Source organism: Methylotenera sp. L2L1 (assembly GCF_000744605.1).
Taxonomy (GTDB): Bacteria; Pseudomonadota; Gammaproteobacteria; order Burkholderiales; family Methylophilaceae; genus Methylotenera.
The window spans coordinates 345,529-403,199 of sequence record NZ_JQMG01000001.1 but is presented as its reverse complement, the minus strand read 5'-3'; the positions used below and the strand labels follow the sequence as shown (position 1 = coordinate 403,199).

Sequence of the window (57,671 nt, the reverse complement as noted above, 5' to 3'; positions counted from 1 at the left end):
AAAAGCCAGTACTTGGCCACATATGAGCAGTAACTTATTTTTAGTTTTTGTCGCGTTTCTTTTAGTTCTTCTTAATGGTTTTTTTGTAGCAGCCGAATTTGGCTTGGTTAAGTTACGCAGCACGCGTGTTCGAGCCATTGCCAAAAGCTTGGGTTGGCGCGGGCGCATGCTGGCCAAAGTGCATGGTAGTTTGGACGAGTATCTCTCCGCCTGTCAGCTTGGTATTACACTAGCGTCGCTAGGTCTTGGTTGGGTTGGTGAGCCAGCATTCGCCGCATTAATTGAGCCAGCATTGGTCCAGGTTGGCATTGCAAGTCAGAAACTGATCCATGGGATTGCTTTTGTGATTGCCTTTTTTACCATTTCATATCTTCACATTGTGTTAGGTGAGTTAGTCCCCAAAACATTGGCTATTCGCATGGCCGAGCGTGTTGGTCTATGGACTGCGCCAGCTTTGTACGCATTCTATTGGTTTATGTTTCCTGCTATTTGGTTGCTGAACAAAAGCGCTGGTGTGGTGATTAGCACTTTAAAACTTAGCACTAAAGACGGGCATGATGCACAGTATTCACCTGATGAGTTAAAGCTGATTCTTAGGAGCTCACGCCCCAGTGAGCAATTTAACTCGTCTGAATGGAAAGTGCTAGCGCAGGCGATTGATTTCAGAGAACTAAAGGTGTCTGATTTAATGCATCCATTCCAAGATGCTGCAGTGCTATTAGAAAAAGAGTCTTTTAAGGTTAATCTAGCTCGTATTGCACAGCATCGTTATAGTCGTTATCCATTTATGACAAATGATGGGCAAGTAAAAGGGATTGTTCATATTAAGGATCTCTTTATCGCCTTAAGTAAGGATGCTGACTTTACTGACATACAAAGTTTACTCCGTCCTGTGAAATTAGTTTCTCCAGATATCTTCGCTACTGAGTTATTTAGGCAACTGCAACAAGGCGCACCACATTTAACGGTTGTGGCTTATGAAAATAAACCACCTATTGGATTTATTACTTTAGATAATCTACTCTCGGCTCTAGTAGGTGATATTCGTGATGAGTTTAGACCATCACAAAGCGAGTGGACAAAGCTTGATGATGGTTCTTTACTCGGTAAGGGTACTATTCCGATTAACACGCTAGAGCGAACGCTTGGCATTGATATTGAGTCAGCCGAAGCAGATACTGTGGCAGGTCTAGTATTGTGGAAGCTGACAGAGTTGCCGAAAGAGGGCCAGCGCATTGAGTTTGATCAATTTGTTGTCGTGATCAAAAAAATGGCTGGGCCACGTATTTTATTGGTGCGCGTCTATCCAAAAAACGAGCCGCAACACTTAATGCATTAATCTACCTTAATGAGTTAGCACGTTTTTAAGTTAGTCTAAGTATTTGAGTTTGGTGGCTAGCGGCTAATCTGTATATATTGACGGCCTCCATTAAACTGTTTGATTGCCCAAGTAATGATTCTGCCGCCGCTGCCGCTTGTTCGACCAATGCCGCGTTTTGCTGAGTCACTTCATCCATTTGCGTCACGGCTTCGTTAACTTGATCAATCCCTGTGCTTTGCTCTTGGGTTGCTTGCGAAATTTCACTGATGATGTCAGTTACTTTTTTAACTGAAGTAACAATTTCATCCATCGTATGGCCAGCTTTTTCAACGAGTTTTGTACCATCAGATACTTGATTAACTGAATTGGTAATTAGCTCTTTAATTTCTTTAGCGGCAACCGCAGAGCGCTGGGCTAAGTTGCGCACTTCTGCCGCGACGACCGCGAATCCACGTCCTTGTTCACCAGCACGTGCTGCTTCTACCGCAGCATTTAATGCCAAGATGTTGGTTTGAAACGCGATGCCATCAATCACGCTGATAATGTCATGAATCTTAGAAGCACTGTTGCTAATTGAATTCATGGTGGTGACAACATCAGCCACTACCTGCCCACCTTGCAGTGCAACGCTAGAGGCTGAGTTAGCGAGACTGTTAGCGATTTTTGAGTTTTCAGCACTGGCTTTAACCGTCGATGCCAGTTGCTCCATGCTCGCTGCGGTCTCTTCTAAAGAGGACGCCTGTTCTTCGGTACGCTGTGATAAATCAGAATTGCCTGCTGCAATTTCACCAGCGGCGGTGTTAATGGTTTCTCCGGCTTCTTTAACATGCATCACAATGTCGACCATACCGTCTATCAAGGCATTGATGCCTTCACTTAAGTTCAGCATATTGCCAGTTTTTCCGGATAAGCTAACGCGCTCTGATAGGTCATTGTGTTTGGTGAGCTCTACGACATGATTAATTTCTTTGACAGCCTTTGCGAGGCTTTCATTAATTTTGGCAGACTCAGTTACATCGGTGGCAAATTTAACCACTTTAATTACTTTTCCATTCATATTACGGATAGGGTTGTAACTTGCTTGTAGCCATACTTCTTTACCACCCTTGCCAACACGTTTGTATTGGTTGCTATCAAACTCTCCACGTCTAAGTTTTGCCCAGAACTCCCGATACTCTTCACTTGCTGCGGTGATTGGGTCAACAAACGTACTATGGGGTTTGCCAATTGCCTCTGTTTCGGTGTAGCCCATGATGTCGAGAAAGTTTTGGTTAACTGAAACCACTTTGGCATCTAACGAGAATTCAATCACGCCTTGATTGTTATTAATCGCATCCATCTGACCTTGCAAATCGACTAGCTTTGTCTTTTCTGAAGTAATATCTACAGCGAACTTGACCACTTTCACTACTTTGCCGTTTACATCTTTAATGGGGTTGTAAGAAGCCTGGATCCAGACTTCCTTTTTTTGCTTACCAAAGCGTTTATAGATGTTATGTTCGTATTCACCACGGTTGAGTTTTGCCCAGAACTCACGGTACTCATCGCTACGTGCGTAGGTTTCATCTACGAACAAACGATGATGTTGACCAATCGCCTCTTGTTCAGTGTAGCCTAGTGTGTTTAGAAACGACTGATTGACTTCAGTAACATGACCGTCAGGCGTAAAAGCAATAACCCCTAATGAATGCCCGATTGCTTCTAATTCACCTTCTATTAACGCTTCAGTATCTTTTTGAGTGCTGATATCTACTGCGTATTTAACCACCTTGTAAGGTTTACCATTAAGGTCGAAGATTGGATTATATGAAGCCTGTAGCCAAACTTGATTACCTTTTTTATCAATACGCTTGTATTGGCCAGAACTGGATTTTCCTTCACTTAGTTTTTTCCAGAATGATTTATATTCTGGACTTTGTTTGTAGGCAGCATCGACAAACATACTGTGGTGTTTACCTACAATTTCGGCGGGTGCATAGCCGGTGACATCAGCAAAATTCTCATTCACGTTCAAGATGTGGCCGTCTAGCGTAAACTCAATCACCCCTTGCGTTTTGTTAATCGCATTTATTTGCCCAGCGGCATCGGCATCTTTTATGATCTGTGCAGTAATCTCAGTGGCAAATTTAACCACTTTATATGGGTTACCTGTGTCGTCAAGAATAGGGTTGTAACTTGCTTGAATCCATATTTCACGGCCATCTTTTGCAATGCGCTTATAGATGCCGGTATCGAATTCTCCACGATTGAGTTTTGCCCAGAATCTTTTGTATTCCTGGCTGTTCTTAGTGGAGTCTTCTACAAATGTGCTGTGGTGTTTGCCTATGGCCTCATCGGCACTGTAGCCAATCACGTTTAGAAAGTTCTGATTGGCGTAGGTAACAGTACCATCCAAATTGAATTCTATGACGCCTTGGGATTTATTAATTGCTTCTACCTGCCCTCTTAATGAGGTGAGTTCTTCTATTGTGACTTTGGTGGTACGTTTATTGTTATTACCAAATAGATTAAGCAACATAATTAATATCCCCGAGATGTTTCGTTAAAATATACCCAAAAATACAAAGTAGCTTGATGACATTTTTATGACTATTTAAATAGATTTAACCACGCAATTTGTTTAGTTGATAATAGTTTTAATATGGTTGACTAAATTTACTATACTTTCAATATCAAAAGTCATCGTATAAGCAATATAATTAAGCAATATGGCTAAATTTGTATTAATCAGTACATTTAGATTCATGATGGTCTATTGCTAAGGCAATAATTACTTTCTTAAAACGAGGAAGAGAATTGATAAGCCCCAAAGTTACAATAGATGAATTAACCAGACTCCAAACGTTAACCGATTATCAGATACTGGATTCGGCACCTGAGGAAGTCTTTGATAATTTAACAAAGCTTGCTTCGGAGATATGTGGAACACCAATATCACTGATTACCTTTGTTGATTCATCAAGGCAATGGTTCAAGAGTTCGTATGGGCTGGCATCCACTGAGACCAGTCGTGATGTCTCATTTTGTGGTCATGCCATATTAGACGATGCCTTATTTGAAGTCAGAGACGCGCATCAAGATGAGCGTTTTAAAGATAATCCACTGGTCACTAGCGATCCTCACATTCGCTTTTATGCAGGCTTTCCCTTAACGGCAAATAATGGCAGTAAATTGGGTACGTTATGCGTTATTGATAATGTCCCACGAAAGTTGGATCAGAGCCAACGTACATCTCTCAAGCGAATTGCAAAGCAAGTGATGTCTGAATTAGAGCATCGAAAAGTGCTACTCGAAACAGCAGATATTTCTAAAAAACTTGCCAACTCAACCATCTTCTACGATGCACTTTTGAATAGTGCTGATGAGTCAATTATTTCAACCACGCCTGATGGCGTGATTACAAGCTTTAATCAGGGTGCTGAAAAGATGCTTGGGTACCGTGCTGATGAAATGGTAGGAAAGTCCACGCCTGAAATTTTTCACGAGCATACTGAGGTTATTGAATATGCTAAAACACTGAGTCATGAATTTGGTGAAACGATTGAACCTGGCTTTGAAGTGTTTGTGTTGAGAGCTAAGCGTGGCTATTGTGATAGTAGAAGATGGACTTATATTCGTAAGGATGGACTCAAAATAACAGTCAATCTCTCAGTGACTGCGCTTATTGATGATTCTGGCGTGTTGCTTGGCTACATGGGGGTTGCACGTGACATTACCTCTGAGATTGAGACACAAAACTCCCTAAGAAACCTAACGTCTATTTTAGAGATAACAGGTGAAATGGCCAAAGTAGGCGGATGGCAGCTGGATCTGCATAACAATCAAATTAAATGGACTAAAGAGGTTTTTAAGATTCATGAGTTAGATACGATGGCGCCCCCGCCACTAGAGCAGGCGATTGCATTTTATCCATCGGAGGCTAGGGCCACTATTCTTGCCGCCGTTAAAGATAGTATAGACAATGGGTCGACATGGGATCTAGAGTTGCCATTTATTACTGCGAAGAATAAGCCACTTTGGGTAAGGTCTCAAGGCTCCCCCGTCATGGTTGATGGTCGAGTTGTCAAGCTGATTGGCGCACTCCAAGACATCACCTCACGTAAAAAATTTGAGCTAGACTTGGCATGGCTTAATCGAGCCTTGCTCATGTTAAGTAAAGCCAATCATGCAATTACTCAGATTAATGATGAGAAAAGGCTCATGATTGAGATCTGCCGGATTGCGGTAGAGATGGGCGGTTATGGCATGGCATGGGTTGGTTATGCTGAGCATGACGAATCTAAGAGTATCAGTCCTCAAGCGTTTTTTGGAGACTCAGGCAAAAGTTATCTTGAAACGATTAACTTAAGTTGGGCAGATGATGGGTCTACTCATCAAGGGCCTGCCGGCAAAGTGATCAGAACTGGCAAGCCGTATGTGGCTGAAGATTTGCTGTTAGATGAGTCGTTTCACTTTAAAGTATTAGCTAAGCAACATGGCTACCGAGGACTTGTTGTACTGCCACTCAAAGATAGGCAGGAAACAATTGGGATGTTGGCGTTATATTCGACTGAGGTGCGAAGGTTTTCGGACGGTGAGGTCGAGTTGCTACAAGAGCTTACTGATAACTTAGGCACAGGAATCAGCAATATTCGGGCAGAACGGCAACGCCAGCGTTTAAGTGATGCCATGATCAAGGTTGCAATCACTGTTACTAGTAGCATTAGTTCTGATTTCTTTAAAAAACTTGTTGCGAGCATGACAGAAACTTTGGGTGCAGATGCAGGGTATATTGCTCAATTGCAATCAAGAAAGCCATTAAAAGCGAGCATGTTGGCTGTATCAGTAGGGCAGGAATTTAAAGAGAATTTTGAGTATGACGTCCCAGATGCGGTTGCCAAAACTTTCTTTGGTGATAGCGATTTGATTATTATAAAAAATCATGCGGATAAAGATTTCCCCAATTTAAGCCTAATGAGATTTCATCCGTTTCATGCCTTTGCAGGCTTGTGTTTGTATGACTCAAAAGGAAACGATATCGGGTTGTTGTTTGTATTTTTTAAGCAAGCGATACAAGCGCAATCCGAAGACTTGATTAAGTCTATTCTTAAGATTTTTGCAGCACGCACCGCGAGCGAACTAGAGCGGCTCAATGATGACCTAATCATTCAAGAGCAGGCATCGTTACTTGATAGAACAAATGATGCTATTGTGATTCATGATATGAATCTGATGGTGAAGTACTGGAATAAAGGCGCAGAAGCGCTGTATGGGTGGAGTTCGGAAGAAATAGTGAATCATCCGATTCATAAACTTTTACACCAAGACCAAAATATCCTTAAAAATGCATTGGAAGTTTTGCTGGAAAAAGGGGAGTGGAAAGGTGAAGTGACCGAGCGGCATAAAGGTGGCAATAAACTGATTATTGAAAGTCACTGGACATTGATGCGCGATGCGAATGGTAAGCCAAAGTCAATATTTTCCATTAACTCAGATATCACGATGCGTATCAATGCAGAAGAGGAAGTGCGTAAGCTTGCGTTTTATGACGCGTTGACCGCTCTGCCCAATCGAAGGTTATTGCTAGATCGTATCGAGCAAGCATTATCTTCTGCTCGCAGAAAAGCACAGTTTGGCGCTGTGGTTTTTATAGATTTAGATAACTTTAAACAGCTGAATGATACTTTAGGCCATGATAAAGGGGATGCTTTGCTTCAGGAAGTGGCGCAAAGATTGAAAAAATGTGTCAGAGATCATGATACCGTTGCCAGGCTGGGCGGTGACGAGTTTGTTATTTTGGTTGAAGATTTATCGGTAGAGCTGGAGCAAGCAAAGTCTTATGTAGAGGCGATAGGTCAAAAAATATTACAGGCCTTAAATAATACGTTTGATTTTGATGGGTACTTGCACACCAGTACCCCAAGTATGGGGGTGGCTATCTTTAGCAAGCATACCAATAGCGTTGATGAAGTATTGAAACAAGCAGATATTGCGATGTATCAATCTAAAAATGCAGGACGTAATCGCCTTACATTTTTCTCGGGGTGAGCGTGGTTTGGCGTTATATCCATGCTGTTGTCAGCACGTATTGTTTACTCAGATTAAATGATTTTTTAAGCGGCTAACCTAATGGTTATGAGGTACAGACTCGATTACGTCCTCTATTTTTAGCCTCATAGAGTGCTTTATCAGCTTTGCTAATCAGCACATCGATATTGTCCTCTTTAGACATCACGGAAGATACACCTATTGAAATGGTGATGTGAATTGGTAGCCCACCCGTAGGGAGTGCGATTTGAGCATTTGCGATGGCTAGCCTTAAACGCTCGGCTACCTCACGCGCTTGGTCTTGATTTGCCTCCGGCAGTAAAACCGCAAACTCCTCTCCGCCAAGTCGCCCACATATATCAAAATCACGTAGGGTGCTTTTAGCGATGTTGGCAACACTTTTCAGCACAATATCACCCACTTGATGCCCATAGGTGTCGTTCACTTTTTTAAAGAAATCGATATCTAGCATGAGTAGAGATAGCGGGCTATTAGAGCGGGTGGCACGATTTAACTCTGTCAGCGCTTGGCTCATAAACCAGTCTCTACTGTCTAATCCAGTTAAAAAGTCATGATTAACCTTGTGTTTTAGCTCATCTTCTAGCACTTTTTGTTTTGAAATGTCGTTCAGTAACCAAAGCGATAAGTTTTTGTCATACGAGATGGCGGCGCCGCTGATATCAACCCAAATCTTAGTGCCATCTGCTTTTATCATTTGAAATTGTGTACGGTATGGCTTACCCACTTTTAACGGATATGCTTCGCGCCCCACCATATTAAATACAGCCTCATCGGCAAACAGCATCTTGGTTGAAGAGCCGACAAGGCGTGATCGCGAGTAGCCAAGAATCCTACGCATTGCTTTATTACACCATATAATTTTTCTGTCTTTTAGCATCATGCTGCCTATCATTTCGTTATCCAAGATGATACTGATTTGCTCAATGTGTCTGTGTAGTCTGGAAATGAAGAAGCCGATAAGGCTTGAGGTAATCGTGAAAAATATGATTGAAGAAGATGTGCTAGCGTTTATAGAAAACTGATTGTAAGGGGGGATAAAGTAATATGCCCCCGCTAGCCCAGAAGCTAAGGCGACAGATAAGCCGAGATAGGCACCACAGAAATAAAAGCTCAGTATGATTGCTGGATAAAACGTGACAAATGGCCCCCCACCGCTTTGAGGCAATAGTGTGAAGCGCAGAATAAGTGCTAGCGTGAATAGGAGTACCGCTAATATAAAGCGATAATGGCGAGGTCGTTTTTTATTGGAGTAATCTAATTTGAACATGAACATGAGTATGTATGGTTACGGATACCTATTTTTTAGATGCACGATTCTACTATATTGCGTACGTAATGACTAAGTTGTAGAAGGTTGCAAGTGAGCGTCATGTTGTCATGTGTTGATTGAAATCAGTTGCCAACTGCATGAGGCTTCTGTTTAGTGAGTGAAAATATTGCCAGTATTGTGTCTGCCATTGTTTGTTTAGTGAAAGGAATTGAGATGAAAGCCGTAGGACTTACCCGATACTTAAGTATTGATCATCCTGAGTCATTATTGGATTATGAACTGCCTATTCCTGAAGTGAGCGGAAAAGATTTGCTAGTGCGCGTGCGGGCAGTTGCCGTAAATCCAGTGGATACCAAGGTGCGCAAGCCTAAAGATAAAATTGAGCCGCAGCCAAAAGTGTTAGGTTGGGATGCTGCGGGTGAAGTGGTGAAAACTGGGCCGGATTGCACCTTGTTTAAGCTTGGCGACAAAGTGTTTTATGCCGGTGATATTACGCGCGCTGGGTCTAATGCTGAATATCAGTTGATTGATGAGCGTATTGTTGGCCATATGCCTGAAAGTTTAAGCTTTGAGCAAGCGGCGGCATTGCCCTTAACGTCAGTCACCGCTTGGGAGGCTTTGTTTGAAAGATTAGAAATTTTATTACAGTCAGTGTCTAAACAATCTATGTCTAATCATGGAAGAAGTCTACTGATTATTGGTGGTGCGGGTGGTGTAGGTTCTATTGCAATACAGCTTGCCAGTAAACTGACTGGGTTGACCGTGGTGGCAACGGCGTCTAGACCAGAAACTAGCCAATGGGTACGTGATTTAGGGGCGCATCATGTGATTGACCATAGGCAAGACCTAGTAAAGCAAATGGCAGACATTGATATTGCGCAGACAGATTATATTTTCTGCTGTAATGACACTGACACCTACTTCCCGGTGATGGCTGAGCTGATTAAGCCACAAGGGCGTATATGCGCTATTGTGGAAACAGAGAAGCCGGTTGCGCTAAATCTGCTCAAAAATAAAAGTGCCACCTTTGTGTGGGAGCTGATGTATACACGTTCTATGTATCAGACGGCAGACATGATAGAGCAGCATCACATTCTGGAGCGCATTGCCAAGTTGGTGGATGACGGGCAGATAAGAACTACGCTCAATGAAACGCTATCACCAATTAATGCGGCCAATCTGCGTCAGGCGCATGCGCGTATTGAGGCTGGTGCAGTCATCGGCAAAATTGTATTAAGTGGCTGGAACTAGCTGGAGGTATCAGAAGCATGTTTCTAGTGATATAAGCAATGTCAGCGGTGCGTAGCCTTACGGGTTTACCCACCGCTGATTGCTTAATAGATTAAATAAATAGACTAGGTGCTAAAAATGCAAAGAATCCACCTATCAAGTATATCGTGAGTGAGAACAAATAAATCCTAAAAGCATTTTTACGGGTTTTTAAGCATAATGCTGCTAATGTGATGTCACTTGGGCATGGTAACGACCTTGCCCGCCATTGCATGACACCAGAAATCAGCAGCATTAAACCAGCAAACAAAAACACCTCAAGTTTATGCTCAGAAAACCAAACCATCTGTGGCACATTACTCACGATAGAAGCCATCACCGCACCTGCGCCAAGACCTACTAACAGTGCAGGCAAAGCACAGCAAATCAACGTGCCACCAGATGCAAATAGTGTGAGTAGTGACAGATGTTTTGTTTTTTTGAGTTGAGGGTGTAGTTGGTGAGCGCCCATTATTTATCCATCCCTGCTTTGATGTGCGCTAGTGGGTGCTCACTTTCTTCTATATTTGTCACGTCATAGCCTGCATCCTTTATGATTTTTGTGATTGTCTCGTTTGAGAGCTTTTGCCCCTCTTTTAATTCAATCGCCACTAAATGTGCTTTTAAGTTGACGTATACCTCTTTGGTTTCGGCTAAGGCTTTCACCTTTTTCTCAATACCTTGTGCGCAAAATGCACACACCATGCCATTGACTGATACTTTTAATGTAGGCGTGGCGAAAGCGCTTACGCTGTTGATTGATAGTGCTAAAAATAAAATTGTAATTAATTTTTTCATGATTGATTTTCCTTAAGAAATGTCTTTAAAATGTGTACATAAAATTGAGGCGAGGTTGCGCGTCATTATTGATGCCACCCTCAACAAAAAAGCTTTTATTGATTAATCTGAGCATGGGCGTAATTTCTACTTTGTCAGATAAGTGGTTGGTATAGCGAGCTTCCACAATGAACCATGGCTGAGTCTTTTCATAGTCTGTTTCGTAAAATGAAAAGCCCGCTCGCACTGAACTAAAGTCATGATTAATGTCTGTAGCCCGATATAGCTTATGTGTCGCCGCAAAATAGACGCGTGTGGTTTCATAGTCAAACTGCATCCCTGGGTTAACTAGGACTTTGTCGAAACTATCTTTCATCAGCCCTAACTTGTCTTCACCACGTAAAGAGCCGACTCCCAGAAATAGCCACAAATTACTTTGTGAGCTAGGTTGGTTCCACCTAGACAAAAGTTTTGTGTAGGTAAATTCATCTATGGTTCGTTTTTTCTGGTGGTCATCACTTCTTATTTCTAAGTGAGTCAAACCAAAAGCATCGCGGTTGGTAACGGCGTAGTTAAAAGACGCTTCACGCCAATTCTGACTATAATCAAGCATGGTCATCACTGAGCCTTGGTAACCCAGAGGCGCAGCGTATGCTGATGGGTTAATGAAAAGCATTAATCCGAACAGGATTAACCTTTTCTGTAAAAAGATATACATAGAATTCCTCTTTTTCTAAATTTAAAAGATGGCCGAATGGCCTTTAAATTTATGAGAGGCTGATGGGAGGTCTTTGGAAAGCGGGTAGCGTTATTGAGACATAGTGCTTTTTTAATGGCGGGTAATCATTAAACACTAACTCGATAGTATTTAGGCTGACATTGCTAGGCAGTGCTGCCATATTGGCTTGTGCGCATACCGATATACATTTAGATTTATAGGCGTGATCAGACTTTTTCTCTGACGATTTTTGCTGCTCAGCATCTTGCATCTCGGCGCTTTGCATCTCTGAGTCCTGCATCATCATGTGGTCGTGACATGATGGGGTGACACTCTTGCCTGCATCTACATGTTGTTGCATAAAGCACGCAAGCTGATACCCAGCCGCCAGACTTTGCAGTGGCAGCAGCATGATTAATACAAAAGAGACAAGTAATTTCATTCTAGTCATGGAGATGTAGAGGCTATTTTATCTCTTTAAGTTCATTCGGCGCATTTGAAGGAAATATAAGACCATCGTCACCATTATAAACCTAGTCTTCTTTTTTTAACTTGTTAGCTTGTCGGCTATAGTTTGACATAAGGGGCTTGCGACATCGGTGCCTCAACCCTCGTTATTAAAAATTGTATCATCGAAGAACGCTTTCGCCAGTCCCGCTTGATGGATGGGTTATGCATTTTGCTCACTTATGAGGTGAATTGCTTTCCAGCACAAGAATATGGTTGAGATTCTAGCTGCCTCACCAGCTCCTTTAGTGCATGCTGCCTCAAATGCCTTGTTTTGGATTTCAACCCATTCGAACTTAAACCCACTTAAATCCTCAATGGAAACTTTATAGTTATGTTTGTGGGCGTAGTTATTTCTTATTTTGTTAATTGCTTTGAAAGCTGAGTAGTGTTTTTCGTCAATAAGACCCATTGCTAAGGCTAAGTCAGTTTTTAGTTCAAATGACCGTGTGCGTTTGAAGAAAGCTTCTGGAGTGGAAAGGTTTTTTGAAATTAGCACTTCAAGTACTTTTTCAATGAATATATGACCTTTGAGGATTGGTGAAATCTCCTCATCATCGAAGACAAGGCGTTCCATTGCATGTTGATCAAGTTCTTCAAAGGACAATTCATCAAAATTCAACGTTTATTCCTTGATATGCATATCGTTTGAATTAAGGGGTGCCAGGCGCCTCGCTTGAATGATGGGTTATGCTGGTCGTTCATAGAACTACCTTTAACTTGTGACCACCTGCAATAGCAAAACCTTCACGCTCATAAAATGCCAATGTTTTATCGAATTGTGGCATTGGCGGCGTAGTGACTTCTAGACGTTTCCAGCCTCGCGATGCGCCGAAAGACTTTGCTTGTGATACCAGACGGAGCCCTACACGGTTTGAGCGAAATTCAGGACGAACATAGAGCTCTGGTATGGTGCCAAAAGAACCTTCAGCGTAAAGAGCATAGCTTTCATATAACGCCACGAACCCAACTGCATTTCCATCACTTTTACGGGCGACAAATACGAAATATTTTTCTCGATGAAGAAAATCTTTGAGCCTATTCGTTGTTTCATCTAAATCAAAGTTAAATGCTTGAACACCTATAGCGTTGATAATTTCACTCAGCAACTCACCAACCATTACGGCTACTTCATGGGAATCATCGGCAGTTGCTTTTTGGATGGATATTTTTGCAGTCATCTGAATATGATCTAACGTTTTTTTATAACCATAGCATTTTTATATTTGTTTGTAATATAAAATGAACTCTGATAGATTAGCCGTATGTATTTGAATAAGACAAAATGGCTTATGTTATTGATTGCGATTTGCTTTGCGTTTCTGCAAGCATTGCAACCGTTTATTCATGCCCATTTTGATATCAATGAAAGTCAGCACGATGGTATTCATGTTGGTCTTGAACATGAAGAGCTTTTAAGCGCGCATGATGATAGCGTAATAGCACATTCGGGTGCTCCTCACGCTAAGCATACGATATCGGTTGATCCTGGCATTAAACATGATGTTGATATGGCAATATTCACAAGCTCAGTGTCATTCTTTCTGTTTTTTATATGTCTGACTATTTTATTTAAATCTGTCACAGCGCGCTTTCCGCAATTCACGCTCACGCACACTAAGCTACTTAAGCGGCAACCTCAGTCCGTTCGGGCACCACCGCAGTTCTAATTTCATTGTTGATTACCTTGGGTATGGTCTTGCCATGCTCAAGGTGCTATTTGAAATTAGGAGCGCTTTATGCAATTCCCATTTATCTATTTTGAGTACTTTAAATTTGAGTACTTCCAAAAAAGTATTCAGCATTTACTGATCTCATTCTTGTTGTCCATGGCGTCTATCACGGCGACCAGTGCGGCCGAACTTGTAGAACCATCGGCTCGATTGAGCCTTCACGATGCGTTGAATCTGGCATTAAAAGCGAACCCTGACATCGCTGTTGCTATGCGTGAACAAGAATCCGTAAGTGGCGTAAAGACGCAGGCGACACTTCGCCCTAATCCCTCTGTATCTACTTTTATGAAAGATACTAGAAATGCAACTAGGGAAACAACGCTTCAAATTAACCAAGAGTTTGAGCTTGGTAATAAGCGTGATGCTCGGATGGCGGCAGCAGAGACTTTATACAACAAAGCCGAAGTTGAGCTGGAAAACAAAAAGTCTGAAATCCACGCCAATGTGATTGCCGCATTTTATGGGGTGCTTGCTGCTCAAGAGCGTGTGAGTTTAGCAAAAACCTCTTTAGAGCTTGCTAACTTTGCGCTAGATGCTGCAAGTAAGCGTGTAAAAGCTGGCAAGAGCTCACCTGTAGAAGAAACTAAATCCAAAATTGCAGAGTCGGCTGCCAAGGTCGAGCTTAACCAAGCAAAAACACAACTCAGCGCTAGCCGTAAACTTTTGTCTGGCCTGTGGGGTAGCTCGACTCCGGTTTTTGAATATGCCGATGGAGATATTACCGCCATCCCTGAGGTTTCTGCGTTGCATGAGTTATCGGCAGGTTTAGATAATGCACCAGCAGTGAAGTTGGGAAAAATAGAAATCAGCATGCGGGAAGCATTTACTAAAGTGGAGCGCAGTAAATCTACCCCTAATATTACGGTGAGTGCAGGTGTGGTTAATAATCAAGAGCTTGGACTTAATCAAGCATTGTTAGGGTTGTCGATACCAATTCCAATTTTTGACAGAAACCAAGGCCGGCTGGAAGAGGCCATTAGCCGCACCTACAAAGCGGAAGATGAGCTGGTGGCGCTCAAAAATAGAATGGGTGTTCATTTAGCAGGGCAATACGAAAGGCTAAATGCAGCGCGTGGGGCAGCAGAAACACTAAGAGCAGAAATACTGCCCGGTGCTGAAAGTGCTTTTTATGCCGCCAATAAGGGGTTTTCGGCGGGTAAGTTTGACTTTCTGGATGTGTTAGATGCTCAAAGAACCTTAGTTCAAGCTAAGTCACAATATATACAGGCGCTGCTAGAGGCACATCAGGCAGTGGCAGAAATTGAACGTATTCTTGGTGATGTCGTTACTCACCATCGCAAGCCTTAGGAGCGAGTTATGCAAATAAAAAATAAACAACGCATTGCGATCATGGTGGTGATTGGCATCGCGGTAATACTAGGTGTGTTAATTCTTAAAACCGAAAAGCCAAGCGATCTTGCAAGTGAGCATGCAGATCATGCCGGGCATACTGAAACGTCGATGGAGACAGCAGCAGATGAAAGGCCTAAGCATGGAGAGGCAGGTCATAATCATGAAAAAGATCATCTTCCTTTAGTCACGGATGCACATGAGCAGCAGCATTCATCACAAGCTAAAGAGTTAGTGAAGGGGCCGCATGGTGGCAAGTTATTTACTCAGGATGGGTACGGCGTTGAAGTCACCATATTTGAGCAAAATGTAGCGCCAGAATTTAGAGTTTATACCTACCAAGATGGCCGTCCGTTAGACCCTGATGCATCAAGCATTCATATTCAATTAGAACGCTTGGGCAGTGAGCCCCAAACCTTTAACTTTAGCAAAGAGAATGATTATTTGAGGGGTAATGCAGTGGTGGTTGAGCCGCATTCTTTTGAGGTGAACATTACTGCCAAACACAAGAATAAGACTTATCAGTTTAATTATGATCAAGTTGAGGCACGTGTAAAGATCACGGATAAGCAGCTCAAACTAAATAGCATAGAAGTGCTTACCGCAGGGCCAGCTAAGATTAAAACCACCTTACATTTACAAGGTGAAGTTAAATTAAATGCGGATAAACGTGTTTATATTGTGCCACGTGTAGGTGGCGTTGTTGAATCCGTAGCTGCTAATGCAGGCGATAAAGTGCATAAGGGACAAGTGCTTGCGTCAATTTCCAGTCAGTCTATCGCAGACATCAGAAGTGAGTTGCTGGCGGCACAAAAAAGAGTTGAATTGGCACGCTCAACCTACAAAAGAGAAAAACAGCTGTGGGAGGAGAAAATATCCGCTGAGCAAGATTATTTACAAGCACAGAATGATTTGCAATCTGCTGAAATCAACACTGCCCGTATCAAGCAGAAACTTGGGTCATTAGGGGCTGGGGTTTCAAGTAAAGGCTTAGCCAAATATGAAATCAGGTCACCCATTGATGGCGTCGTGACGAGTAAGAACATTAGCCAAGGTAAGGTAGTTAGTGAGTTCGAAAATATATTTGAAGTCGCAGATTTATCTTCAGTGTGGGTGGAGATGAATATCTATGCAAAAGACATCAATACTGTGAAGGTTGGTCAACAAGTCACGATTAAAGCAACTGCGTTTGATGCAAAAGCACTCGGCACTATTGCTTATATGGGTGCGTTTGTGGGGGCTGAATCTCGTACTGCCATGGCGCGCGTTGTTTTAAACAATAGTAGCCGTACATGGTTGCCAGGCTTGCCTGTCAATATTGATTTAATCTCGGATGAGGTTGAGGTGCCGTTGGCTGTTTCTATTGAGGGCATTCAGACATTGCGAGATTGGACCGTGGTGTTTGGTCGTTACGGTGAGTTCTTTGAGGCGCGACCTATCCTATTGGGCCGTCGTGATGAAAGTCACGCCGAGGTGCTGCAAGGGTTTAACGCAGGTGATAAATATGCGGCTGGTAATAGCTTTTTAATCAAAGCGGATATTGGTAAGGCAGGAGCAACCCATGACCATTAAGCTGCTTCGATTCAATTGTATGGCTAAGGGGGCTCGTGATGTTTGAGAAACTTATTAGATTCTCTATCGACCAGCGATGGCTGGTGATGCTCATTGCGCTGGGGATTGCCGTACTGGGGATATTTAGTTATCAAAAATTACCGATTGATGCGGTGCCTGACATCACCAATATCCAAGTTCAGATTAATACGTCTGTGCCAGGATATGCACCACTAGAAACTGAACAGCGCATTACTTATCCGATTGAAACTGCAATGGCTGGCCTGCCAAGGCTAGAGCAAACTAGGTCGATATCGCGTTATGGTCTTTCACAAGTGACGATTGTGTTTAAGGAAGGCACGGATATTTATTTCGCACGCCAATTGGTGAACGAACGTATCCAGCAAGCTAAAGATAAATTGCCTATAGGGGTAGCCCCTATGATGGGGCCAACTTCTACGGGTTTGGGTGAAATATTTACATGGACTGTTGAGTCAAAAGACGGTGCATTAAAACCTGATGGAACGCCATACACACCGTTCGATTTACGTGAGATTCAGGATTGGATTATCAAACCTCAGCTACGTAATGTACCTGGTGTGAATGAAATAAACACGGTAGGTGGTTACGTTAAGCAGTATCAAGTGGCGCCTTATCTAGATAGATTAATGGTGAGAGGCTTATCTTTAAATGATCTAGTCGCGGCTTTGGAAAGTAACAACGCTAACATTGGCGCAGGATATATCGAGAAGTCTGGTGAGCAATATTTGATTCGAGTGCCTGGGCAAGTGAGCAATATTGATGATATTGGCAATATTGTGATTGAGAATAAGTTGGGCGTGCCAGTTCGAATCAAAGATGTTGCCGAAGTGTTGATTGGTCATGAGTCTCGCACTGGCGCAGCGACAGAGAATGGCCAGGAGGTGGTCTTAGGCACGGTATTTATGCTGACAGGTGAGAACAGTCGTACCGTGGCGGCCGCGGTAGAAAAACAGCTCACGGAAATCAACAAAACGTTACCGGCTGGCATTGTGGCAAGGACAGTTTATGACCGTACTATTTTGATAGATAACGCGATTAATACGGTAAAAACCAACTTAATGGAAGGCGCGATATTAGTCATCGCTATCTTGTTCATATTTTTGGGCAATATACGTGCAGCGCTTATTACGATGCTGGTGATACCGTTGGCAATGCTGTTTACTTTTACAGGGATGGCAACGGCAAAAATTAGTGCCAACTTAATGAGTTTGGGCGCACTGGATTTTGGCATTATTATCGATGGTGCTGTCGTGATTGTTGAAAACTGCATGCGTAGACTTGCACATGCCCAAATGGCTTTTAATAGACCGCTGACTCGTACTGAGCGTTTTAACGAAGTGTTCGAAGCTGCTAAGGAAACAAGAAAACCGCTGCTGTATGGTCAACTGATTATCATGGCGGTGTACTTGCCGATTTTCGCGCTCTCAGGGGTTGAGGGGAAAATGTTTCATCCGATGGCCTTTACGGTTGTTATTGCATTAGCAGGGGCTATGTTGCTATCGGTGACGTTTATTCCTGCTGCGGTTGCGCTGTTTATTAGTACTCATGTTAAAGAAGATGAACATGTCGCTATCCACTGGATAAAGCGATATTACGGCTTGGTGTTTAACTGGGCTATGCTTAATAAAGCCTTGGTGCTGACGATTGCTGCCGTATCGGTTGTGCTAAGTAGTCTGTTGGTCAGCCGAATGGGGACTGAATTTATCCCAAGTCTTAATGAGGGTGATATCGCACTTCATGCATTACGTATTCCTGGCACGAGCCTCACGCAGGCGGTGGAGATGCAAAAAGAGCTGGAACATACGATTAGGCTGTTTCCACAAGTGGATAGAGTTTTTGCCAAGTTAGGTACCGCTGAAATTGCCACTGACCCAATGCCGCCGAGTGTTGCTGATAATTTCATTATGCTGAAGCCTAAGTCAGCTTGGCCTGATCCAAATTTAAGCAAAAACGAACTGATCGCACAGATGCAAAAAGCAGTGGGTGATGTGCCTGGTAACAATTACGAGTTCACACAGCCCATACAGATGCGCTTCAACGAGTTAATTTCTGGGGTGCGAAGTGATGTTGCTGTGAAAGTGTTTGGTGATGATATGGACATCATGAATGCCTCTGCAGAGGATATTTCAAAAGTACTTGCTAGTGTTCAAGGCGGAGAGGATGTGAAAGTTGAGCAAACAACGGGCCTGCCAATACTCACCGTGAATATCGACCGCCAGAAGATAGCGCGGCTTGGTGTCAACGTTGCTGATGTTCAGGAAGCCGTTTCCATCGCGATGAATGGTCAAGAGGTTGGGACGCTATTTCAAGGTGATAGACGCTTTGATATTGTTGTCAGGTTACAAGACAACGTAAAAGCTGATTTGGATAATTTAAAGCGTCTTCCAATTAAGATAGGTAATCAAGAGCCAGCTGTCTATCTTCAGTTGGGAGAAGTGGCAGCCATTGATATTGCAACAGGGGCAAATCAGTTTAGTCGGGAAAACGGTAAGCGCAGCGTAGTTGTCACTGCAAATGTGCGTGATCGGGATATCGGCTCATTTGTCACTGAAGCACAGCAACGCATTCAGCAGGAAGTAAAAATTCCGCCTGGATATTGGGTGAATTGGGGTGGTACTTTTGAGCAGTTGCAGTCTGCAAGCAAACGTTTGCAAATTGTAGTTCCCTTAGCTTTGTTGCTCGTTTTTATCTTACTCTATGCTATGTTTAATAACTTTAAAGATGGCCTAATCGTATTTACTGGCATCCCATTTGCACTGACTGGCGGTGTGCTTATGCTATGGATTAGGGATATTCCACTTTCGATATCAGCGGGTGTCGGGTTTATTGCGCTATCTGGTGTGGCGGTTCTAAACGGGTTAGTGATGATTAGTTTTATTCGTCATTTAATTGCGGCTGGGAGGCCAATTGATAGCGCCATTCAAGAAGGAAGCATCAGTCGTTTGAGACCAATTTTAATTACTGCATTGGTTGCTTCTTTTGGGTTTGTGCCTATGGCCATTGCAACGGGAACCGGTGCAGAGGTGCAACGGCCTTTAGCAACGGTTGTTATTGGAGGCATCTGGTCATCGACAATATTAACGCTGCTCGTGCTGCCTGTGCTCTACCAAATAATTCATGGGCATAAGCGCAATAGTACGAAGGTTTTACGCAATTGATCTCTCGTTGCGAATAGTGGTTACTTGCTTAAATCTGATGGTGATTCAATTTTAGGCTACGCCTTTAAAACTGCACTGGCACAAGACAAAAAAGATACTGAAGCCAAGCACTAAATCTTACGGTTGTCCTATCAGATTATCAGGCGAATTAATCCCAATCAGCATTATATGCTGCTGAATATTGGCTCTATAATATAGGCTAATCCACACTGGATTAGCCTATACGTCAATTTGAAGGCCTCTCATTAAAAAGGTATGTTATGTCTCACGTGAATCAAAACTCCCCGAAATTATTCGCTCGCTTAAACCGTATCAAAGGGCAAATTGAGGCGCTTGATAACGCACTTAAAAATGGAGTTGCTTGTTCAGTATTCCTGCACCAGATTGCTTCGGTGCGAGGCGCTATCGATGGTTTAATGTCTGAAGCGCTCGAAGGTCACATTCGTGAACACTTAGGCGATAACAGCCATCCTGGTGAAGAGCGCCAACAAGATTTAGAAGAAGTGATTAATGTTTTAAAAACTTACCTTAAGTAATCCTTCTCTGGACATTCACCTTTAATCACTTTTCTGCGTAATCTGCGCTTCCAGATGTGCTTCATTCGCCGCAGTCTGGAAGCAAATTGTTGCATGCTTAGCATCAAGCTAAAATTTACTCCATTTTAACCATTCGAAATATATATGCTTTTTTGTTGACACGAAATATGCTGTAAACTCTTTTATAGGTATACCCCCTATGGCTTTATTGGGGTGTATGTGAGCGTAACGAAATATGAGAGTGAAGTATGAGATTTAAAGAAAAAATAAGTGTCGTAAAAGCATCTAGGGTCGCTAAGCAACCACCTAGGTTCTTCTACCTACTACACTTTATGGTGTTAAGTAATTTGACAGTGTCCGTGGCGCAAGCAGCAGGCTTGCCAGCTACTGATGAACTAACCTTAGAAAGCATTGTGGTAAGACCACAGAGCCAAGTATTAATCGGTATCGCAGATAGTGCCAGTGAAGGCACGGTCACAGCGCAGCAACTAAAAGCACGTCCCTTGTTACGCCCAGCTGAGGTGATGGAAGCAGTGCCTGGCATGATTGTGACGCAGCACTCTGGCGGCGGTAAGGCGAATCAGTATTTTCTCCGCGGTTATAACCTAGACCATGGCAGCGACTTTTCGACTTATGTGAATGGCATGCCAGTGAATCAGGTAACGCATGCACACGGTCAAGGCTATATGGATTTAAATTTTCTCATCCCTGAACTGATAGGAAACTTGCGCTACCGTAAAGGTGTTTACGCTGCAGAGGATGGAGACTTTGCCGTGGCGGGTTCTGCGCGTATTGATTACGTAAAATCTTTGGACACGCCGTTTTTGGACTTTACACTTGGTGAGTATGGCTACAAGCGATTCTTAGGTGCAGGAAGCCATAAGTTTGGCGATGTGAATGTGTTAGCCGCGCTTGAGTTAGTTGGTAATGATGGCCCGTGGGATCAATCTGAAAACCTAGTGAAGCGTAATGGTGTGTTCAGGGTTTCTTCAGGTAATGCCTATGAGGGTTATTCATTAACCGCCATGGCTTACGAAAACAACTGGACAGCCACTGAGCAAGTGCCGGTCCGTGCCATTGAAAATGGAGAAATCAGTAAATACGGTACTTTTGCACCGACTGATGGTGGTAAAACGCATCGCTACAGCCTAAATGGCGAAGTGGCTAAATCTGATGAAAAAGGACGCTGGAAAGCGAATGCCTATTTGATCGATTACCAGCTGAATTTATTTTCTACACCTTCTGGTTTGCTAGATGGTCAGCATGAGCAAGCGGATAAACGTTTAACATGGGGTGGGCAGGTAGCGCGTGAGCAAGATATTAATTTAGTGGGTAAAAACTCAACCTTAGATGTAGGCGTACAGTTAAGACATGACCGCATGTCAGAGTTAGGCTTATATCAAACGACCAATCGTGTGCGAGACACCACAACGCGTAAGGATGAAGTCGATCAAACTGGCATAGGTATTTTTTCTAATCTAAATACGCAATGGAATGATTGGCTACGCACCAATGTTGGCTTGCGCTGGGATGGTATCAAATCTGAAATTAAGAACAAGGGTGGCGAGTTTAATATCAATAATGGAGGCACAGGACGTGACCATCAAGTGAGCCCTAAACTTGGCGTCGTGTTTGGCCCGTTTGATAAAACCGAGTTTTACGCAAACTGGGGGCACGGTTTCCATAGTAACGACGGACGAGGCAGTACGGCTACTACCAATGCAGTAGACGGTTCATCACTAGAGCGCATCCCGTTGATTGCTAAAGCCGTAGGCAGTGAGCTTGGTGTTCGTACTCAACTGTTACCAAATTGGCATAGCAGCTTAACTTTTTGGCAAATAGCGTTAGATTCAGAACTGGTATATATCGGTGATGAAGGCGTTACTGAACCTAAAGGCGGCTCTAAACGTCGTGGTATCGAGTGGTCTAACTACTACAGCCATGATGGTTTGATATTAGATGCCGATGTCGCTATTTCACATGCACGCTTTAATGTGCCTAGTAATGGTGGCGATAAAATCCCTAATGCTATCCCTGTGACTGCATCGTTAGCTGTTACACACGATACAGGCGGCCAGTGGTTTGGCGGTGTGCGCACCCGTTACATTGGTGCATATCCGTTAGAAGAAACTGGCGCGCTTAAATCTAAAGCGTTTTGGGCGACTAACTTAAAGCTAGGCTATCGCTACGATAAACATATTCAGTTAAGTTTAGATGTGTTGAATATTTTTAACAGCACAGCTAATGATATCGAGTATTTTGGCGCAAGTTGCACCAATGCCGAAGGCGCAGGTTGCGGTGGTGGGGAAGGTATCGAAGGACGTTTGATACATCCCTTAGAGCCACGTAGTGTGAGATTAGGGCTTCGACTCAGTCTTTAATCGGAAAACTGGACTATCCACACTTTGATAGACACCGTTATAGTTTATTAAGCTATAACGGTGGTGGTGGCAAGGGAGCGACCTACTGAGGAATTTAGATCTGAAACAGTAAAATAAGTGGTTGAGCGTGGCTATATAGTGCAGATACGGCTAAAAGATTATGCCAGTCGGACACACAGCATTTACAAATGGGTGTGAGCATCAAGCCCATCTGGTCAGGAACAGAAAAAAGTGATGCTTTCCCTGACAGTCGTTAAACTGTAGGCATTTGTTGCTTGGCGCGCCCGGCGCGAGTGTTTGGCGGCTGTATCAGCGTCATACAAATCAACAACTTAATATCTTGAAGTAATTTTGCGTGTAACATATTTGACTTAGTAAATGCCAGACTATGAAGATAGTAATCTTCTACTTTCAAAGTAGTCATTTGCTTTAACTGTAAAGTTGAAATCAACGTCACTTCCTGTAAGCCCTTTAACTGCCTCTTGAATTTAATCAAGAGATACTTTAAAAAACTCTTTTCTGAAGTTAACAGAGTCAGTTTTATACAAACTCATCATGCGTGGTCATAAGCAACAGACTAGACCAGTTTCAGAACTGGGTGACTGGATTGAGTGGTTAATTAAGCTCCAATTTCATTAAAACCTCTTCATCTGCAACCATATCCAAAACCTCCTCGGTGAACTCATCGGGACACTCGCTAGACCACTCAGCACCTGCTTTAAAGTCTGTAGTCATCATAGGCAAGAAACTCATGTGCATATACTGTCCATTATCCATCTTAATTGCTTGTACTTGGTCGGGATGCTCTACCAAATCCCATGTGTCGGGAATGTCTAGCTCTAATTGGATTGTTACTAATAGTTTTTTCATTTGATGTTCCTGTTTTAAATGATTTGCGATGTCTACTAGGTGCTGGTGAAGTGAAGCACAAGAAAACTTTATCCTGTTGGCCCAGAAATTTCCTGATGCTGTATCAGCTCTATGATGTTGCTAAAAGGTTTTAGAGAAGTCGATAGTATCACTTGATGATTGAGTTTGATGCCACTTTTGGTTGTTCTTTGTAGACATGCAAATCACCTTAGTAGATTTATGTAACTATGAATACATTATCAATTAACGCTGATGCTTTGTAATAGCTGTGTCAGCTTGAGGTGGCTATGTGTGACACTTTGAGATTTTAAGTGGTTGATTTGCATCAAGAACCATTGTGAATTATGGTCTTGCTAAGCTGATGGCGCGCCCGGCGGGATTCGAACCCACTACCCTCGGCTTCGGAAACCGATACTCTATCCAAATGAGCTACGGGCGCATAAGTAGCCTCGCATTATAACAAACTGAGATGTTGTTTGTAGCCTTATACTTCATGCGATTGTATGAAGCCGTGATATTTTTTGTCTATGTGTTTTTTACCTTAAGGTAAAGTGTAGGTATAATAAATCCTTTATCCATAATTTTCGGGAACAAACGTAATGAGCAATGTAGATAATGAAGCTAATGGCTACTCACTAGGGCAGATTTTGCTTGCAGTTCTTGCTGGTGTCGTTGGTATTGTTGCATTTGTGGTTATTGTCGCCAAAATTTTTGGTGTGACAGATCCAGTTGAAGTTGATGAGCCTGTGGCAGTAGTTGCTAAGCTTGAAGAAAACATTAAACCTGTTGCGGTTGTTGAAGTTGCTGAAGAGGTTTCTGGTGCGCCGGTCGGTAAGAGCGGTGCTGAAGTAGTGAAGGCAGTCTGTTCAATGTGTCACGCAGCTGGTTTAATGAGCGCACCAAAAATTGGTGATAATGGTCAATGGGCACCTCGTATTGCACAAGGCTATGAAACTTTGGTGAAGCACGCAATTGAAGGTATTCGTAGCATGCCTGCGCGTGGTGGTAACCCAGCATTAACAGACGAAGAAGTGGCTAGCGCAGTGGCTGAAATGGCCAATGCATCAGGCGCTAAATTTACAGCACCTACACCAAAAGCAGCTGAAGCAGCGCCCGCTGCAAAAACTGCCGAAGCAGCACCTGTAGCGACTGAACCTACTAAAGCTGCTGAGCCAGCAAAGGCAACGGATCTTGTTGCCGCAGCGGCAGCCTCTGCACCAGTAGCGGCAGGCAAAAGCGGTGAAGAAGTTTATAAAGCTGTTTGTTTAATGTGTCACGGAGCTGGTTTGATGAATGCGCCAAAATTCGGCGATAAAGAACAATGGGCACCTCGTATTGCACAAGGTTACGATACCTTGGTTAGCCATGCAGTTAAAGGTGTGCGTATGATGCCAGCTAAAGGTGGTAACCCAGCATTATCAGATGCAGAAGTTGCGGCAGCAGTAAAACATATGGCAAATGCTGCGGGTGCAGGGTTTTAATTAGATTTCTAGTTTAAAGTAGTACACTAAAAGCCACTTATCCTATAAGTGGCTTTTTTATTGGCAAACTATTTTAATCATAAAGGTGGTGTTGGGCTGTGGCTACTTATGCAATAGGGGATATACAGGGTTGTTATCATGCTTTTCAAGCATTGTTAGCGCGTATTGGCTTTAACCAAGATAAAGATCAGCTTTGGCTGGTAGGTGATTTAATTAATCGCGGCAGTGGCACATTAGAGGTATTGCGCTGGTGCTATGCGAATCAGAACAGTTTACGCATTGTGTTAGGTAACCATGACTTACATGCATTGGTTGTGGCCGAGGGTATAGTGTCTGCGCATAAAGGCGATACGCTGGATGCTTTGATGGCAGCAGAGGATTGTGATGTTCTGCTGAGTTGGTTGCGCCACCAGCCTTTAATTTATCAGGAGGCTGGTTATTTAATGGTGCATGCGGGCTTGTTGCCACAATGGACTGCTGAGCAGGCGCTGACTTATGCGGCAGAGGTTGAGTCTGCATTACGTGGTAAAGACTACCTGCATTTTCTTACGCACATGTATGGCAATTTGCCCAGTCGTTGGGATTCTGATTTAACTGGAGTGGATCGATTACGTGTAATCACTAATGCGGCGACTAGGTTACGTATATGTACGGCAGAAGGTGAAATGGAGTTTAAATTTAAGGGAGAGTTGCACGATATCCCTAATGGCTATATGCCGTGGTTTGATGTTCCCACTAGAGTCACTAAAGATGTGCAGGTGATTTTTGGGCACTGGTCTGCATTGGGTTTGCAGCAAAGAGCTAATGTATTTGCTTTGGATACAGGTTGCCTTTGGGGTGGTAAGTTAACGGCGATGGATTTAAATACAAAGGTGATTGTGCAGGTTGACTCTCACCCTTTAGACCGCCCAATTCAAATTAAAAAGTCATAGCCTTAATTGTTTGCGAATCAGGCTTTCAATATGCAGTGTGAGTGAACGCCTATCCATCGTTGCATAGTCTGATGGTGAAATTGGTGTTAGAAAATGCAGTACGACGACTGGGCTTTGTTGCAACAACATATTGCGCATGGATTCAACTAGTGTGGTTTCCCCAGCGTAAGCTACTTTGGTGTTGATGCTGCCATCTGTATTAGGGTAGTGGATAGCCACTGGCCAAATAGAAGACTTCGCCAGAATAGCAGCTTGTATCAGGCTACTTTTAAACGGTTTCATTTCAGTGCCATCCGTTGTAGTGCCTTCTGGAAAGAAACATAAGTTATCGCCATTTTGCAGGCTGGCATAAGCCGTATCAATGGTACGTTTAGCATCCTGTCGCCGACTGCGGTCAATAAAGAGTGTATTGGCTTTACTGACCAGATAACCAAAAATTGGCCAGTTTTTAATTTCAGATTTTGCAATAAAACGTAATGGCACTAGGCTGTTGAGTGCGTGAATGTCAGACCATGAAATATGGTTGGCGACTAACATCGTGTTAGAAGAGAAAGAGGAGCTTGTGGGAGGGTTTCCCACTACTTTCACGCGAATGTTAAATGTGGTCAGTAATTTAGCGCACCACCATTGAATGAGTTTTGCCTTTATTTGATTACCCGTGAGTGGAAATAAAGTAGAGGCAATTACCAAACCAACCAGTGTGTGTAACAAAACACGCGTTACTCTAAAATAGCGAGTAATAGCGTTGGTTGAATTGAGGTTAGGTGCTGTCGTTTGCAAAGTAAATGCGCTAGTCAATGAGTCGACTTTATTTTACATCAGTTGTGTTGAGTTACATGAGTGAATATGGCGCTATAGACTTCGCATTAGTTAATTACATGTCATGAATATAACGTTTTTGGCCGTTCCGCTTATTTTAAGAAGTGTGCGGCATATCTTGGGTTGATTCTAGATAACGGTAACATGACTAGCATATCTGCTGTATTAAAGTAGGGATCCCATGCTGGTTCGCCACAGATATAAGCGCCTAGACGTAAGTAACCTTTAATAAGCGGAGGGCATGCGACTTGTAGGTTATTGTGCAGCGCTTGTATTGGTAGTGGATTGCGTGCAAATACACGATACTCTAAAGGTGACAGGTATTCATCACGCAGTTTATTGTAAAGGCTCGCTGCACTGTGTCCGCCATCAGACATGCTCACACTGCCACAACCAATCATGTATTCGTAATTATGAATCTGCATGTACTTTGCAAGACCAGCCCAAAGCATAGTGATCGTACCGCCATTGCGATAGTTTTGGTGTACGCATGCCCTGCCTACTTCAACTGTACGGTCAAACAGATGCGATAGGCGACTTAAATCAAACTCACCAGCAGAGTAGTAACCACCAGCTTCGTTGGCTTTTGATGGACTTAAAATTCTGTAGGTACCAATTACCTGGTTAGTGCCGCTATCTCTGACGATTAAGTGGTCGCAAAACTGATCAAAGCCATCAATGTCCAAACCACCAGTGCCTGAAAGCTGAGCGCCCATTTCTTCAGCAAACACTTTGTAGCGTAAGCGCTGCGCTTCTTCAATTTCTGCCTGTGTATGTGCTAAGTTTACATACAATCTTCTTTGTGAAGCGGGCTCTAGGTTGCGAGTATTAATGCTGTCAATTAAGCTTAAATCTTTACGTATTATCAAGGTATTCTCCATGAAATTTATCTATTAAGATTGAAGAGCACTTTAAAGTGTAAATATGAAGAATTAATGACGAGTAGATGACGCTTTGTTGACAGCTTATTGAGATGATCAATCGTATGTTGATGTAGCTTGTGGAAATTGCTGCAGGTGATATTTAGCTTAAGTCTGCTACTTGGATGGGTGTTTTGTTATTGATACACCATGCTGCTTTATCTATTAAAGCAGCATGGATAAGATTAGATCTAGAAACAGGTTAGTGTGACACGCGAGTTGTGCCGCCACTTTCAATCAGGCGTACTCTTTCGCCTGCTGCAAAGGCTTCATCTGCCTCTTGTACGATTGCAAGCAAGCCGCCACCATCAAGTTTAACGGTGATTTCTAGCGCATCTTTTCTGGTTGCGACTTCTTCTGCCGCTGAGCCAGCGAGGCCACCTACTACAGCACCAATCACAGCGGCAATAGTACTGCCTTTTCCACTGCCAATTGAACTGCCGGCAACGCCACCAATTGCACCGCCTGCCACAGTTCCGATTGGTGATTTAGTGCCTTCAAGTTTTACTTGGCGTACACTTTCTACTGTACCTGTTCTTACTGTTTGTGTTTTTCTAGCATCTTCTCTGCTATAAACAGAGCCAGAATTAGAGCTCGCACATGCAGCTAAAAATACACTGAGTAATGCTATGACGATAAGCCGGCTAGTATGCATTTTCTTTTTCCTTTATTTTAAGTTGATGATAAAGCGATGAAATTAACCAGCTAGGCCTTCTGTTAATGCTGTTTCATTCACAAGTGCTTGGGTGTAGATTATTTCAATATCTGCACGTGTTGGCGCATGGTTTTGTCCACCGCGGCTAGCGATTTTAATCGCGCCCATTGTTGAGGCAAGCCTACCACACGTTGGCCAATCCCAGCCTTGAGAAATGCCATATAACAAGCCAGCACGATATGCGTCACCACAGCCTGTTGGGTCAACAATCTCAGTAGCTACAACGCACGGGATGTCAAAGCGTTGACCGTCAGCATAAATTTGTGAGCCCTGACCGCCTAATGTTACGACCAGCGCTTTAACTTTTAGTGCAAGCTCTTCGAGAGATAAGCCGGTTTTGTCTTGAATGATTTGTGATTCATAATCATTCACGGCAAGATAGTCCGCCATTTCGATAAACTGCAGTAGTTCCTCACCATTAAACATTGGTAAGCCTTGCCCTGGATCAAACAGGAACGGGATGCCGGCTTCAAAACATTCTCGCGCATGTTGGAACATGCCATCTCGTCCATCTGGAGCAATCACTGCCAAACTGATGTCCTTTGCGTCGTTCACACTATTTTGGTGTGACTCTACCATGGCGCCTGGATGAAATGCTGTGATCTGATTGTCATCAATATCGGTAGTAATAAATGCTTGGGCCGTGAAGCTATTGGGTATCATTTTGATGTGAGCAGTGTTGATTTTGTTCTTATTTAGCCACTGTGTGTAAGTGCCAAAGTCTTCACCAGCTGTTGCCATAATCAGCGGCTTACCTTCAAGTAGTTGTAGGTTATAGGCGATGTTACCTGCAGTGCCACCAAATTCTCGGCGCATCTCAGGCACGTAAAACGCAACACTTAATGCATGAATCTTGTCTGGCAAGATATGGTTCGTGAATTTATCTTGAAACACCATGATGGTGTCGAAGGCGAGTGAGCCACAAATGAGTGTATGCATGAAATTAATCGAGACGTGAAAAAAGAAACATTATCTTAGGTATTTGCCTATATAGGCAAGTTATAGATAAGTAGGTTGATGATGGGCTGTGTTTTAGTGCGTAAGCCGTAGGTGGCTCTAATGGTTAAGCGCGCCATCAATTAAGATTTTTGCGGCTGTCTTTGCATATTTGATAGCACCAGAGCCGCGTTTCATTTGCTCAGCTTGAACTGCGCCTTCAAAAAGAAGGGAGAGTTGTAGTGCCAAGCCCTCAGCATCTTTAATATTAGCTTGTGCCGCTAAATGCTGAATATATTGCTTAAATTGCTGCGATTGCTGTGAAGACAGTTGGTGAACAGGGTTGTCTTCTTTTGGGAACTCGGCTGAGGCCTTGATGAAACCTACACCATGAAAGTCTGGTGACGTGACCCATTCTTCAATGTAATCAAATAGCTTTTGAAGTTTTTCGGTAGGTTGCTTGGTGTTGCTGCTCAACTTATCGTTGAGCCAGTTTTGAAAATCCTGATGACCTTGTTTAAGTACTTCAAGAATTAACACTTCTTTACTACCAAAATACTTATACAGGGTCATTTTGGTCGTGCCGGCGACAGCCACAATCGTATCAACTCCAGTTGAGTTAATGCCCTGCGTTTGAAATAAATTGCTCGCAGTAGTGAGTATTTTTTCACGTAAGCCAGTCATGACACCATTATACTAATCTGTATAGGCTGATTGCAACTATTATTTTTTCTGAGCAAATGGTTACTATTTGGATGCTGCCATCAGCATTGGGGTGAAATTACATTTCACTTTTTCTAGATACTCATTCGCGATGGCTAAGTCGTCTAGGTTTGAAGGTAGTTTCCCACCCACTACATTTTCTAAATAGATGGCCTTGTGCTTGTCTGGCATCAATAATGCCTCTGGAAACTGACATGTGCCTTGGCGCATCAGCTCATATTTCGCATACATTTGGGTTGCGTCATGTGCGGTTAAGTGTTGGTCTTCTTTTTTCGCAAGTGCTGAGTTGTTGTCGTTATTTAATTCAGCATTCATGCGTTCTGTCGATTGCTGGTCTTTTAAGAATGGTGCCCATATTAATGATGCGCAGATTGCTAGCGCTAATGTAGCTGCAATGCTGTAAGCAATTGGTTTAGATAATGCGGGCTTGATTTGCACTGTTTTAAGCGGCTGAGTTTGAGCCAAAATCAGTGCACTTGCTGCTTTTTTTGCATGCGTTAGGCTGTTGCTGGACGGGTGAGCGATATTCTGTTGTGCGGCATTGCGAGCAATCAATACGATATGTTCAGCAAGAATTTCAGGGTTTTCCGCACCTAAAGCTTGGGCTTGCGTGATGCAGTAATCTAACAGTAATGAGTGGTTAGCGTTGCTTAAATGGCAATGTTTCAGTATGTTAGGTGCTTTTAGCCAGTCGTTAAGAATGTCAAACAAGCTTAATAAGCGGCCCTCAGGTGTACCGCTTGATTTGGCTAGCATGTAGATTAGCCAAGAAGAACTTAGTAAGTCCGAGCCAGATAAGTCCGAATCATCATAATTCATGCGATAGCTTTCAGTTAAAAAGGTTTAACCACAACGAGTATTACCACCGCAGTCAGCAGTATGACGGGTAATTCATTAAACCAACGGTACCAAATATGACCGTGTTGGTTTTTATCTTGACTGAAATCTTTGACAAGTTTTCCGCAGTAAAAATGATACCAAACGAGTATCGCGACAAGTGTTAGCTTTGCATGCATCCACGCACCAGAAACTCCATAACCCAGCCATAACCAGAGCCCAAACCCTAGTGCGAGTAAAGCAAGCGGCAGCATAAAGCGGTAAAGTTTTTTTTCCATCAACTTTAACTGTTCGGAGGTTGCTTGGTTGGGTGTTTCTGCGTTTAATACCATCGCGTGGTTGACAAATAGTCTGGGCAGGTAGAATAAGCCCGCAAACCAACTGGTGATAAAAATAATATGAAGCGCTTTAATCCAAAGCATTTATACACCCAGCTCTTTATTTAGTAATTGTTGTAATGCAACAAAGTCTAACTCACCTATCGTTCTTTGTAGTAAGTCACCTTGTTTGTTGTAGATGAAGGCAGTGGGTGTTAATCTCACTTTGCCAAACAGTTCAGTGATTTCCGCGCGCTGGTCATGCATCACTGGGAAAGGCAGGTTTTGTGCCTTACTGTAATTTTTGATTTGTGAGATTTCGTCATGCGGCATCGCAACGGCAATCACTTCAAGCCCTTTGGCTTGGTAGGTATGATAAGTCTTAATCAGTTCGGGCATCTCTTTAATGCAGCCTGGGCAGTCTGTCGCCCAGAAGTTAACAATGACTACTTTGTCCTTTAGAGATGCCATCGAGATTTGCTTACCATCAATGGTGTTAAACGTCACGTCAGGCGCTTGCGGCTTCTTGGTGAGTTGAAGGCCTAGTAGCACTAACAGTGCAATAATAATAATTGGCAGTAGAGATTTTTTTAATAATTGATTCATATTAGTAGTCTAACTTTATTTACGGATATTCCCACTGGTTTTTACTGAGTTTTCAATGAATTTATTTAAAATACAGCTATCTTAATCTTGTGCGCCTGATAAATAACCATATCAAGGTCGCGCTTATTTGCTAGCTTACACCATGTTATAATGAACCTTTAATAGCAAAGCTATTTGTCAAAAACTACAATGAACGCACCTCTATTAAGCACTATATTAAACGCGGAGCCTAAAGCTCCAACGCGCTTGCGCGAGATTCCCTATAACTATACTTCATTCTCAGACCGTGAAATTGTCATTCGGTTTCTTGGGGAAGAAATTTGGAGTATTTTAAATGAGTTACGTGGTGAGCGTAAAACAGGGCGTTCCGCACGTATGTTATTTGAGGTGTTGGGTGACTTGTGGGTCGTGTCGCGCAACCCGTATCTGCAAGATGATCTGTTAGAAAATCCTAAGCGCTGCAAAGCGTTAGTAGATGCTTTGCATCATCGCATTGCCGCCATTGATGAGCGCAGTGCTGGCAACGCTAAGGTGGTTAAGCTAGTCGTAGCTGCACGCCAGGCCGTGACTAAGTTTGAGAATGAATTTAAGCACACGGCAAATCTTCGCAAAAAAGCACTGGCTAAACTATCAAAAATAACACGTAAAGATAACGTGAAATTTGATGGACTATCACGCGTGTCTCACGTGACCGACGCTACCGACTGGCGTGTTGAATATCCATTCTTGGTATTAACGCCTGATACCGAGAGCGAAATCGCAGCCTTGGTGCGCGCTTGTATTGAGTTAGGGCTTACTATCATCCCGCGTGGCGGTGGTACTGGCTATACAGGTGGTGCTATTCCGCTCACACCTTTGTCTGCCGTGATTAATACAGAAAAATTGGATCAGCATACAGGTGTGCAAATGCGCACTTTACCTGGCGTTGCGCGCCAAGTTGCTACTATTGAGTGTGGTGCCGGCGTTGTTACAAGACGTGCAATGGAGGCAGCGTCTGATGCCGGTTTAGAGTTTGCGTGTGACCCAACCAGTGCGGATGCTTCTTGTATCGGTGGTAACGTAGCCATGAACGCAGGCGGTAAAAAGGCTGTGTTATGGGGTACTGCCTTAGATAACCTCGCCTCATGGCGCATGGTGACGCCAGATGGTGAGTGGATGGAAGTTGAACGTTTAGACCACAACCTAGGCAAAATTCACGACATTGAGATGGCTCGATTTAAAATCAGCCGTTACAGCGAAGATATGAAAACGCTGTTGTCTGAGCCTGAGATACTGGAAATTCCGGGCCCGAGCTTCCGTAAGGTTGGTTTGGGTAAAGACGTTACCGATAAGTTTTTATCTGGCTTACCTGGCATCCAAAAAGAGGGTTGTGATGGTTTAATCACCAGTGCTACCTTTATTTTGCACCGTATGCCTAAGTACGTACGCACCATTGCATTGGAGTTCTTTGGCAATGTATCGCATGCAGTGCCGGCTATCGTTGAAATTAAAGATTACTTAGATGCAACCGCCAAACAAACCCCAGCTGTGATTATGGCGGGGCTTGAGCATATGGATGAACGCTATATTAAAGCGGTTGGTTATGCAACTAAAGCCGCCCGCCAGCAACGTCCTAAAATGGTGTTGATTGCAGACATTGCATCCGATGATGAAAATGCGGTGGGTGAAGTTGCCTCAAGCATGGTGCGTTTATGTAACGCACGTAATGGCGAAGGCTTTATTGCAGTATCCAGCGAAGCACGTAAAAAGTTCTGGCTAGACCGTGCCAGAACTGCTGCGATTGCTAAACACACCAATGCGTTCAAAATCAATGAAGATGTGGTGATCCCATTGCCGCGCTTGGGAGATTACTCTGATGGTATCGAACGCATTAATATTGATTTATCTATCAGAAACAAGCTTAAGCTGATTGATGCTTTAAAAGTCTTTATGCAAGGCGAATTGCCATTGCAAGCAGATGAAGAGGGTAATGCCGATTTAAATATGGTGAAAACCAAGCAAACAATGGCGTTGGCATTGTTGGATGATTTACGTTCACGCTGGAGCTTTGTTTTAGACCATCTCGATGAGCCTGTTTCCGTGTTAGGCGAGGCTGGCAAAGCATACGCACATTATGAGAATGTGTTCAGAGCAGTGCAGTCTTATGATTTACGAATTTCGTGGAAGCGCGAGCTCAAACGTCCAATGGCAGATATTTTTGCTGGACGCGAGTATCAGAAAATCCTTGAACGCTGCGATGAGATTCATAAACAAGTACTCAAAAGCCGCGTGTTTATTGCATTGCACATGCATGCGGGTGACGGTAACGTACATACCAACATCCCAGTAAACTCTGATGATTATGGCATGATGCAAGATGCACATGCAGCTGTGGCAAAGGTCATGGCGCTTGCACGTAATTTAGATGGTGTTATTTCTGGCGAACATGGTATCGGCATTACGAAAATGGAGTTCTTGGATCAATCTACGATTGATACTTTTACTACCTATAAAAATAAAGTAGACCCGAATGGGCACTTTAATAAAGGTAAGTTGCTGGCTGGCTCTGGTTTAGAGAATGCTTATACGCCAAGCTTTGGTTTGCTTGAGCAAGAATCTATCATCATGGAGCAATCTGCAATTGGAGAAATTGCAGATGACATTAGTGACTGTTTGCGTTGCGGTAAATGTAAGCCTGTATGTTCTACCCATGTGCCGCGTGCAAACTTATTGTATAGCCCACGGAATAAGATTTTAGGTACTTCGTTGCTAATTGAGGCATTCTTGTATGAAGAGCAAACGCGCCGTGGTATTTCAATTAAGCACTTTGATGAGTTTAATGATGTTGCGGATCATTGTACGGTCTGCCATCGTTGCGAGAAGCCGTGTCCTGTCGATATTGATTTTGGTGATGTCTCCATCAAAATGCGTAATTTCTTACGTGAGCAGGGTAAAAAACAATTTAATCCAGGCACTGCATTGGGCATGGCATTTTTAAATGCTAAAGACCCTGCGACTATTAAATTGTTGCGTACAGTCATGATTAATTGGGGTTATAAAGCGCAAAATCTCGCACATACCCTAGCTAAACGTTTTGGCTTGTTGCGTGATAAAAAGCACCCACCAGCGACTGTCGGTAAGGCTGATATCAAAGCACAGGTGATACATTTTATTAATCGCCCAATGCCGAAGAAAATGCAATCTAAAACTTCACGTGCGATGCTTGGTTTAGAAGATGATCACATGATACCTGTGATTCGTAACCCGCAAAAGGTAACAGATGACTCTGAGGCGGTGTTTTACTTTCCAGGTTGTGGGTCTGAGCGTTTGTTTTCAAACGTAGGGCTGGCAACGCAAGCGATGCTGTATGAAGTCGGTGCGATTACTGTGTTGCCACCAGGTTACTTGTGTTGTGGATATCCGCAAACATCTGCAGGTAATCATGATAAAGGCCAAGAAATCACGGCAGATAATCGCGTGCTGTTCCATCGTGTTGCTAACACATTGAATTATCTTGATATTAAAACGGTGATTGTTTCTTGCGGTACTTGTATGGATCAGTTGCAAAAATACGAGTTCGAGAAGATTTTCCCAGGCTGCCGCTTATTGGATATTCATGAGTATTTGATGGAAAAAGATATGCGCTTGCAAGGCGTAACGGGTACACGCTATATGTATCATGACCCTTGCCACACACCAATGAAAACCTACAAGCCGCTAGAGGTGACCAGTACCCTGATGGGGCAGGATGTTGCATTGAATGATCGATGCTGCGGCGAGAGCGGTACCTTTGCAGTGGCGCGTCCAGATATTTCAACCCAAGTCAAAATGCGTAAGCAGGAAGAGCTTGAAAAAGGGTTGCAGCAAATGGGCTTGACTGTAGGTGCGCCTGAAATGGACGTTAAAATATTAACTTCATGCCCAAGCTGCCTACAAGGTCTGTCTCGCTATGGCGAAGATACTGGCATTGAAGCAGACTACATTGTGGTTGAAATGGCTAAACATATTCTCGGTGAAAACTGGATGCAGGAGTATGTACATAAGGCCAACAATGGTGGTATCGAAAAAGTATTGTTGTAATCGTCAGCTAACGATCTCATTTGGATTGCACATCTCAATTTGAGTGAGGTCGTTAAGTATTGCAGTTGCTAGTTACTTGAGATGTGCTGCCGCGGTGAGCATGGATGATGGCACTCGTTAAATATCAGTGCTAAGAATCAATGAGTTAGAAACCCGTTAATTAGAAAAGCCCATTAAAACGGCAGAAATAGTGCCGTTGCAAGGTTTTGTACTACGCGTGAGATTAAACGCTGGGACTTTTCAGCTAACGCAATCGCATATAGGTCGGTTCGACCAATCATTTTTCCAAATTCACGTTCAAAAGATAAATTCTTTTCATGGTCGTTGATTTCATTGCTAAGTAAGTAAAGCGCACCATTATCATCTCTAGCATTGGATAGCTTCCATACCGCAATTTCTATATTGCGTGCAACGTTGTAAACCCGTTGTGGATCAATGCTGTCTGTGAAGTAAAAATCAGTTTTGTCATTGTGTGCTTTTAATAGCATCGTATGCAGGCCAACAATAAAAGCCAGCACACGATCTCCCTTGTATTCAGGATTGAACGTTAAAAAGATGGCATCTGTCATCACCAGATTATTCATCTCTGCAAATTGAAAGTGGTGCTGTGCCGCACCATCAAAAACCCAATCAATCATTTTTTCAGCTGGATCTGAAGTGCTCTTCTTTAATTCCTGCGGATTTCGTTTGTATAGCTTAAGCATTAGTAAGCGCAAGCTTTGTGTATTTTCTCTAATTTCTACATCAGCCATGCGATCAATGTCTGCTTTAGCGATTTGATTGATAGTGCTTTTGTCTTTTTGGTCTGGTACGGTTTTGTTGTTGCTGTTAAACGGAGTGTTCGAAGCACATGCAGAAAATATAAGCGCACTTAGTAAATATGGCCTGTATCTTTTAAACTGCGATGTGAATGGGCTCATTTTTGTATGATCCGCGTTTTAGGGAATACAGCGCTAAATGTGCTACCGGTACCAAGTTCACTTGTAATTTCAAGTTTAGCCTGATGTCTGGTGAGAATATGTTTGACAATAGAAAGACCTAGTCCTGTACCGCCAGTTTCACGGCTACGGCTTCTATCTACACGATAAAAGCGCTCAGTTAAACGATGGATATGCTGTTGGTCAATCCCAATACCGTTGTCTGTCACACTAAAGATGCCCTGATTGTCGCGTAGTTGCCAATTAATCTTAATTTCACCGCCTTCAGGGGTGTATCTGATGGCGTTACTTACTAAGTTGCCCAGTGCACTTTGTAACTCATCTACCGCACCAGATAAATCAAAGTGTGGGTTGGTTTGAGCGCTGATGTGATGCTTTCCTTGGCTTAGTGCATTCGCATCATTTAAAAGCATATTCATTAGCATCGTCATGTTAATCAGATTGTTATCAGGTGCTTGAGTGTTGCTTTCAATATGTGACAGTGTGAGTAGGTCTTCAATTAACCGCCGCATGCGCGTCGTTTGGTCTTGCATCATGCCAAAGTAGCTACGTATGCTGTCAGGAATGGCACCCTCCATATCTGATAGCGTTTCAATAAAACCACCAACAACGGTCAATGGTGTACGTAGCTCGTGTGAAACGTTGGCAATAAAATCTCGACGCATCGCGTCTACTTTTTCGATTTGTGTCACATCGCGACTAATGAGTAGTTTTTGCTTGGTGGCAAGCGGAATCAGCCAAATTTCTAGTATTGATTCAGCGTTTTTTACATCTTTAAGTTTAAAAGGTTCGTCGTAAACTTCATTATATAAATAAGCAATGAAGTGACTATTTCTGAGTAAATTGACAATAGGTAGGTTGGTGTCTGTTGTTAGATCGAGCCCAAGTTGATATTCAGCATGGGAAGTACACCATTCGATGGTATTGGCTGCACTCAGAATCACCAGTCCGTCAGGGATTGCATTCGCGACAATTTGGAATCGCTCTAACGCCGAGTTTAATTCGGTTTGCTTAAGTGTGTTGTTACGTTCATATTTTAATAGGCTGCTGTATACATCCTCCCACAATCCACTTCCTTCAGGAACCTCGCGTAGATCAGGTGATTTTAGCCAGCGATTTAACTCATGTATCCAGAACACATGGTTAATGACATAAAGTAAAAGGCCGCAGGAGAATACAATTAAGGCTGTCACCAAGCTAGAGATGAGCCATAAAAAAATGCTCACAATGCTTAATGCACAAATAAATAAGCCAGCTTTCCAGCGTATATCAATCACGGATCATACTTTTCAATTATTTTTATCAGAATGATTATAGCGATGATTTGCAAATAAGCATCAAATTTTAAAGCGACATTAATACATTATGCCGCGCGAGCGTTATTAGCAATTGAGCGCTAGTTTGTCTGATTGTGCTGAGAGGACAATCTATAACCAGCACCTCTTACTGTTTGAATAAGGTCTTCATGCCCTGATACAGATAGTGCATTGCGTAAGCGCCTAATATGCACATCGACTGTACGATCCTCAACAAACACGCGGTCACCCCATACTTTGTCCAGTAGCTGGCTACGTGTGTGTACGCGTTCAGCATTAGTCATGAAAAAATGTAGCAGTCTAAATTCTGTAGGACCCAAGTCTATGGTTTTCTGATTGCCAGTAACACGGTGAGTGGTTGGGTCTAATCTCAGGCCGCTAAGTTCAATGGGGTCATCTGTCATTTGCGGTGCTCTGCGGCGCAAAACAGCTTTGATCCGTGCATTTAGTTCGCGCGGGCTAAATGGTTTGGTGACGTAATCATCTGCACCTACTTCAAGACCTCTTACCTTGTCATATTCCTCACCACGTGCTGTTAGCATAATGATGGGAATGTTTTTAGTATAGGTATCCGATTTAAGTTTACGTGCTAACTCAAGCCCATTCATGCCAGGTAACATCCAGTCTAGCAGAATTAAATCAGGTACTGTTTCACGCATGAGGTCTAGTGCAATTTCACCGCTGAGCGCACGAATCGCATTGTGGCCTGCCTGTGTAATGTTGAGTGCTAGTAACTCTTGGATTGCTGGTTCATCTTCAATCACTAATATATTGGCTGGCATATACATTTCCTTAATTAATTTGCCTTAAATGTTTAAGCCCAATCAGTTTATGACGCTAATATGACATATTCATGACAAAGTTTAAACATATAAGTATCAAGTAAATACAATAACTAAATTGCCATTTATAACATTTTGTTACACTATACCGTTAGTCGAGTATTAAACTAGATTTAAAAAATAATAATGCGTGTGGAGATTACAGAATGACCGGGTTTTTTTCAAAAGAGAGAATCACAGCTAATCCGAGTTTTAATCGGTGGCTGGTGCCGCCAGCCGCCTTGGCAATTCATTTGTCTATAGGTATGGCCTATGGTTTTAGTGTGTTCTGGTTACCTCTTTCTAAAGCGCTTGGGATTAAAGATCCGATTGCATGTGCAGACACCATGAGTATCTGGGCGCGCGCTTTTGCGACAGATTGTGATTGGAAAGTCAGTGATCTGGGCTGGATGTTTACTTTATTCTTTGTTTTTTTAGGCACCTCTGCCGCCGTGTTTGGGCATTGGCTTGAACATGCAGGCCCACGCAAAGCGGGTGCAGTTGCTGCGTTGTGTTGGGGTGGTGGTCTTCTTTTGTCAGCTTATGGCGTATACGCGCATCAGTTGTGGCTCATGTGGTTAGGTTCTGGGGTGATTGGCGGTATTGGCCTTGGTTTAGGCTATATTTCGCCCGTATCTACATTGATTAAATGGTTTCCAGATCGCCGTGGGATGGCAACAGGCATGGCGATTATGGGGTTTGGTGGGGGTGCAATGATTGGCGCGCCGCTTGCAAATACACTGATGTCTCACTTTTCCACGCCTACCTCTGTTGGTGTATGGCAGACTTTTGCAATCATGGGTGTTTTCTATTTTATTGCGATGATGATTGGCGCGTTATGCTACCGCGTACCTCCTACTGGTTGGGTGCCAAAAGGTTGGGTGCCGCCATTGAATAATGGTAATAGCATGATTACAAACCGTCATGTCCATGTTAATCATGCACATAAAACACCACAGTTTTGGTTGCTTTGGGCCGTGTTATGCCTAAATGTCAGTGCAGGCATCGGTGTCATCGGGATGGCGTCTCCTATGCTACAAGAGGTGTTTGGTGGTGCATTAATTGGAGAGCAGTTGAAATTAGCTGAGCTTTCATCCGATCAGTTGCTACGGGTGACGGCTATTGGCGCTGGCTTTGCTGGGCTACTTTCTTTGTTTAATATTTTAGGCCGAATTGGCTGGGCATCTTTATCTGACACGCTTGGGCGCAAGCGTACTTACATTATCTTTTTTGCACTAGGTTTCTTTTTGTATATCTCCGCGCCATGGGCAGGCACGGTAGGTAGTGTTGCAGTGTTTGCTGGATTGTTTTGCATTATCTTAACGATGTATGGGGGTGGTTTTGCGACCATACCTGCTTACTTGGCTGATATCTTTGGTACGCAGCATGTAGGGGCTATTCATGGGCGACTGCTGACAGCTTGGGCTACCGCTGGCGTGTTGGGGCCGGTGATTGTGAATTACCTGCGTGATTATCAATTGGATCATGGCGTGCCGGCGAGCGAGGCTTACAATGTGATTATGTATGTGCTGGCAGCATTGCTGTTGTTGGGATTTGTATGTAATTTGTTGGTAAGACCTGTGGCCGAAAAACATTATATGACTGATGCAGAGCTTGAAGCTGAGCGCAAATTGGCGCATGAAAAATCAGTTAAATTAAATAGTGATAAAGTAGAAAGCCAGCAATCTGAGAATCATCCCTTATTGGTTTTTGTGGCATGGTCGTTGGTTGCTATCCCAATTAGTTATGGAATTTATAGCACCTTACAAAAAGCGTGGATATTGTTTCATTAGTGAAGCTAAATTTTCTAAAGCTTAACCCGCATGAATATATCACCTATGATGCTAGTGATATGCGGTAAAATATCGCTTTATTAAGTTTATGCAAGTTAAAGGAAGTATTACGTGAGAGAAATTAAGAAAAACCTAGATGGGTCAGGGATGCAAGTAGGCGTTGTTCTATCCAGATTTAACAGCAATATTGGTGATGGCTTGCTTGAAGCATGTAAAAATGAGTTGCTTAAATTAGGTGTTGCTAGCGATGCGATTACTATTGCAACTGTACCGGGCGCATTGGAAACACCGTTAATACTTCAGCACATGGCATTAAGTGAAAAGTATGATGCACTGATTGCCTTGGGTGCAATTATCCGTGGCGAAACTTATCATTTTGAAGTAGTTGCAAATGAATCTGCACGCGGTATTTCAGAAGTGCAATTAAATACAGGGGTGCCTGTGGCAAATGCTGTATTGACCACAGAAGATGATGATCAGGCGATTGCCCGTATGCATATTAAAGGCGCAGAGGCAGCGCAAGTGGCGGTTGAAATGTTTAATTTGGTTAAAGCCCTATGACTGAGAATAAACCAGTAGTGACCAGCTTAGTAGTGGATAACGATGCTGGTGTCAGTGACTCGAACGCGACTAGCGGCGCCAATAAAAAGCCCGCAACTAGAAGTGGTGCGAAAAAAAGTGGCAGTCAGAATCGTAGAAAATCTCGTGAGCTTGTATTGAAAGCGGTATATCGCGGTATGTTAAACGAGTCTGAGCTATCACACGTATTGCGCGACATGCGTGATGATCCAGACTACAACAAGGCGGATGAAGCTTACTTTAAGCATTTGTTGCAAGCGGTCACTGATAATTTAACTGCGATTGATAGCAAGATTGTGGGCTTTATTGACCGCTCAATTAGTGAGCTAAGTCCTGTAGAGCATGCGATTTTACGCATATCAGGTTGTGAGTTGATGTTTGATCTAAGCATTCCATATCGCGTAGTGATCAATGAAGGTGTTGAATTAGCGAAAGTATTTGGCGGCACAGACGGCCATAAATATATCAATGGCGTCTTAGATAAATTTGCAGCAGACGTGCGTGAAGTTGAGGTTAGAGCCGCGAGAAGTTAGTCTAAGCGATGATGTTAAGTTGCTTTGTGGCACATGTGATCCGTCAAGGCATATGAAATGGATTTAAGTGAAGCCCTAGATATCGTTCGTTTAACCGATGTTGGATTGTTACGCAGCCATAATGAAGATGCGATAGCCAGTGATGCTAGTATCGGATTTGTCATTCTGGCTGATGGTATGGGTGGATACAATGCAGGCGAAGTGGCGAGTGAAATGGCCGTACTTAGTATTACTGCAGAACTAAAAGAAGCGCTAGGCTCCGACTCTTCTCACTATGTACTGCCAGATATTGATCGACCTGTTTTAAATAAAGAGATATTAAAAAAGCTAATGATAGATGCTGTTGCTTATGCAAATGCATCTATCTATCATGCATCACAAACCTATTCGCAATGTGCAGGTATGGGGACGACATTAGCGTTGGGGTTGTTCATTAATAACCAGTTGTTAGTTGGGCATATTGGAGACTCACGAATATACCGATTAAGAAACCAGCGTTTAGTGCAAATAACTGAAGACCACTCTTTGCTTCAAGAGCAGATTAGGGCTGGTGTTATTACGCCTGAGCAGGCTAAGTATTCATCCCATAAAAATCTGGTGATGAGAGCTTTAGGTACAGATCCGGAAGTTGAGCTGGAGCTGAATGAATTTAATGTTGAGGTGGGTGATGTTTATCTACTTTGTTCTGATGGATTGAGTGATCTGGTTGATGGCGAGTTAATACAATCAGCGCTTAATCATCATATGCTGGATTTAACCAGCGCAGCGGATGTGTTAGTGCGGTTGGCTAATGAACATGGTGGTAACGACAATATTTCTGTCATACTAGCTAAAGTTAATCGTTCTTATGATGATAAAAATACTTGGTATGATAATTTTGTTGGTTGGTTAAAGTAACAGGATAGATTATGGCAAAGCTTATTCTTACCCTAGACGGCTCATACTTAAATGAATATACATTGAGCCAACCCAAAACCAGTATTGGCCGTAAATCTACGAACGACATTCACCTTGATAATTTAGCCATCAGTGGTGATCATGCCGTGATACTAAAACATGGAAATGATTTTTTTGTTGAAGATCTCAATAGCACCAATGGTACTCGGCTAAATAATACGGCACTCAAAAAGCAGCTCTTAAAAAATCAAGATGTGATTGAGTTAGGTCGATTCCATCTAACATTTCTCGCTGATGCAACGTCTATTGCAACTTCGGCATTTGAGAAGACGATGATGGTTCATCCTTCTGCATTTGCTACTAGGCAACGCCAATCTTTATCTGATTCAGAACCGGTACATGCTTCTTCATCAGCATCGCCAAATACAGCAACATCGCATTTTTCAAATGCACAATCTAATCTTGATGCTAACATTAAGCCGGCTTTAATTGGTAAGATACAGGTGTTAAATGGCTCCAGTAGCGGGCGAGAGCTTGTGTTGAATAAAGCACTGACCACTTTGGGCAAAACAGGCGTGCAGGTTGCCGTGATTACAAAGCGACCTAGTGGCTATTTTATTACGCATGTAGAAGGTAAGGTTTTGCCTGTTGTTAATGGCGTTCCTACTGGTGCACAGGCACGCGCCTTGGCTGACCATGATGTGATTGAGCTAGCCGGTGTGAAAATGGAGTTTTATTTATCTAATGCATAGATTTAAAACGTATTAAATCTATATATATGTGCTTTGGTACGCAGGCGTTGAGTGTTGCGTTAGAAGCCTGCACCATCTAATTGATCGGGGTATTGCGTTAAATGTTCGATAATCAGCAGCCATACTTGTTAGAGCGGCTTGAGCGCCTAAATGCAATCGGCATTGCGCTTTCGGCAGAACGTGATAACCAACGCTTACTCGAGATGATTTTACTTGGTGCGCAAGAAATTACAAACGCAGATGGCGGTACACTTTATACCATCACTCAAGACAAGCGGCTCAAGTTTGAGATGATGCGCAATAAAACGCTGAATATGTCACTAGGTGGAACGACAGGTAAAGAAATTCCATTCTTGCCACTACCATTGCATCTAGAAGATGGCACTCCAAACTTAACCACTGTTGCCGCGTATGCAACCCTAAACAATAAAACTGTTAATATTGCTAATGCCTACGAAGTAGAAAGCTTTGACTTCTCAGGCACCCGTAAATTTGATCAGAAAACTGGCTATCACTCGCAATCATTTTTAACGATTCCGATGAAAGACCATGAGTCAAAAGTAATCGGTGTACTCCAACTCATTAATGCTATCGATGCTGATACAGGCGCTATCGTTCCGTTTTCAATCGCAAACCAGACGTTGGTTGAATCCTTAGCATCACAAGCTGCCGTGGCCATGACCAATCACCATCTAATTGAAGGACTGAAAGGTTTGTTTGAAGCTTTCATTGAGTTGATCGCTGATGCAATTGACCAAAAGTCACCTTATACAGGCGGGCATTGTCGGCGCGTGCCCGAGCTGACAATGATGCTTACTCAGGCTCTCATTGACGCTAAAACTGGGCCTTTTAAAGATTTTACACTTAACGAAAATGAGTTTTATGAACTGAAAGTTGCTAGTTGGTTACATGATTGCGGGAAGGTGACAACGCCTGAAGCCATCATGGATAAGCCTACAAAGCTGTCTTCAATCTTTGACCGAATTCAGTTGGTAGATCAACGATTTGAACTATTAAAACAACAGGCCGAATCTGCCATGCTCAAAGAACAAGTAGAGATGCTGAGAGATGGTGGATTAAATCAAGAAAAACAAGAGAAGCTAACGTATCAACAGTCTAAGTTAGATGCCTTCAACGCCCATTGTGATGAAGCTAGGGCCTTTTTGCGGCATGCCAACTTTGGTAGTGAGTCGATGACGGCGGATGATCTGCAGCGTATTCAGGATATCGCTAATTTGGAAATCTTAGACGCTACTGGGAATAAGATTCCATTTTTGAGTGGTGATGAGACCTACAATCTCAGTATCAAGCGCGGCACACTAACCGCAGAAGAGCGTCAGGTTATTAATAATCACATCGTGGTGACCATTAGCATGCTTGAGTCGTTGCCTTATCCTCAAAGTCTAGCACGAGTCCCTGAATACGCTTGCGGGCATCATGAGCATATGGATGGAAGTGGGTACCCTAGAGGCCTTACAAGAGAGCAAATGTCGATTCCAGCGCGTGTAATGGGGATTGCCGATATCTTTGAGGCGCTCACCTCTAAAGACCGGCCTTATAAGAAAGCAAAAACACTTTCAGAGTCATTGGCAATCTTGGGTAAGATGAAAGTCGATCAACATATTGATGCTGAATTGTTCGATGTTTTTATCCGTGAAGGCATCTATATGAAATACGCGCAGCAGTTTTTAGAGCCTGAGCAAATTGATCAAGTGGATTTGAGTAAAATACCTGGATATCTGCCTTAACGTTACTCTCTGTAACTGTGCAGCCGCGTAAAAGTGTGTCGTGTTAATGATTGATTAGATTAACGTTTCTGCAGCCGGATGCATCGCAAACAAGATAGCTACCTTGCTCGTACCAGTCACCTAGCACCCATCTTGTTATCAACTTTCCATCGACTGGCAATTGATGTTGGTTTGGTCTGTGTGTATGCCCGTGGATGAGTAGATCAGGGTAGTGATACTGTTTTAGTAAGCTGACCACTGCATCTTGATTAACATCCATTATTTGAGCGGATTTGCTAGATTTTTCTTGTTCGCTGCGTACCCTAATCGCCTCAATCTGATTTTTACGTGCTTGTAACGGCTGGTTCAGGAATTCTGATTTCCATTGCTTGTTTCTCACTTGCAGGCGGAACTGTTGATAAGCAATATCATCAGTGCATAATTCATCGCCGTGACTTAATAATACGGTGCTACCGTGTAAATTAATCAGTGTTGGGTCGCTAATCAAATGGATACCTGCGGCTCTGCAGAACTCGTCAGTGATTAGAAAGTCGCGGTTGCCGTGCATTAAGTAAATAGATACACCAGAGGCTGCTAATGCTTCAAAGCCTTGAATAATCTGCTTGTTAAACTCATTATCAATGTCATCATCACCAGCCCAATATTCAAACAAATCACCTAATATATAAAGTGCATGGGCGGACTTTGCCTGGGTGGTTAAGAAATTTAAGAATGCTTCAGTGATTTGTGGGCGGCTTGCACACAGGTGAAGATCAGAAATGAAAATAGTCACTTCTGACAAAGCAGGGCTGTTGATATTGAGATTAACCAAAATGAACAGCCCCTATTTTACTTAAGTATTTCAGCATATTTTTTGATACCCTAGCATTGTAAAAACACTAATGGGTACCCGTGCTGCAATTAAGCACGTGTTGCGCGCTCAATCACTACATTGCTCGCAGGAACATCCTGGTGGCCTTTAAGGCTAGTTGTCGCTACTTGTTTGATTTTATCAACAACATCCATGCCTTCAATCACTTTACCGAAAACACAGTAACCCCAACCGTTACCGCTAGGTGCTGTATGGTTTAGGAACTCGTTGTTAGCAACGTTAATAAAGAACTGGCTACTTGCTGAGTGTGGTGCTGAGGTACGTGCCATTGCAATCGTATATTTCTCATTACCTAAACCATTGTCAGCTTCATTTTTAATTTCAGCTTCTGTGCTCTTTTGTGTCATGGTCGTGTCAAAGCCACCACCTTGAACCATAAAGCCGTTAATCACGCGGTGGAAAATAGTGTTGTCATAAAAACCGCTATCCACATATTGTAAAAAGTTGGCGACTGTAATCGGTGCTTTTTCAGCATTGAGTTCGATAGTGATATCGCCGAAATTGGTATGTAGTTTAACCACGGTGTGTCCTTATTAAATAATTGTTAAAACTGTTGAAATGAATACTATCAATAGCGATAGGTTTATAAAGGGGCTTTGTTGACTTTTACTTGATGCACAATAATCGGTGATCTTGGAACGTCGCCGTATGGGCCAACATTTGCGGTTGAAGTGACAGCGATGTCACGGACCACATCCATCCCTTTTAATACTCTGCCAAATACGCAATAACCAATTAGGTCTGGTTCTGGGCTTCTGTAATTGAGGAACTGATTGTTCTCTAAGTTAATAAAGAACTGAGACGTTGCTGAGTTAGGGTCAGAAGTTCTTGCCATGGCAATTGTTCCAATCTCATTATGAAGCCCATTATTGGATTCATTGATAATCGGAGCACGAGTTGGTTTTTCTGTCATATTGGTATCGAAACCACCACCCTGAACCATAAAACGATTAATTACACGGTGAAAAATCGTGTCTTGATAAAAGCCTGAATTCACATACTCTAAGAAGTTAGCAACAGTTTTAGGCGCTTTCTCAGGGTAAAGCTCAATAATGAAGTTGCCGCGATTGGTTTCAACCGTCACTTGCGGATTAGCTGCCATGGCAGACGTGTTGAGTAATACTAGGGTAAGAAAAACATAAAGTTTGCGCATATAGCTCCTTGAGTATGATTAAAAGCAACTTAGTGGAAGCTAAGCTGCGCCTTCATAGATAATTTTCCAGCGGCCGCCTTCTTGAATCCAATATTGGCGTTTTTGCATTTTGTTTTTTAAATGCGAACTGCTGAAGGTTTGAGTGAAATCAACCACTACCAGATTTTTCTGAGGGTCTGGGTAACTAAACATGCTGATGTTCGATAGTGAGATATCTATTTCAGGTTTGCTGGCTTGCACACGGTATTTATGTTCAGCCCACTGTTGGTAGTTAATACCATTCGTTGAGAAATCCTTTGAGTAATACGAAAGATATTTTTCGGTATCCTGAGATTTCCAGTCGTTTAGCCAATTGTCTATTTCTGAGTTTAGTTTGCTTTTTTCAGCCTCAGGAGCACGGGAATCAGTTAACCATTCCAAGTTATTGACAATGATAATCGGCGTTTTGCCTGACTGTAGCGCGGGCTCTAGTGCTTTAAGGTCTTGGTTTGCAACGACCACGCAACCATCGCTAGCACGAGGAGGGCGGCTATAAGTGTTGCTAGGTGTGCCATGTAGCCAAATGCCAGAACCATTTCTGTTGTGTGCTTTATCCCATTCATTAGGGTAACTTAGCGGGTAAGCACCTTCGCCATAAAAGTCTGGTAATTGTTGCTTCAGTTTGGTGCTGGCAAAGTAAACGCCAATCGGGGTGCGTTTGTCACCCTCGCTTTGTTTTTCAACGCCATTCTTACCGACAGTAATGTAATAATCTGCAACGTATTTTAGGTGGTCATTATTTTTTTGATACAAATATAACCTAGATTTACTGGTGTCTATTAGCATCAAATGGCTTTGCTGAGCGTTTGGTGCAAGTATTAGGTTGGGTTGCTTTTCTTGCGCTTGAGACTGTTTCGCTAAGTAACGCTCAATACGTACGCGAGCTTCTTCTTGCAGGTCTTGAACTGCATCTGGGCGATTGTTGGTAGGGTCGCCAAAAGCTTGTAGATACTTACCTTGTGCCATCAACAAATCGCCACGTACAAGGTGGGCGAGCTTAAAGTTTGGGACGCTTTGAATCAGTTGGTCGATTGTATTCAGGGCTTGTTGATGCTTACCCTCGGAAATTTCGAGTAAGCTTTTAACCAACAATCCCTCTACAAGATCAGCTGCTGCACTAGACGCAATTGTTGCGGCGTTGCTGAAACTTGATTTGGGTAACAGGTTGCCAAAACTAAAGCGGTTTACGGCAGTTGCATTCCATGGCACCAAAGTAATGGCAGCTAGTAGTGAATAGGTGAGTACTTTATTAATGATCATGCCTTATATTTCAATACCATTAACAACTAGTTGCTTGCAATTTCTTCTGTAATCAACCAGTTATCACCAGATTTTTTCAACAGTAGCGTTTTTGAAGTGCGAATTGGAGAGCGTTTGTCTGCACGGTAGCTTTGTTTAAATTGCACTTTTGCAGTATTGCCTTCATTTGCAGTCACGACCAAGTTGTTGAGTTCTACACTGATGTTTGAAGGTGCGTTAATACGTTCGCGTCTTTGTTTCTCCCATGCTTTGTAAGCTTGGCCTTTAGCTGGTTTGAAGTCATCTGCATAACTAGCAAAGTATTTAGAGAGGTCTTTACTAGACCAAGCTTTTGCCCAATCGTTAACCGCAGCTGTAATGTTGTCTGCATTGTTGGTTGAAGTGCTTGGTGTCTTTTTAACTTCAGCAGCAGGCGCTACGTTTGCTGTAGGCACAGACTTCGCTGGTTCTCTTGCAGCAATCGTTGTTTTATTGCCAGTGCCGAACAGGTCTTTAATTAATGACAGTTTGCCTTGCGCGCGCGTGTTAGCCGTGTCAAGCTGCAGTGCTTTATCGTAAGCTTCACTTGCCATGCGCGCATAAATGTCGCCTAAGTTCTCATGGGCGGTTGCATAGCTAGGGTGGGTCTTGATTGCGGTCTCAAGGGCTTTACGTGCTTTATCAAACTGGCCTTGGTCCGCATACAAAACCGCTAGGTTGTTATAAGGTTCTGGCAAGTTTGGAAATCTTTCAGTGACTTCGGTAAACGATTTTATTGCTTCATCTCTGCGACCTTGCTCAGCGAGCAAAACGCCTTTCATGAATAATGCTTGTGCATTTTTTGGGTTTGCCGCAATAAAGGTGTTAATGCGGTCAAGTGCAACAGCAGTTTGGCCTTGATCTGCCAGTTTTGAAATATCTTTGAGCTCGTCTGCAGATGCAACGTTAAACGCAAAACTTGCAGAGGCTACTAGAACAAACCGAGCGATTGAAGGAGTCAGTGACGCAATAAAATTATTCATTGTGATATACTTTTTGTGTGAATAAATAAAGTGTAATTCTATCAATAGCCTAAGCAACCTCCAATAGCTCATTTTGATTTAAGCCAATATATTTCTTCATTCCTCTCATTAATCAGCCTAACTGGCCTTAGTTTGAGATAAAAACAAATAACCAATCCTCTAGCTCTTAAAAATATGTTAAAAATTTACAATACACTAGCCCGCGAAAAGCAAAAATTCACCCCAATTATTGCAGGTAAGGTAAGTATGTATGTATGCGGTATGACCGTTTATGATTATTGTCATTTAGGGCATGCGCGCGTGATGGTGGTTTTTGATATGGTGAGTCGCTGGTTAAGGGCTTCTGGCTATAACGTCACTTATGTACGCAATGTGACCGATATTGACGACAAAATTATCAAGCGTGCCAATGAAAATAACGAGACCATCGCGCAGTTGACGCAGCGTTTTATTGATGCCATGGATGAGGACTCTGCTAAGCTGGGTGTGATACGCCCAGATATAGAACCTAAGGCAACAGAGTTTGTTGGCGGTATGTTAGCGATGATTGCTGCCTTAATTGAAAAAGGATTTGCTTATCCTGCAGCGAATGGTGATGTGTTTTACTCTGTCAGTAGCTTTCAGGGCTATGGCAAACTCTCTGGAAAGTCATTAGAAGACTTGCGCGCGGGTGAGCGTGTTGAGGTGGATAGCTTCAAAAGAGATCCAATGGATTTTGTGTTATGGAAAGCGGCTAAACCTGATGAACCTAGCTGGGATTCTCCTTGGGGTAAAGGTCGCCCAGGCTGGCATATCGAATGTTCGGCAATGAGCTCGCATCATTTAGGCCAACATTTTGACATTCACGGTGGCGGGCAGGATTTGCAATTCCCGCATCACGAAAATGAAATCGCACAATCTGAGGCTGCGCATAGTCATGATGGCAAGCCCTGTCAGATGGTGAATTACTGGATGCATAACGGATTTGTGCGTGTTGATGATGAAAAGATGTCTAAGTCTTTGGGCAATTTCTTTACGATACGCACGGTTCTCGAAAGGTACAAAGCAGAGGTTGTGCGCTTTTTTATCTTGCGTGCGCATTATCGTAGCCCACTTAATTACAGCGATCAGCATTTGGATGATGCAAATTTAGCACTTAATCGTCTTTACAACGCATTATTAGGATTTGATGTACTTGATGTTAATGTTGATTGGCAGCATCCTTATGCCGCCCGCTTTAAGCTGGCGATGGATGATGATTTCAATACACCAGAAGCGATGGCGGTATTGTTTGACTTGGCGAATGACGTCAACAAAACCAAGTCTGCAGAGTTGGCCAATTTACTCAAAAAATTAGGTGGAATTTTAGGATTGTTGCAAACTGATCCAAAAAAACATCGGCAGGGGAGTGTAACAATTCCAGTACCAGTTGGTGAAATGAAAATTGGATCTGGCCAAGTGGCCGCTTCAGTTGGTGAGGCGCATGGCTCATCTCATGCACAAGCCATGACTACGATTAATGTTGACGAGTTAATTCAGCTGCGTAATGAAGCCAAGAAAAGCAAAAATTATGCTGAGGCAGACCGCATCCGTAAAGAGCTGGCAGACGCCGGCATTATTTTAGAAGATACGCCACAAGGTACAACTTGGCGTAGTGCTTAATTAATTTGTTATTTAAATATTATTGGAATTGTGTAAGGAACTGTTATGCCTGTTAAATTAACTGCACCCCTAGCTTCATCTTTATTGCCTGTTAATGGCGTTGAGTTAGGCTATGCGGAAGCGCATGTGAGAAAACCTAACCGTAAGGATGTGTTGGTGATTAAGCTCGCTGAGGGCACGCGCGTAGCTGGTGTTTTCACTAAAAATCGTTTCTGTGCCGCGCCTGTGGTGCTGTGTAAGGATTTTTTAGCGCAACAAGCGGGTATTCGCGCTCTGCTAGTCAACACTGGTTGTGCCAATGCCGGTACGGGTGGGGATGGGCTACAGCGCGCTCAGCAGAGCTGTGATGCGCTAGCTGGCTTGCTTGGTATACAAGCGAATCAAGTGCTGCCATTTTCTACCGGCGTGATCTTAGAACCGTTGCCGGTTGATAAAGTAGTGGCAGGTTTGCCAGCCGCTATCGCTAATTTAAAAGCGGATAATTGGCTAAATGCCGCTGAGGCGATTATGACGACCGATATCGTGGCTAAAGGCACGTCTCGTCAATTGAGCGTAGGCGGTAAAGCTATCACCATTACTGGCATGAGCAAAGGCTCAGGCATGATTCACCCTAACATGGCAACCATGTTGGGCTATATTGCAACAGATGCTGCAATTAGCCAATCTGCACTCGAAAGCATGATTCAGTATGCGGTAAATAAATCATTTAACTGCATTACGGTAGATGGCGATACTTCGACCAATGATAGTTTGATTTTTATGGCGACCAATCAAGCTGGCAATGCTGAAGTTGGTGAAAATGGCGCAGATTATATTGCGCTGCGCGATGCATTCACCGATGTGGCAATTGAGCTTGCACAAGCCATTGTAAGAGATGGTGAAGGTGCAACCAAGTTTATGTCTATCGTCGTAGAGCGTGGTCAAACTGAAGAAGAGTGCCGTAAAGTGGCCTATGCCATCGCACATTCACCACTGGTGAAAACTGCATTCTTTGCGTCTGACCCTAATTTAGGACGTATTTTGGCTGCGATTGGCTATGCAGGTATTGATGATTTAGATGTGAATACTTTGCAATTGTATCTAGGTGATGTGCTCGTTGCAGAAAAAGGCGGTAGGGCTGCTTCTTATGTTGAGGAGCAAGGGTCTGCTGTCATGAGTGAATCTGACATCGTGGTGCGCGTAGTACTTAATCGAGGCGATGCTGCTACCACTGTCTGGACGTGTGACTTCTCTTATGATTACGTGAAAATTAACGCAGATTACCGCTCTTAATACTGATTCATCATAAAGCTAGCATTGAAAAGAAACCATATTAATGAGTACTCTTAACTTATCCACTATTAATATAGCTGCCAATCCGCCTGATCTGCAGGTGACGGAGGCTGCAGTAGGTATCATACAGCTGGATAATGGTATGGTGCTGCTAGGGGAGCGCCCAGTAGGTAAACCTTGGGAAGGTTATTGGGAGTTTCCAGGTGGTAAAGTTGAGTCGAACGAAACGCCGGCACAAGCATTAAAACGAGAGCTGCAAGAAGAGCTTGGCATTACTATTACCCGCTTTTACCCTTGGGTTACGCGCACTTACGATTATGAAGCCAAATATGATCAGGCTGGCAAACTAGTCACGCCCGCTAAGACGGTGAAGTTACATTTCTTTATCGTAGTTGAGTGGCAAGGTGATCCTGTTGGGTTAGAGGACCAATTGTTGAGTTGGCAAAATCCAGAAAAGTTAACGGTTGGGCCGATGCTGCCAGCGAATACGTCAATTCTCACAGCGCTCAGTTTGTCCACAACTTATGCCATTACCAATTTGAAAGAGATGGGCGAGCCACTGTTTTTTGAGCGCTTAAGAAAAGCATTGGAAAATGGATTGATGATGATACAAGTGCGTGAGCCTCATCTTTCTATGCGGGATTTAATGTTGTTTGCAGAGCACGTGATTGCCCTTGCTAAGCCTTTTGAGGCTAAAGTGTTCATCAATGCGGATGTTTCAATGGCGCAGCAACTCAATGCTTCTGGTGTGCATTTGTCTTCAAGCAAGTTAATGCAACTGAAGATCAAGCCTGAAGGGTTGTTAGTGGGCGCTTCTTGTCATAATGCGGCAGAGTTGGCGCATGCAGAAATGCTAGCGTTAGATTACGTGATGCTGTCCCCCGTCAAATCTACCTTAAGCCATCCTGATGCAACTCCACTTGGCTGGGGTGCTTTTAACCAATTGATTGACGGATTCTCGTTGCCTGTTTTTGCGCTAGGCGGCATGTTGCGGGAAGATTTAGATACGGCTAATTTGTATGGCGCTCATGGTATTGCCATGCAGCGAGATATATGGGGTACGCTATAAAAAGTGGCTAGTGATTATGGTGATGTTCATGATCACCGTGATGTGATTGCTTGTTGTTGTTTTCAGAGCCTTTAACAATTGCTTTTACCTTCTGCTTAAATTCAACACCTTTGTTGTTTTTAAAGGTCATCTCAAAGTCCACTACTTGAGCATCCACTAGTGGTTTTTTTAAGTCAAACATCATGAGGTGGTAGCCACCTGGTTCCAGCTTGTATGGTTTGCCTGCGCTTAATGGAATTGAGTCTAACATGCGCATTTTCATGACATTGTTTTCCATTTTCATGCTGTGTATCTCTACACTTTCAGCCACATCACTTGCAACGCTTATTAGCGTGACGTCATTGCTGCTTGTCATGGTCATATATCCGGCACTAATGTTTTGTCCTGGGTTTGTGGCGCGCACCCAAGGGTTATGGATGGATACAATTTCTTGTGCTGAAACAAGGGTGCTTATCATCATCAGCAAGGGCGCTAAGCTATAGCGTAAAGTGCGATGTAGATGATATGTATATTGTTGTGTCATGGCCATTTTTAACACCAATCATTTGATTATCGTTAAGCGCTTACTGGGTTAACTCATCAGGTAAGTCGTCATCTTTTGCAGCGGCTGGTATTGCATAGTCCTCATTTGCCCATGCGCCTAAATCTATCATTTCACAGCGTTTGCTACAAAAAGGTCTAAAAGTGTTGAGTGCTGAAAACTCCACTAGCTTTTTGCATGTGGGACAAGCGACAAGACGTTTGCTTTGGTTCATGTGTCAGTACTTTGCAGTTGCTTTGCTAATAAATGATTATATCTGAAGATCAGCCTTATATTGGCTCGCTCGGGTAACGCTTATAAATTACAGAGTGTTAACGAGAAGTCGATATCTTCTTCAAATTTTTGTGGTTTTTGGGTGCAGTCTAAGGTGTTGAATCTAATATTAATTGCATATTTATTAGCACTGACCTCAGGGAAGCAGTTGAGGTTGTCTGCTAGATTGATTTTTAGCATTTGCGCAGGTCTGACGCCGCCTAGCATTTGTTGATAAACACCGTTGGTAGCCACCAACTTATTCGTGCTGCCACTGCCGCGCAAAATGCGTAAAATAATGATGATGGCTTGCTGCATCGGAATCAACGGTTTAATCCAAGATTCTAAATCATGCTTACGGCGCTCTGCACCTAAGCCTAGCCAATAGTGGTATGAAGGTACATCAAATTCACAGACGCCACCAGGAATCCCCGCGCGTTGTTTAATGCTCATTAGCCATTCGTTAGCACGTAAAGTTTGGCCAAGTTTCGTGGTTTCAGCGCGTAGCGCATCGGCGGCAACGTTAATATCATCAAGCGTGGCTTCTAGCGCTTCAGCCGAAATAATTGGATTGCCGATTAACATGCGCATGGCCGTTTTTTGGCGATCAAGTTCTTGGAGTAGGTCGACTTTTAGTTCTGCTCTGTCTACAACATCTAAAATCTGTAATAGCGTAAGGAGCGCACAGTGATGTTGAAACTCATGGTCTGCTGCAAGATTGTGTAAAACTTTGGCAAACAAATCCTCTACGCGTAACAGCGTGCGTATGCGTTCATTAAAAGGATAGTCGTAACTAGGCATGTTTTATCATGTGAGCCAAATGCTTTTTCAGGTTAGGCCATTGCATTGAATTTAAAGTTGAACTGGATTATCAAATTTATTTGCTAACTATGCAAGTCTTAATGAGTTTTTTATGGAATTCATTAATTTTCTCTGCTAGCTCGCTGACGGTACCGCTGTTGTCTATGATGACATCGGCGAGATCGCGTCTGTTTTCTCTAGAGGTTTGTGCCAGCATCAATTTTTTTACATCATCGGCAGTGAGGTTGCTACGCCCCATTGCTCGACTGATTTGTAAGGACTCATCACAGTCAATCACTAAGGTTTTATTTAATATCGATTGATATCGATTGCTTTCAAAGAGTAAAGGCACAACCAATAATTGATAGGCGGGATGCAGTTTTTGTTCGTTTTCTTGAAGTGTTTGCAGTGCTTTCTGGTGAATAGCTGGGTGCATCAACTGCTCAAGCTTAACTCTTTCATTCGCATCGCTAAAAATGTGTGTGCGTAGTTTGGTGCGGTTAAGTGTGCCATCGGCATTAAAGAAGTCTGCACCAAAAATACGGTCAACCTCTTTAAGTAAAGGGCTGCCTGCAGCGGCAAGCTCGTGTGCGATCACGTCTGTATCTACGACTGGGACACCTAAGCTGGCAAATTGCTTAGATGCTTCGCTTTTACCTGAACCTATCCCGCCTGTGAGTGCAACTACGTACATTGGCGCTATGTTATGGCAAATAGAATGTGGCAAGTGTCTGGCCAAAAAACAACGCTGCAATCCCGCCTATTGCTAGAAACGGGCCAAATGGCATTGGCACTTCCTTGCCGCGTTGGGTAAATACGATTAAAGCAATACCGATAATTGCGCCTAATGTAGAGGATAGTAAAATAACCGCAGGTAAAAGTTTCCATCCAAACCATGCACCAATCGCTGCTAGTAGTTTGAAGTCACCATAGCCCATGCCTTCTTTGCCTCTAATAATCTTAAATAGCCAATACACAGACCATAAAACAAGATATCCAGCCATTGCGCCAATCACTGCTGATTTTAAATCGGTGAAGCCAAAGTTTAAATTAAACAATAGCCCAAGCCATAGCAGCGGCAGTGTAATGTCGTCTGGTAGCAGTTGTGTATCAAAGTCGATAAAAGTCAGTGCAATAAGTGCAAATGCAAAGACCCATGCCATGAGTGTAGTGCCAGAATAGCCAAATTTCCAACTGATTAGCCCAATTAGAGTGGCGGTAAGCGCTTCAATCAGCGGGTATCTCATGCTGATGGATGCTTTGCATCCCTTACAGCGCCCTTTAAGGGCTAGATAACTAATAATTGGAATATTTTCCCATGCCGATATTTTATGACCACAGTGTGGGCAGGTTGAGCGTGGCTTAGACAGGCTGTATTGGATGTTAGTTGGAATTTCTTTTCCCTGAAGTTCTAGACAGTTGTTATGCCACTCCTGCTCCATCATTTTAGGAAGTCTGTAGATTACTACATTTAAGAAGCTGCCTACCATGAGGCCGAGTAAAGTGGATAGTGCGATAAATAAGGTGTTGTTTTGTTGAAGGATATTCGATAACTCATTCAATGCAGACGGCATGGTGATCCTTTGGTCAGAACTTATTGTTAATGTCGCTTTAAGATAAAACTATAACGTGCCGTTAAGTAACTGTAAACTTAATGCCATATTCTAACGTTAAGTGTTTATGATTGCCGCGAATTTAGTTTGCGTCTTTGGTCTTGAAATTTTGATATAGAGCCGCAAATATAGATTAGGTAATTGAGATTATAATAGAGTAGTAACTTGTATTAAGGACACAATATGACAGACATTAACCATCAACAAAGTGCAACAGAGCTTGCTCTGACTGAAGCTATTCACCCTGAGTGGGATGAGCCTATTATTTGCCGTGTTGAGGTTGACTTGCCAAGCTGGTTGTCACAATTGGCGGGTGGCAAAGATTGGGAGGTCTACTCTGAGGCAGAGGAGGAAAACTGCATCAGTTTTGCAATGCGTGAGATTGCAGTGAAAGCCCCAAAACTAGCAGAGGTAACTTTGTATCACAATGGGTACGCAGTCGTTGATGTTGAAGGTCAATCTTTGTTTGATGGCTCTTTGACTGCTGGCACAAGTGACTGTGCGCATTTGACTTATTACCATGCAGACAGCGGTGAGAAAATCATCTTAAATTAACCTGTTTCCAATTTAAGGTTAATTTACAGGCGTGGTTAAAAGTTTCTTTTTACCGCAAAATCTGCAAGTTCGATTAATGCCTGTTTGAAATTAGAATCGGAGAAGTGGGCAATCGCTGCGCAGCATTGTGCTGACTCAGCTTCTGCCATTTTTCTCACGTGGTCTAGTGCGCCTGAGTTTTTTACGATTTCAATCACTTGCGGCAAATGCTCCAGCCCCCCTTGTTCAATGGCATTGCGGATTAATGCGCTTTGCTCTGCATTGCTATTGCGCATTGCGAATAACAGCGGAAGGGTAGGTTTCCCCTCGGCAAGGTCGTCACCTAGGTTCTTGCCAATATCTTCGCTGTT

The 57,671-nt window shown here is 43.1% G+C and carries 53 protein-coding genes and 1 tRNA gene (1 of these 54 running past the window's edge); 22 read left to right on the top strand and 32 right to left on the bottom strand.

Features of this window, described 5'->3' with window-relative positions:
• Nucleotides 1-22: 22 nt before the first annotated feature.
• On the top strand, nt 23-1,339 hold the full coding sequence (locus FG24_RS01910; RefSeq protein ID WP_036300386.1) for a hemolysin family protein: 1,317 nt from the start codon (nt 23-25) through the stop codon (nt 1,337-1,339).
• A gap of 25 nt (nt 1,340-1,364) precedes the next feature.
• On the opposite strand, the gene FG24_RS12915 is transcribed toward FG24_RS01910, so the two are convergent.
• On the bottom strand, nt 1,365-3,839 hold the full coding sequence (locus tag FG24_RS12915) for a methyl-accepting chemotaxis protein (RefSeq protein WP_051901393.1): 2,475 nt from the start codon (nt 3,837-3,839) through the stop codon (nt 1,365-1,367).
• Nucleotides 3,840-4,117: 278 nt separating this feature from the next.
• Here FG24_RS12915 and FG24_RS01900 point away from each other — a divergent pair, with 278 nt between their 5' ends.
• Nucleotides 4,118-7,348 carry a diguanylate cyclase domain-containing protein gene (locus FG24_RS01900; RefSeq protein ID WP_235189708.1) on the top strand — a complete coding sequence of 1,077 codons (3,231 nt, stop codon included), beginning with the start codon at nt 4,118-4,120 and terminating at the stop codon, nt 7,346-7,348.
• Between the two features lie 85 nt (nt 7,349-7,433).
• On the opposite strand, the gene FG24_RS01895 is transcribed toward FG24_RS01900, so the two are convergent.
• On the bottom strand, nt 7,434-8,636 hold the full coding sequence (locus FG24_RS01895) for a diguanylate cyclase (protein ID WP_051901392.1): 1,203 nt from the start codon (nt 8,634-8,636) through the stop codon (nt 7,434-7,436).
• 216 nt (nt 8,637-8,852) lie between these two features.
• On the opposite strand from FG24_RS01895, the gene FG24_RS01890 reads away from it, so the two are divergent.
• Nucleotides 8,853-9,890, top strand: coding sequence for a zinc-binding alcohol dehydrogenase family protein (locus tag FG24_RS01890; RefSeq protein ID WP_036303842.1), 1,038 nt, complete (start codon nt 8,853-8,855; stop codon nt 9,888-9,890).
• A gap of 91 nt (nt 9,891-9,981) precedes the next feature.
• Here FG24_RS01890 and FG24_RS01885 read toward each other — a convergent pair whose 3' ends face one another.
• The 6 genes from FG24_RS01885 to FG24_RS01860 all read right to left on the bottom strand — a co-directional run bounded on the left by FG24_RS01885 (nt 9,982) and on the right by FG24_RS01860 (nt 13,091).
• Nucleotides 9,982-10,380: a hypothetical protein gene (locus FG24_RS01885; RefSeq protein ID WP_036300381.1), complete on the bottom strand. Its 399-nt coding sequence runs from the start codon at nt 10,378-10,380 to the stop codon at nt 9,982-9,984.
• Complete coding sequence (locus tag FG24_RS01880) at nt 10,380-10,706, bottom strand: heavy-metal-associated domain-containing protein (protein ID WP_036300378.1); 327 nt, start codon at nt 10,704-10,706, stop codon at nt 10,380-10,382. Before FG24_RS01880 ends, FG24_RS01885 begins: the two co-directional genes overlap by 1 nt.
• A 25-nt stretch (nt 10,707-10,731) precedes the next feature.
• Complete coding sequence (locus FG24_RS01875; protein WP_036300375.1) at nt 10,732-11,403, bottom strand: hypothetical protein; 672 nt, start codon at nt 11,401-11,403, stop codon at nt 10,732-10,734.
• Between the two features lie 49 nt (nt 11,404-11,452).
• Nucleotides 11,453-11,845 carry a hypothetical protein gene (locus tag FG24_RS01870; protein ID WP_036300373.1) on the bottom strand — a complete coding sequence of 131 codons (393 nt, stop codon included), beginning with the start codon at nt 11,843-11,845 and terminating at the stop codon, nt 11,453-11,455.
• Nucleotides 11,846-12,073: 228 nt separating this feature from the next.
• Nucleotides 12,074-12,532 carry a hypothetical protein gene (locus FG24_RS01865; RefSeq protein WP_036300372.1) on the bottom strand — a complete coding sequence of 153 codons (459 nt, stop codon included), beginning with the start codon at nt 12,530-12,532 and terminating at the stop codon, nt 12,074-12,076.
• Nucleotides 12,533-12,611: 79 nt separating this feature from the next.
• A complete protein-coding gene (locus FG24_RS01860; RefSeq protein WP_036300369.1) occupies nt 12,612-13,091 on the bottom strand; it encodes a GNAT family N-acetyltransferase in 480 nt (159 codons plus the stop codon).
• A gap of 90 nt (nt 13,092-13,181) precedes the next feature.
• Here FG24_RS01860 and FG24_RS01855 point away from each other — a divergent pair, with 90 nt between their 5' ends.
• From FG24_RS01855 to FG24_RS01830, 6 genes are all read left to right on the top strand, one after another.
• Nucleotides 13,182-13,580: a hypothetical protein gene (locus FG24_RS01855; protein ID WP_152553386.1), complete on the top strand. Its 399-nt coding sequence runs from the start codon at nt 13,182-13,184 to the stop codon at nt 13,578-13,580.
• Nucleotides 13,581-13,649: 69 nt separating this feature from the next.
• A complete protein-coding gene (locus FG24_RS01850) occupies nt 13,650-14,951 on the top strand; it encodes a TolC family protein (protein ID WP_036300363.1) in 1,302 nt (433 codons plus the stop codon).
• A gap of 9 nt (nt 14,952-14,960) precedes the next feature.
• Nucleotides 14,961-16,565, top strand: a complete 1,605-nt coding sequence (locus FG24_RS01845; protein WP_036300360.1) for an efflux RND transporter periplasmic adaptor subunit — start codon at nt 14,961-14,963, stop codon at nt 16,563-16,565.
• 38 nt (nt 16,566-16,603) lie between these two features.
• A complete protein-coding gene (locus FG24_RS01840; RefSeq protein WP_036300358.1) occupies nt 16,604-19,744 on the top strand; it encodes an efflux RND transporter permease subunit in 3,141 nt (1,046 codons plus the stop codon).
• 260 nt (nt 19,745-20,004) lie between these two features.
• Complete coding sequence (locus FG24_RS01835) at nt 20,005-20,280, top strand: metal/formaldehyde-sensitive transcriptional repressor (RefSeq protein ID WP_036300356.1); 276 nt, start codon at nt 20,005-20,007, stop codon at nt 20,278-20,280.
• Between the two features lie 248 nt (nt 20,281-20,528).
• Nucleotides 20,529-22,661, top strand: coding sequence for a TonB-dependent receptor (locus FG24_RS01830; RefSeq protein WP_036300353.1), 2,133 nt, complete (start codon nt 20,529-20,531; stop codon nt 22,659-22,661).
• A gap of 615 nt (nt 22,662-23,276) precedes the next feature.
• Here the strand turns inward: FG24_RS01830 and FG24_RS01820 are convergent.
• Complete coding sequence (locus FG24_RS01820) at nt 23,277-23,531, bottom strand: hypothetical protein (RefSeq protein WP_036300349.1); 255 nt, start codon at nt 23,529-23,531, stop codon at nt 23,277-23,279.
• A 362-nt stretch (nt 23,532-23,893) separates the two neighbouring features.
• Nucleotides 23,894-23,970 (bottom strand) — tRNA-Arg (locus FG24_RS01815).
• A gap of 160 nt (nt 23,971-24,130) precedes the next feature.
• Between FG24_RS01815 and FG24_RS01810 the strand changes: the two genes are divergently transcribed.
• A complete protein-coding gene (locus FG24_RS01810; protein ID WP_036300346.1) occupies nt 24,131-25,012 on the top strand; it encodes a c-type cytochrome in 882 nt (293 codons plus the stop codon).
• Between the two features lie 98 nt (nt 25,013-25,110).
• Complete coding sequence (locus FG24_RS01805) at nt 25,111-25,944, top strand: symmetrical bis(5'-nucleosyl)-tetraphosphatase (protein ID WP_036300344.1); 834 nt, start codon at nt 25,111-25,113, stop codon at nt 25,942-25,944.
• On the opposite strand, the gene FG24_RS01800 is transcribed toward FG24_RS01805, so the two are convergent.
• From FG24_RS01800 to FG24_RS01765, 8 genes are all read right to left on the bottom strand, one after another.
• Nucleotides 25,939-26,742 carry a lysophospholipid acyltransferase family protein gene (locus FG24_RS01800; RefSeq protein ID WP_235189707.1) on the bottom strand — a complete coding sequence of 268 codons (804 nt, stop codon included), beginning with the start codon at nt 26,740-26,742 and terminating at the stop codon, nt 25,939-25,941. The genes FG24_RS01805 and FG24_RS01800 overlap by 6 nt on opposite strands.
• A gap of 113 nt (nt 26,743-26,855) precedes the next feature.
• Entirely contained in the window at nt 26,856-27,626 is a 771-nt protein-coding gene (locus FG24_RS01795; RefSeq protein WP_369797039.1) for a GNAT family N-acetyltransferase, read from the bottom strand.
• Between the two features lie 259 nt (nt 27,627-27,885).
• Nucleotides 27,886-28,338 (bottom strand): glycine zipper 2TM domain-containing protein, encoded by a 453-nt coding sequence (locus FG24_RS01790; protein ID WP_036300342.1) that lies wholly within the window; start codon nt 28,336-28,338, stop codon nt 27,886-27,888.
• A gap of 42 nt (nt 28,339-28,380) precedes the next feature.
• The gene (locus FG24_RS01785; protein ID WP_036300339.1) at nt 28,381-29,337 is read right to left on the bottom strand and encodes a carbohydrate kinase family protein; all 957 of its coding nucleotides are present in this window, start codon (nt 29,335-29,337) and stop codon (nt 28,381-28,383) included.
• A gap of 117 nt (nt 29,338-29,454) precedes the next feature.
• Nucleotides 29,455-30,018, bottom strand: coding sequence for a TetR/AcrR family transcriptional regulator (locus FG24_RS01780; protein ID WP_036300337.1), 564 nt, complete (start codon nt 30,016-30,018; stop codon nt 29,455-29,457).
• A 63-nt stretch (nt 30,019-30,081) separates the two neighbouring features.
• Nucleotides 30,082-30,876 (bottom strand): hypothetical protein, encoded by a 795-nt coding sequence (locus FG24_RS01775; RefSeq protein WP_036300335.1) that lies wholly within the window; start codon nt 30,874-30,876, stop codon nt 30,082-30,084.
• Nucleotides 30,877-30,890: 14 nt separating this feature from the next.
• Nucleotides 30,891-31,316 (bottom strand): CopD family protein, encoded by a 426-nt coding sequence (locus FG24_RS01770; RefSeq protein WP_036300332.1) that lies wholly within the window; start codon nt 31,314-31,316, stop codon nt 30,891-30,893.
• The gene (locus tag FG24_RS01765; protein WP_036300329.1) at nt 31,317-31,817 is read right to left on the bottom strand and encodes a peroxiredoxin family protein; all 501 of its coding nucleotides are present in this window, start codon (nt 31,815-31,817) and stop codon (nt 31,317-31,319) included. It lies immediately after the preceding gene.
• A 189-nt stretch (nt 31,818-32,006) separates the two neighbouring features.
• Between FG24_RS01765 and FG24_RS01760 the strand changes: the two genes are divergently transcribed.
• Entirely contained in the window at nt 32,007-35,876 is a 3,870-nt protein-coding gene (locus tag FG24_RS01760; RefSeq protein WP_036300325.1) for a DUF3683 domain-containing protein, read from the top strand.
• A 173-nt stretch (nt 35,877-36,049) separates the two neighbouring features.
• On the opposite strand, the gene FG24_RS01755 is transcribed toward FG24_RS01760, so the two are convergent.
• The 3 genes from FG24_RS01755 to phoB all read right to left on the bottom strand — a co-directional run bounded on the left by FG24_RS01755 (nt 36,050) and on the right by phoB (nt 38,912).
• Entirely contained in the window at nt 36,050-36,796 is a 747-nt protein-coding gene (locus FG24_RS01755; RefSeq protein WP_051901391.1) for a hypothetical protein, read from the bottom strand.
• The gene (gene phoR, locus FG24_RS01750; protein WP_036300322.1) at nt 36,793-38,091 is read right to left on the bottom strand and encodes a phosphate regulon sensor histidine kinase PhoR; all 1,299 of its coding nucleotides are present in this window, start codon (nt 38,089-38,091) and stop codon (nt 36,793-36,795) included. Before phoR ends, FG24_RS01755 begins: the two co-directional genes overlap by 4 nt.
• Before the next feature lie 119 nt (nt 38,092-38,210).
• Nucleotides 38,211-38,912, bottom strand: coding sequence for a phosphate regulon transcriptional regulator PhoB (phoB, locus tag FG24_RS01745; RefSeq protein WP_036300321.1), 702 nt, complete (start codon nt 38,910-38,912; stop codon nt 38,211-38,213).
• Between the two features lie 206 nt (nt 38,913-39,118).
• On the opposite strand from phoB, the gene FG24_RS01740 reads away from it, so the two are divergent.
• The 6 genes from FG24_RS01740 to FG24_RS01715 all read left to right on the top strand — a co-directional run bounded on the left by FG24_RS01740 (nt 39,119) and on the right by FG24_RS01715 (nt 45,253).
• On the top strand, nt 39,119-40,744 hold the full coding sequence (locus tag FG24_RS01740; protein WP_036300320.1) for an OFA family MFS transporter: 1,626 nt from the start codon (nt 39,119-39,121) through the stop codon (nt 40,742-40,744).
• A 111-nt stretch (nt 40,745-40,855) separates the two neighbouring features.
• Nucleotides 40,856-41,305 carry a 6,7-dimethyl-8-ribityllumazine synthase gene (gene ribH, locus FG24_RS01735; protein WP_019899568.1) on the top strand — a complete coding sequence of 150 codons (450 nt, stop codon included), beginning with the start codon at nt 40,856-40,858 and terminating at the stop codon, nt 41,303-41,305.
• Nucleotides 41,302-41,856: a transcription antitermination factor NusB gene (gene nusB, locus FG24_RS01730; protein WP_036300318.1), complete on the top strand. Its 555-nt coding sequence runs from the start codon at nt 41,302-41,304 to the stop codon at nt 41,854-41,856. The genes ribH and nusB overlap by 4 nt, the downstream gene beginning before the upstream one ends.
• A 57-nt stretch (nt 41,857-41,913) precedes the next feature.
• A complete protein-coding gene (locus FG24_RS01725) occupies nt 41,914-42,753 on the top strand; it encodes a Stp1/IreP family PP2C-type Ser/Thr phosphatase (RefSeq protein WP_036300316.1) in 840 nt (279 codons plus the stop codon).
• Between the two features lie 11 nt (nt 42,754-42,764).
• On the top strand, nt 42,765-43,505 hold the full coding sequence (locus tag FG24_RS01720) for an FHA domain-containing protein (protein ID WP_036300314.1): 741 nt from the start codon (nt 42,765-42,767) through the stop codon (nt 43,503-43,505).
• Between the two features lie 101 nt (nt 43,506-43,606).
• On the top strand, nt 43,607-45,253 hold the full coding sequence (locus FG24_RS01715) for an HD family phosphohydrolase (RefSeq protein WP_036300312.1): 1,647 nt from the start codon (nt 43,607-43,609) through the stop codon (nt 45,251-45,253).
• A gap of 43 nt (nt 45,254-45,296) precedes the next feature.
• Here FG24_RS01715 and FG24_RS01710 read toward each other — a convergent pair whose 3' ends face one another.
• The 5 genes from FG24_RS01710 to FG24_RS01690 form a co-directional block, all read right to left on the bottom strand.
• Complete coding sequence (locus tag FG24_RS01710; RefSeq protein ID WP_088178449.1) at nt 45,297-46,064, bottom strand: UDP-2,3-diacylglucosamine diphosphatase; 768 nt, start codon at nt 46,062-46,064, stop codon at nt 45,297-45,299.
• Nucleotides 46,065-46,153: 89 nt separating this feature from the next.
• Nucleotides 46,154-46,645, bottom strand: coding sequence for a peptidylprolyl isomerase (locus FG24_RS01705; RefSeq protein ID WP_036300310.1), 492 nt, complete (start codon nt 46,643-46,645; stop codon nt 46,154-46,156).
• A 62-nt stretch (nt 46,646-46,707) separates the two neighbouring features.
• The gene (locus tag FG24_RS01700; protein ID WP_036300307.1) at nt 46,708-47,277 is read right to left on the bottom strand and encodes a peptidylprolyl isomerase; all 570 of its coding nucleotides are present in this window, start codon (nt 47,275-47,277) and stop codon (nt 46,708-46,710) included.
• 39 nt (nt 47,278-47,316) lie between these two features.
• Entirely contained in the window at nt 47,317-48,576 is a 1,260-nt protein-coding gene (locus tag FG24_RS01695; protein WP_036300305.1) for a L,D-transpeptidase family protein, read from the bottom strand.
• A 26-nt stretch (nt 48,577-48,602) separates the two neighbouring features.
• Nucleotides 48,603-49,577, bottom strand: coding sequence for a tetratricopeptide repeat protein (locus FG24_RS01690; protein ID WP_036300304.1), 975 nt, complete (start codon nt 49,575-49,577; stop codon nt 48,603-48,605).
• Nucleotides 49,578-49,751: 174 nt separating this feature from the next.
• On the opposite strand from FG24_RS01690, the gene cysS reads away from it, so the two are divergent.
• The 3 genes from cysS to FG24_RS01675 are packed head-to-tail and all read left to right on the top strand — an operon-like array spanning nt 49,752 to nt 53,559.
• On the top strand, nt 49,752-51,218 hold the full coding sequence (gene cysS / locus FG24_RS01685; protein ID WP_036300302.1) for a cysteine--tRNA ligase: 1,467 nt from the start codon (nt 49,752-49,754) through the stop codon (nt 51,216-51,218).
• Between the two features lie 45 nt (nt 51,219-51,263).
• Complete coding sequence (gene argJ / locus FG24_RS01680) at nt 51,264-52,490, top strand: bifunctional glutamate N-acetyltransferase/amino-acid acetyltransferase ArgJ (RefSeq protein WP_036300298.1); 1,227 nt, start codon at nt 51,264-51,266, stop codon at nt 52,488-52,490.
• A 43-nt stretch (nt 52,491-52,533) separates the two neighbouring features.
• Nucleotides 52,534-53,559: a Nudix family hydrolase gene (locus tag FG24_RS01675; RefSeq protein WP_081880917.1), complete on the top strand. Its 1,026-nt coding sequence runs from the start codon at nt 52,534-52,536 to the stop codon at nt 53,557-53,559.
• 7 nt (nt 53,560-53,566) lie between these two features.
• Here FG24_RS01675 and FG24_RS01670 read toward each other — a convergent pair whose 3' ends face one another.
• From FG24_RS01670 to FG24_RS01650, 5 genes are all read right to left on the bottom strand, one after another.
• A complete protein-coding gene (locus tag FG24_RS01670) occupies nt 53,567-54,082 on the bottom strand; it encodes a copper chaperone PCu(A)C (protein WP_036303829.1) in 516 nt (171 codons plus the stop codon).
• 40 nt (nt 54,083-54,122) lie between these two features.
• Nucleotides 54,123-54,314, bottom strand: coding sequence for a DNA gyrase inhibitor YacG (gene yacG / locus FG24_RS01665; RefSeq protein WP_036300297.1), 192 nt, complete (start codon nt 54,312-54,314; stop codon nt 54,123-54,125).
• 80 nt (nt 54,315-54,394) lie between these two features.
• Complete coding sequence (gene zapD, locus FG24_RS01660) at nt 54,395-55,153, bottom strand: cell division protein ZapD (protein WP_036300294.1); 759 nt, start codon at nt 55,151-55,153, stop codon at nt 54,395-54,397.
• A gap of 76 nt (nt 55,154-55,229) precedes the next feature.
• Complete coding sequence (gene coaE, locus FG24_RS01655) at nt 55,230-55,847, bottom strand: dephospho-CoA kinase (protein ID WP_036300291.1); 618 nt, start codon at nt 55,845-55,847, stop codon at nt 55,230-55,232.
• Nucleotides 55,848-55,857: 10 nt separating this feature from the next.
• A complete protein-coding gene (locus FG24_RS01650; protein WP_036300289.1) occupies nt 55,858-56,727 on the bottom strand; it encodes a prepilin peptidase in 870 nt (289 codons plus the stop codon).
• Between the two features lie 222 nt (nt 56,728-56,949).
• Between FG24_RS01650 and FG24_RS01645 the strand changes: the two genes are divergently transcribed.
• A complete protein-coding gene (locus FG24_RS01645; protein WP_036300287.1) occupies nt 56,950-57,321 on the top strand; it encodes a hypothetical protein in 372 nt (123 codons plus the stop codon).
• 35 nt (nt 57,322-57,356) lie between these two features.
• On the opposite strand, the gene ispB is transcribed toward FG24_RS01645, so the two are convergent.
• On the bottom strand, nt 57,357-57,671 hold the 3' portion of the coding sequence (gene ispB / locus FG24_RS01640) for an octaprenyl diphosphate synthase (RefSeq protein ID WP_036300284.1). Its footprint extends 654 nt past the window's final position; 315 of the gene's 969 nt are visible here — the last part of the coding sequence; the start codon falls outside the window, past its right edge; it ends in the stop codon at nt 57,357-57,359.

Bases quoted from the DNA above. Each gene is read 5' to 3' on its own strand.
- FG24_RS01770 (WP_036300332.1), bottom strand. From the start codon at position 31,316: ATGCTTTGGATTAAAGCGCTTCATATTATTTTTATCACCAGTTGGTTT.
- FG24_RS01765 (WP_036300329.1), bottom strand. From the start codon at position 31,817: ATGAATCAATTATTAAAAAAATCTCTACTGCCAATTATTATTATTGCA.
- FG24_RS01870 (WP_036300373.1), bottom strand. From the start codon at position 11,845: ATGAAATTACTTGTCTCTTTTGTATTAATCATGCTGCTGCCACTGCAA.
- FG24_RS01810 (WP_036300346.1), top strand. From the start codon at position 24,131: ATGAGCAATGTAGATAATGAAGCTAATGGCTACTCACTAGGGCAGATT.
- FG24_RS01890 (WP_036303842.1), top strand. From the start codon at position 8,853: ATGAAAGCCGTAGGACTTACCCGATACTTAAGTATTGATCATCCTGAG.
- FG24_RS01715 (WP_036300312.1), top strand. From the start codon at position 43,607: ATGTTCGATAATCAGCAGCCATACTTGTTAGAGCGGCTTGAGCGCCTA.
- FG24_RS01895 (WP_051901392.1), bottom strand. From the start codon at position 8,636: ATGTTCAAATTAGATTACTCCAATAAAAAACGACCTCGCCATTATCGC.
- FG24_RS01775 (WP_036300335.1), bottom strand. From the start codon at position 30,876: ATGAATTATGATGATTCGGACTTATCTGGCTCGGACTTACTAAGTTCT.
- FG24_RS01645 (WP_036300287.1), top strand. From the start codon at position 56,950: ATGACAGACATTAACCATCAACAAAGTGCAACAGAGCTTGCTCTGACT.
- FG24_RS01675 (WP_081880917.1), top strand. From the start codon at position 52,534: ATGAGTACTCTTAACTTATCCACTATTAATATAGCTGCCAATCCGCCT.
- FG24_RS01690 (WP_036300304.1), bottom strand. From the start codon at position 49,577: ATGAATAATTTTATTGCGTCACTGACTCCTTCAATCGCTCGGTTTGTT.
- FG24_RS12915 (WP_051901393.1), bottom strand. From the start codon at position 3,839: ATGTTGCTTAATCTATTTGGTAATAACAATAAACGTACCACCAAAGTC.
- phoB (WP_036300321.1), bottom strand. From the start codon at position 38,912: ATGCCAGCCAATATATTAGTGATTGAAGATGAACCAGCAATCCAAGAG.
- FG24_RS01820 (WP_036300349.1), bottom strand. From the start codon at position 23,531: ATGAAAAAACTATTAGTAACAATCCAATTAGAGCTAGACATTCCCGAC.
- FG24_RS01860 (WP_036300369.1), bottom strand. From the start codon at position 13,091: ATGACTGCAAAAATATCCATCCAAAAAGCAACTGCCGATGATTCCCAT.
- FG24_RS01785 (WP_036300339.1), bottom strand. From the start codon at position 29,337: ATGCATACACTCATTTGTGGCTCACTCGCCTTCGACACCATCATGGTG.
- FG24_RS01835 (WP_036300356.1), top strand. From the start codon at position 20,005: ATGTCTCACGTGAATCAAAACTCCCCGAAATTATTCGCTCGCTTAAAC.
- FG24_RS01910 (WP_036300386.1), top strand. From the start codon at position 23: ATGAGCAGTAACTTATTTTTAGTTTTTGTCGCGTTTCTTTTAGTTCTT.
- FG24_RS01875 (WP_036300375.1), bottom strand. From the start codon at position 11,403: ATGTATATCTTTTTACAGAAAAGGTTAATCCTGTTCGGATTAATGCTT.
- FG24_RS01650 (WP_036300289.1), bottom strand. From the start codon at position 56,727: ATGCCGTCTGCATTGAATGAGTTATCGAATATCCTTCAACAAAACAAC.
- FG24_RS01880 (WP_036300378.1), bottom strand. From the start codon at position 10,706: ATGAAAAAATTAATTACAATTTTATTTTTAGCACTATCAATCAACAGC.
- FG24_RS01755 (WP_051901391.1), bottom strand. From the start codon at position 36,796: ATGAGCCCATTCACATCGCAGTTTAAAAGATACAGGCCATATTTACTA.
- nusB (WP_036300318.1), top strand. From the start codon at position 41,302: ATGACTGAGAATAAACCAGTAGTGACCAGCTTAGTAGTGGATAACGAT.
- FG24_RS01760 (WP_036300325.1), top strand. From the start codon at position 32,007: ATGAACGCACCTCTATTAAGCACTATATTAAACGCGGAGCCTAAAGCT.
- FG24_RS01840 (WP_036300358.1), top strand. From the start codon at position 16,604: ATGTTTGAGAAACTTATTAGATTCTCTATCGACCAGCGATGGCTGGTG.
- coaE (WP_036300291.1), bottom strand. From the start codon at position 55,847: ATGTACGTAGTTGCACTCACAGGCGGGATAGGTTCAGGTAAAAGCGAA.
- FG24_RS01885 (WP_036300381.1), bottom strand. From the start codon at position 10,380: ATGGGCGCTCACCAACTACACCCTCAACTCAAAAAAACAAAACATCTG.
- FG24_RS01830 (WP_036300353.1), top strand. From the start codon at position 20,529: ATGAGATTTAAAGAAAAAATAAGTGTCGTAAAAGCATCTAGGGTCGCT.
- yacG (WP_036300297.1), bottom strand. From the start codon at position 54,314: ATGAACCAAAGCAAACGTCTTGTCGCTTGTCCCACATGCAAAAAGCTA.
- FG24_RS01695 (WP_036300305.1), bottom strand. From the start codon at position 48,576: ATGATCATTAATAAAGTACTCACCTATTCACTACTAGCTGCCATTACT.
- FG24_RS01720 (WP_036300314.1), top strand. From the start codon at position 42,765: ATGGCAAAGCTTATTCTTACCCTAGACGGCTCATACTTAAATGAATAT.
- argJ (WP_036300298.1), top strand. From the start codon at position 51,264: ATGCCTGTTAAATTAACTGCACCCCTAGCTTCATCTTTATTGCCTGTT.
- FG24_RS01850 (WP_036300363.1), top strand. From the start codon at position 13,650: ATGCAATTCCCATTTATCTATTTTGAGTACTTTAAATTTGAGTACTTC.
- FG24_RS01700 (WP_036300307.1), bottom strand. From the start codon at position 47,277: ATGCGCAAACTTTATGTTTTTCTTACCCTAGTATTACTCAACACGTCT.
- cysS (WP_036300302.1), top strand. From the start codon at position 49,752: ATGTTAAAAATTTACAATACACTAGCCCGCGAAAAGCAAAAATTCACC.
- FG24_RS01670 (WP_036303829.1), bottom strand. From the start codon at position 54,082: ATGACACAACAATATACATATCATCTACATCGCACTTTACGCTATAGC.
- zapD (WP_036300294.1), bottom strand. From the start codon at position 55,153: ATGCCTAGTTACGACTATCCTTTTAATGAACGCATACGCACGCTGTTA.
- FG24_RS01790 (WP_036300342.1), bottom strand. From the start codon at position 28,338: ATGCATACTAGCCGGCTTATCGTCATAGCATTACTCAGTGTATTTTTA.
- FG24_RS01725 (WP_036300316.1), top strand. From the start codon at position 41,914: ATGGATTTAAGTGAAGCCCTAGATATCGTTCGTTTAACCGATGTTGGA.
- FG24_RS01780 (WP_036300337.1), bottom strand. From the start codon at position 30,018: ATGACTGGCTTACGTGAAAAAATACTCACTACTGCGAGCAATTTATTT.
- FG24_RS01845 (WP_036300360.1), top strand. From the start codon at position 14,961: ATGCAAATAAAAAATAAACAACGCATTGCGATCATGGTGGTGATTGGC.
- FG24_RS01740 (WP_036300320.1), top strand. From the start codon at position 39,119: ATGACCGGGTTTTTTTCAAAAGAGAGAATCACAGCTAATCCGAGTTTT.